Here is a 57,538-nt window from a genome sequence, read left to right as displayed (position 1 = left end):
CGTTTGTGCGGACTCGGTAAACTCCCGACACTTGGCGGGCCAACTCATAGAAATCCAAGGAGAAGTCCGCATGATCCGAGCCCAACTGCCGCGCCGGCATTTTGTCTTGTCTTGCCTGGCGGCATGCGCCAGCCTGGCCGTAGCCGGTGGCGCGCAAGCGCAGGCCAACTATCCGAACAAGCCGATTCGCCTGATCGTGCCGTTTGCCGCGGGCGGCTCGACCGACCTGTCGGCACGCCTGGTGGCGGAGTTCGGCGGGCGCGAGCTGGGCCAGTCCATCGTGGTGGAGAACAAGGGGGGTGCCGGTGGCTCGCTGGGCATGGAGCAGGTTGCCCGCGCGGCGCCGGACGGCTACACCATCGGCATGGCGACGGTCAGCACGCATGGCTCGAACCCGGCTGTCTATCCCAAGCTGAACTACGATCCGATCAAGGATTTTGCGCCGGTGACCAACGTCATCGCCATCCCGAGCGTATTCGCCGTGCACCCCAGCGTGCCGGCCAAGACCATGCAGGAATTCGTCGCGCTTGTCCGCGCCAATCCCGGCAAGTACAGCTTTGCGTCTCCCGGCGCTGGTTCGCTCGGCCATGTGAACATCGAGAACTTCATGATGCTGGCCAAGATCGACATGCTGCACGTGCCGTACAAGGGTGCCGGCCTGGCACTCAACGATGCGGTGGCAGGGCAGGTCAACGCCATTACCGACAACCTTTCGTCTACGCTGCCCCACGTGAAATCGGGCCGGCTGCGAGCGCTGGCGGTGCTCGGTTCCGCCCGTTCGCCGCAGCTGCCCAACGTCCCGACCTATGCGGAACTGGGCTATAAGGAAATGGGCGATGGTGGCTGGTTCGGCATCGTCGCACCTGCCGGCACGCCGCCGGCGATCGTCGCCAAGCTCAACGACGCCATCCACAAGGCGATGCTGAATCCAGAGTTCAAGCGCAAGGTGGAGGAGTCTGGCGGCACGCTGGTACCGACCACGCCGGACGGGTTCAAGGTGCAAATCCAGCAGGCGATGGCGCGCTATGCACGCGTGGCCAAGGCCGCCAATATCAAGCTGGACTGACGGCGATGAGCGACAACTTCGAGCCCTTCGTCCGCTTCGCGCCTTCGGCCCAGACGCTGCCGCTGGTGTGCGACTCACCGCATAGTGGCACCCATTATCCGCAAGACTTCCGGGCGGCCATCCCCACGCAGCGGTTGCGTGCCGGCGAGGACACGCACATCGATGCGCTGTGGGAATCCGTGCCGCGCGTTGGCGGTACGCTGATCGCAGCTAATTTTCCGCGTGTCTACATCGATCCCAATCGCACGCTCGATGATCTGGACCCCGACTTGCTGGATGGCACGTGGCCCGAGCCGCTGGCGCCGGGCGAGAAGACTCGCCTCGGCTACGGGCTGATCTGGCGCAAGATGGATGCAGCCACCCCGATCTATGACCGCAAGCTCTCGCTGCAAGAGGTACGCGACCGGATCGACACCTACTATCGCCCCTACCATCAGGCGCTGTCGGAAGCGGTGGAGGACACCTATCGGCGCTTCGGGTCGGTCTGGCATCTGAACCTGCACTCGATGCCAAACAATGCGTACGAGCGTCTCAAGATTCAGAGCCCACACCCGCTGGCGGACTTCGTGCTGGGCGACCGAGATGGGGCCACCTGCGAGGCTGGCTTTGTCGGGCTGGTGGCGTCGGAACTGCGCGCGTTGGGATATACCGTGGCACGCAACGATCCATACAAGGGCGTGCAACTGATCGCACAGATCGGCCGCCCGGCCGAGCGGCGTAACAGCTTGCAGATCGAGATTCGCCGGCCGTTGTACATGGATGAAGTGACGCGTGAGCGTAACGGTGGCTTTGACGAACTCCGGACAAATCTTGGTCGACTTGTCGAGCGCATCGGCGCTTATCTGAGCGAGCAACGCAGACCGTAAGTGCTTCGGCCCCCCGCCGTGCGCACAAGAAAGCCGGGCCATTGCGCCCGGTTTTTTTGTTTCACGTGGAACACACCCAAGTTCTTCATGAAGCATGTTTCACGTGAAACATGCCGCGGCGCAGGGACGCCACGGAGATTGCCGTTATAATTCGGCATCCCGATTTATTCCCGCTAGCCTCCCGGAGGAGGTGCCTCCATGCTTTACCCAAAAGAATTCGATGTCATTGTTGTCGGTGGTGGCCACGCCGGCACGGAAGCTGCACTCGCCGCGGCGCGTATGGGTTGCCAGACGCTGCTGCTGAGCCACAACATCGAGACCCTTGGTCAGATGAGCTGCAATCCGTCCATCGGCGGCATTGGCAAGGGCCATCTCGTCAAGGAGGTGGATGCAATGGGCGGCGCCATGGCGGCGGCCACGGATGAGTCGGGCATCCAATTCCGCATCCTGAATTCCAGCAAGGGCCCGGCCGTACGTGCCACCCGCGCTCAGGCGGACCGTGTGCTGTATCGCAAGGCGATTCGCGCGCGGCTGGAGAATCAGCCCAACCTGATGCTGTTCCAGCAGGCCGTGGATGACCTGGTGGTGGAGGGCGATCGCGTTGTCGGCGCCGTCACGCAGGTCGGCATCACCTTCCGCGCACGCGCCGTGGTGCTGACCGCTGGTACCTTCCTCGATGGGAAGATTCACGTGGGGCTGGACAACTACACTGGCGGTCGCGCGGGCGACCCCGCGTCGGTCTCGCTTTCGGCGCGCCTGAAGGAGCTCAAGCTGCCGCAGGGCCGACTGAAGACGGGTACGCCGCCGCGTATCGACGGACGCACCATCGACTTCTCCGTGATGGATGAGCAGCCGGGCGATCTCGATCCGGTGCCAGTGTTCTCCTTCCTGGGCCGTGCCGATCAGCACCCGCAGCAACTGCCGTGCTGGATCACGCATACCAATAGCCGAACCCACGACATCATCCGTGGCGGCCTGGATCGCTCGCCGATGTACACCGGCGTGATCGAAGGGGTAGGGCCGCGGTATTGTCCCAGCATCGAGGACAAGATCCACCGCTTTGCCAGCAAGGACAGCCACCAGATCTTCCTGGAACCCGAAGGGCTGACGACCAACGAGTTCTACCCCAACGGTATCTCCACCAGCCTGCCGTTCGACGTGCAACTTGCCCTGGTGCACTCGATCCGCGGCATGGAGAACGCGCACATCCTGCGCCCGGGCTACGCCATTGAGTACGACTACTTCGATCCGCGCGCCCTCAAGGCCTCGCTGGAGTCCAAGGCCATCAGCGGCTTGTTCTTTGCCGGGCAGATCAATGGCACCACCGGCTACGAGGAAGCCGCGGCCCAGGGCCTGCTGGCCGGGATCAATGCCGGCTGCTTCGTTCGGGAGCGCGATGCCTGGACGCCCCGGCGGGACCAAGCCTATCTTGGGGTTCTGGTCGACGATCTGATCACCCGTGGGGTCTCGGAACCGTACCGAATGTTCACCAGCCGCGCCGAGTTCCGTTTGAGCCTGCGGGAAGATAATGCCGATATGCGATTGACCGAGGCCGGTCGGGAGCTGGGCGTGGTCGATGATGTGCGCTGGGATGCATTTAACCGAAAGCGCGACGCTGTTTCACGTGAAACAGAGCGGCTGAAGAGTACCTGGGTCAATCCGGGCATCCTGCCAGAAGCCGATGCTGTGCCGCTGCTGGGCAAAGCGATCGAGCGCGAGTACAACCTCGCCGATCTGCTGCGCCGTCCCGCTGTCACGTACGAAGCGCTGATGGCGTTGCAGGAAGGGAAGTTCGCACCCGCCCAGGCACTTGATGCCGACCCGCTGCTGGTCGCGCAGATTCGCGAGCAGATCGAGATCGGCATCAAATATCACGGCTACATCGCCCGGCAAGCCGCGGAGGTGGACAAGCTCGAAGCCAACGAATCCACTCGCCTGCCTGAAGATTTCGACTACACGGAAGTGCGCGGCCTTGGCATCGAGGTTGGCCAGAAGCTGAATCAGCACCGGCCCGAGACCCTCGGCCAGGCATCGCGTATTTCTGGCGTGACGCCGGCTGCGATCTCGCTGCTGCTGGTCCATCTGAAAAAGAAGGGCATGGGGCGTACCAAGTCCGACTCCAGCCAAGAGGCCGCCTGAGTGAGGAACCAACGTTACGCGGCCGTGGACGACGCCGACCAGCGCCGCCGCCTGGAGGCCGGCTTGTCCGCCATCGGCCTGGCGGTCTGCGCGAGCCAGATCGATCAGTTGTTTGCCTACCTGGCACTGCTGCGCAAATGGAATGCCATCTATAACCTGACCGCCATCCGTCATCCCGACGAGATGTTGACCCATCACATGCTCGACTCGCTGGCCGCCGTGCCGGCGCTGGCGCAAGCGGCTCGCGCCGCGGAGGTGGAGGAGGGCGCGCGTGGCCGGGTGCTGGACGTGGGCTCGGGCGGCGGCATGCCTGGTCTGCCGCTGGCCATCACGTGTCCCGACCTGTCGGTGCTGATGGTCGACATCGTGCAAAAGAAAACCGCCTTCCTGACGCAATGCCGGGCACAGCTTGGCCTGTCCAACGCGGCTGCCCATTGGGGCCCGGTCGAAAAGCTGGAAGACGGCAAGGGCTACGCGGTCATCACGTCTCGTGCGTTTGCCGAGCTGAGCGATTTCGTATCGCTTGCCGGCCACCTGCTGGCGCCGGGCGGCAAGCTGATTGCCATGAAGGGCGTTTATCCTCAGCCCGAACTCGATCGCATGGAAGCGGCCGGCCTGATGGCCGAGTGGCAGGTCGAGGCAATACCACGCCTGACCGTACCGGAACTGGACGCAGAACGTCACCTGGTGGTGCTGTCGCGCCGCTGACCCGGCCGGTGGTTGTCGCCGGCGCCCACCCCCGGCAGGTAGAAATCAAGCAGGAGCAGCAGGAACATATGGCCAAGGTATTCGTGATCGCAAACCAGAAGGGCGGCGTCGGCAAGACCACCACCACGGTGAACCTTGCCGCCGGCTTGGCGGCACAGGACCAGCGTGTGTTGCTGATCGACCTGGATCCCCAGGGCAATGCCTCGATGGGTTCCGGCATCGACAAGCAGTCGCTCGAGCACAGCGTCTACCAGGTGCTGGTTGGCTTGTCGACGGTGAGCCAGGCACGCCAGCATTCCGAATCCGGCAAGTACGATGTGCTGCCCGCCAACCGCGAACTGGCCGGCGCGGAAGTGGAACTGGTCGAACTGGACCAGCGCGAGAAACGTCTCAAGAACGCCATTGCCGAGGTCGATGCCGAATACGATTTCGTGTTGATTGACTGCCCGCCATCGCTGTCGCTGCTGACCCTCAACGGGCTGTGCGCGGCCAACGGCGTGATCGTGCCGATGCAGTGCGAATACTTCGCGCTGGAAGGGCTGTCCGATCTCGTCAATACCATCAAGCAGGTGCACGCCAACCTCAATCGTGACCTGAAGGTGATTGGCTTGCTTCGTGTGATGTTTGATCCACGTGTCACCTTGCAGCAACAGGTGTCGGCCCAGCTTGAGTCGCATTTTGGCGAGAAGGTGTTCAAGACCGTCATCCCGCGCAATGTGCGGCTGGCGGAAGCACCGTCCTATGGCATGCCTGGCGTGGCGTTCGATCCGTCGTCCAAGGGGGCCAAGGCCTACCTCGATTTCGGCGCCGAGATGATCGCGCGCGTCAAGCAACTCGACTGAACGCCGGGCTGAGAGTCACCGGGTTGAGAGTCACCGAATACAGGATACCGAGATGAGCACCGCGAAGAAGAAGGGCCTGGGCCGCGGACTGGAAGCCCTGCTGGGTGGGCCAGCCGAGATCGTCGATGCCGTGAAGCAGGAGGGCGCCCCCTCCGTGCTCCGCCTGGACCAGCTCCAGCCCGGCAAGTACCAGCCGCGCACGCGCATGGACGAAGGCGCGCTGCAGGAGCTGGCCGCGAGCATTCGTGCCCAAGGCCTGATGCAGCCGATCCTGGTGCGCCGCGTTGCAGAGCCGGATCGCTACGAGATCATTGCCGGTGAGCGCCGCTTCCGCGCCTCCAGGATCGCCGGGCTCGAAGAGGTGCCGGTGCTGGTCAAGGACGTGGCCGACGAAGCCGCGGCCGCGATGGCGCTCATCGAGAATATCCAGCGTGAAGACCTCAACCCGCTGGAAGAAGCGCAGGGCATCATGCGCCTGGTGCGCGAATTCAATTTCACCCACGAGCAGGCAGCGGAATCGGTAGGGCGCTCGCGCAGCGCGGTGTCCAATCTGCTGCGTCTGCTGAACCTGGCCCAGCCGGTGCAGACCATGCTGATGGCAGGAGACCTCGACATGGGCCACGCCCGTGCGCTGCTCTCCGCCGACGGCGCCAACCAGATCACGCTCGCCAATCAGATCGTCAACAAACGTTTATCGGTGCGCGAGACCGAAAAGCTGGTAGCCTCCACCCTCAAGCCCTTTGACCTCCGGTTGCAGAAGCCGAACAATGGCGCGCCGGCGCGCGACGTGGCCCGCCTTGAGGAAGAACTATCCGACGTGCTTGGCCTGCCGGTACAGATCAAGCTGGGCGTGCGGGGCAAAGGCCAGCTCACCATTCACTTCACCAGCAATGATGCGCTCGACGGTGTGCTGACACGCCTGCGCGAGCCCGGCGAAAGCCAGTCACCCGCCTGAGCGGGATTTCCCGAAAATAGTGCGCGATTAACGGTCGACGCGGCTGTGCAGCGGCCCGGTGCAATTTGATGCCGGGCCGGCTCTGCCCCGGCGCGCGTACGCCTGTGTAAGGTCTGTGCAAGGCCGATAGACGACTATAGTGCGCCGCCAGCCTTGGGTAGTCCAATTACCTGGCACGTTATTGCCGGGCGTCGGCCGCGCACGCACTATGGGTTCGTGGCGATTGCAAGTGAAATGCGGACTGTTGCAAGGCGTCTGTAAGCAGATTGACTCGCATGGTGCATTCCTCGTAAAATCGTGCGGTTTGAATTCCGGCCGGTCCAGAAAAGTTCCGGGGCGGATTAAACAACAAGCAGCAACGAGCAAAGGCAATAGCAGGTGGTTTCAGATCGTCAGGATGCTGGTCGGAAAACCGACTGGCAGACGCGCGATGCCTGGGAAGACGAGGCAGAGCGTGAAGAGGAGGCGGTCGATCCGCTGTCGCGCGTCGAGGCGGAAACGCTGTTCGGCGAGCGCGCGCTGCGCCCTTCGCGCATGACGCCCGGCAGGGTCGTGCTGGCGCAGGTTGCGGTTACTTTGTTGTCGGCCATTGCCTGGCGACTTTTTGCTGGCGGCAACGCCGGCGCGGCGGGTTGGTCGGCACTATTCGGTGGCACGGTGTGTTTCGTGCCCAGCGGTTTCTTCGCGCTGCGACTCTGGATGGCGCGCGAGCGTCCCTCGATCAGCGGACTGGTGGTCGGCGAGGCGATCAAGGTGTTTGCCACCGCCGGGTTGTTCGTCCTGGTAGTGGTGCTGTACAGCGAGTTGCGCTGGGTGCCGATGCTGGTCACGTTCCTGCTTGTGCTCAAGACCTACTGGGTCGCGCTGGCGATTCGCTGAGGTTGTGCCCCAGGGTGGGCGGCCAGGCGCGGTAAGTCGGATAAGTGTGCTTCTCGTCGAAGTGGGGCACGAAAACAGAATATCAAGATGTTTTTGCGTGGCGCGTCACAACAGTGAAGCGCGGCGTGGATAAGGTTCAAACGAGCTTGCCCGCGGTGACCAGCAAAGTGTGCTGAAGGCGGTGCAAGAAGCGTACCGGCAAAATGCCGGCAACTGGTTTCGCAATATTACGGTTCGTTTCGACATGTCAGCTGCTCAAGGCGCCGAACAGGCCCTCACCCCCTCCGGCTATATCGCCGAACACTTGCAGAACCTCAACACGGTTGGCGGCAAGCAAGCCTCCGTCGTTGACTTCAGCGTCCTCAACTACGACACCGTGTTCTGGTCAGTGCTGTGCGGCGCCATCGCCGTGATTTTCCTGTACGCCGCCGCGCGCCGCGCGACCGCCGGCGTGCCGGGCCGCTTCCAGGCTTTCGTGGAAATGATCGTCGAGATGGTCGACGACCAGGCCAAGGGCATCATCCATGGCGACCGCTCCTTCATCGCTCCGCTGGCACTGATGGTGTTCTGCTGGATCACGGTGATGAATGCCGTCGACTTGATCCCGGTCGACTGGGTTACCGGCCTGAACGGCCTGCTGGGCATTTTCCACATCCATCTGCCGCACCACCGCGCGGTTGCCACGGCCGACCTGAACGGTACGCTGGGCATGTCGTGCGCAGTGCTGGTGCTGATGGTCTATTACAGCTTCAAGATCAAGGGCGTGGGCGGCTTCGCCCATGAACTGCTGTCGGCTCCGTTCGGCGCCAAGTGGTACCTGGCCCCGTTCAACCTGATCCTGAACCTGATCGAATTCCTGGCCAAGGCGGTTTCGCTGGGCATGCGGTTGTTCGGCAACATGTACGCCGGCGAACTGGTGTTCCTGCTGATCGCGCTGCTGGGTTCCATCTGGACGTTCGGTGCGGACCTCACCGCGCTGGGCTTCGTCGGTCATGTGCTGGCCGGTACGGTATGGGCGATCTTCCACATCCTGATCGTTCTGCTCCAGGCTTTCATTTTCATGATGCTGACGCTGGTGTACATCGGCCAGGCACACGATCACCACTGATTTAAGTTTTTCGGTTTTTCGGTTTTTTGGTTCTAAGTCTCTTCTCAATTAAAGGAGTAGTCATGCAAGCATATCTCGCCAACATCCAGGGTCTGACCGCCATCGGTATCGGCATCATCATCGGTCTGGGCGCAATCGGCGCCTGCCTGGGTATCGCCCTGATGGGTGGCAAGTACATCGAAGCGTGCGCACGTCAGCCTGAACTGATGAACCCGCTGCAAACCAAGATGTTCCTGCTGGCTGGCCTGATCGACGCGGCATTCCTGATCGGCGTGGGCGTTGCAATGCTGTTCGCATTCGCCAACCCGCTGCTGGCTGTCATCAAGTAATTCTTTTCGGTCTGCATGATGCTGACGGGCGGCGCGGGCCACTTAGCCTGGCCGCCCTTGCGCATTTATCTGTAGTTTGATTACCGAAAGGAACACACCATGAATCTGAACGCAACGTTTTTTGCGCAGATGGTCGTGTTCTTCATCCTGTGGTGGGTAGTTGCCAAATTCATTTGGCCGCCGCTGGTGAAGGCGCTCGACGAACGCGCAAAGAAGATCGCCGATGGCCTCGCCGCCGCCGAAAAAGGCAAGGCTGAGCTCGAACTCGCCAACAAGCGTGTGGACCAGGCCCTGGCCGAAGCCCGCACCGAAGGCGCTCAACGCGTCGCTGACGCCGAGAAGCGCGCTCAGCTGACCGCTGACGAGATCAAGCAAAACGCCCAGGCAGAAGCCGCACGCATCATTGCCCAGGCCAAGGCCGAAGCCGAACAGCAAGTTACCCGCGCGCGCGAGCAATTGCGCGACCAGGTCGCCGTGCTGGCCGTCAAGGGTGCCGAGCAGATCCTCAAGCGCGAAGTGAACGCGCAGGTCCACGCGGATCTGCTCAATCAACTCAAGGCTGAGCTCTAATCATGGCTGAAACCGCAACCATTGCCCGTCCCTACGCCGAGGCGCTGTTCCGCGTCGCGACCGAATCGAGCGGCAATCTGGATGCATGGTCCGAGCTGGTGTCGGAAATGGGGCAAGTTGCCGCCAATCCCGACATGAAGGCGGTGGCTGGCGATCCGAACGTGCACGGCGACAAGCTGAGCGCACTGTTCCTGTCGGCCCTGAAGTCTCCGGTCAACGACGAAGCCAAGCGCTTCGTCAGCCTGCTGGTGGATAACCACCGCCTGTCGGTATTGCCGGAAATCGCCGAGCAGTTCCATGCGCTCAAGAACGACCGTGAAGGGTCGGCTGATGTCGAGATCACGAGTGCCTTCCCCCTTGAGGGCGCAAGCCTGACCGACCTCGTCGCCGCGCTCGAACGCAAGTTCGGCCGCAAGCTGCAGCCCTCGGTTGCGGTGGACCCGTCGCTGATTGGCGGCGTGCGCGTCAAGGTCGGCGACGAAGTGCTCGACACCTCCGTGCGTGCGCGCCTGGCAGCAATGCAAGTGGCGCTGACCGCATGATGCGCGAGAAGCGCACCAGCCGACGGATTGAAGAATTAGGAGCATTGTGATGCAACTGAACCCCTCAGAAATCAGCGAGCTGATCAAGTCCCGCATCTCGGGTCTTGGCGCCGACGCTGAAGTGCGCAACACCGGCACGGTGATTTCCGTGACCGATGGTATCTGCCGCGTGCACGGCCTGTCTGGCGTGATGCAGGGCGAGATGCTGGAATTCCCCGGTAACACGTTCGGTCTGGCACTGAACCTCGAGCGCGACTCTGTCGGCGCCGTGGTGCTGGGCGAGTACGAACACATTTCCGAAGGTGACCCGGTCAAGTGCACCGGCCGCATTCTGGAAGTGCCGGTTGGCAAGGAACTGCTGGGCCGCGTGGTCAACACGCTGGGTCAGCCGATCGATGGCAAAGGCCCGATCAACGCCAAAGAAACCGACGTGATCGAAAAGGTTGCCCCTGGCGTGATCGCACGTCAGTCGGTCAGCCAGCCGGTGCAGACCGGCCTGAAGTCGATCGACGCGATGGTGCCGATCGGCCGTGGCCAGCGCGAGCTGATCATTGGCGACCGCCAGACCGGCAAGACCGCCGTTGCTGTCGACGCGATCATCAACCAGAAGGGCAAGGGCGTTTTCTGCGTCTACGTGGCAATCGGTCAGAAGGCTTCGACCGTGAACAACGTGGTGCGCAAGCTCGAAGAACTGGGCGCGATGGAGTACACCATCGTCGTTGCTGCTACGGCATCGGACTCCGCCGCCATGCAGTACCTGGCTGCCTACGCTGGTTGCACGATGGGCGAGTACTTCCGCGACCGCGGCGAAGACGCGCTGATCGTTTATGACGACCTGACCAAGCAAGCCTGGGCCTACCGCCAGGTGTCGCTGCTGCTGCGCCGCCCGCCGGGCCGCGAAGCTTACCCCGGCGACGTGTTCTACCTGCACTCGCGTCTGCTCGAGCGCGCAGCCCGCGTGAACGCCGACTACGTCGAGAAGTTCACCAAGGGCGCAGTGACCGGCAAGACCGGCTCGCTGACCGCGCTGCCCGTGATCGAAACGCAAGCTGGCGACGTGTCCGCTTTCGTGCCGACCAACGTGATCTCGATCACCGACGGCCAGATCTTCCTGGAAACCGACCTGTTCAACGCAGGTGTGCGCCCCGCAATCAACGCCGGTATCTCGGTGTCGCGCGTTGGTGGTGCCGCCCAGACCAAGGTCGTCAAGAAGCTGTCCGGCGGTATCCGTACCGACCTGGCCCAGTACCGTGAACTGGCTGCGTTCGCGCAGTTCGCTTCCGACCTGGACGATGCCACCCGCAAGCAGCTGGAGCGCGGCCGCCGCGTGACGGAACTGCTCAAGCAGGCTCAATACCTGCCGCTGCAGGTGTGGCAGCTGGCCGCGTCGCTGTACGCAGCCAACAACGGCTTCCTCGACAACGTGGAAGTGAAGGACATTCTCCCGTTCGAGAAGGGCCTGCACGACCATCTGAAGACCAAGTACGCCGACCTCGTCACCCGCATCGAAGATTCCAAGGATCTGTCGAAGGAAGACGAAGCCACCCTGCGTGCCGCGATCGAGGATTTCAAGAAGTCCGCCGCGTTCTAACCGCGCAATTCCACGAAACTGCGCCGGCACCGTTGCCATGACGGTGCCGGTGCGGCACGAATGGAGAGGAAGATATGGCCGGAACGAAAGAAATTCGAACCAAGATCAAGAGCGTGCAAAACACGCGCAAGATCACCAAGGCGATGGAGATGGTCGCCGCGTCCAAGATGCGCAAGGCGCAGGAACGGATGCGCAACGCCCGTCCCTATGCCGAGAAAGTGCGCAATATCGCGGCGCACCTGGCTGCGGCCAACCCCGAGTTCAAGCACCCCTTCATGGTGGCACGCGACATCAAGCGCGCCGGCATGATCGTGGTGACGACGGACAAGGGGCTGTGCGGCGGCATGAACACGAACGTGCTGCGTGCGGTAACCAATGAGCTGCGTGAGCTGCAAAGCCGCGGCGTGGAGGTGCAGAGCACCGCCATTGGTTCCAAGGGCTTGCAGTTCATGGGCCGCATCGGCGCCAAGGTGCTCTCGCACGTGGTGCACCTCGGTGACACCCCGCATCTGGAAAAACTGATCGGTGCCATCAAGGTCCAGCTCGACGCCTTCACCAATGGTGAAATCGATGCTGTGTACCTGGCTTACACCAAGTTCATCAATACGATGAAGCAGGAGCCGATGGTGGAGCAGCTGCTGCCGCTCCCCGCCGACAAGTTTGCCCAGACCGAAGATGAAAAGCGCGCCTACTCGTGGGATTACATCTACGAGCCCGACGCACAGACCGTAGTGGAAGAATTGTTGGTCCGCTATGTCGAAGCGCTGGTGTACCAGGCCGTGGCCGAAAACATGGCGTCCGAGCAATCGGCGCGCATGGTGGCCATGAAGGCGGCATCCGACAATGCCAAGAACGTGATCGGCGAACTGCAACTGGTCTACAACAAGACCCGTCAGGCAGCGATTACCAAGGAACTGTCGGAAATCGTCAGCGGTGCCGCAGCCGTCTAAGGCGTCAAGTATTCAAGCTATCGGAGATACGAAATGAGTATCGGAAATATTGTGCAGTGTATTGGCGCCGTGGTGGACATCGAGTTCCCCCGCGACGCGCTGCCTAAGGTCTACGAAGCGCTCGTGCTGGAAGACAGCAACGAAGCCTCGTTCGCCGAGAAGGGCCTGACCTTCGAAGTGCAGCAACAGCTGGGTGACGGCGTGGTGCGTACCATTGCCCTCGGCTCGTCGGACGGCCTGCGCCGCGGCATGGCAGTGAAGGGCACTGGCGCCCCGATCTCGGTGCCCGTCGGCCACGGCACGCTGGGCCGCATCATGGACGTGCTGGGTCGTCCCATCGACGAAGCCGGCCCGATCGCTTCGGACGAGCTGCGCGCGATCCACCAGAAGGCCCCGAAGTTCGACGAACTGTCGCCTTCGGTTGACCTGCTCGAAACCGGCATCAAGGTGATCGACCTGGTGTGCCCGTTCGCAAAGGGCGGCAAGGTGGGTCTGTTCGGTGGCGCCGGCGTCGGCAAGACCGTGAACATGATGGAGCTCATCAACAACATCGCCAAGCAGCACAGCGGTTTGTCGGTGTTCGCCGGCGTGGGCGAGCGTACCCGTGAAGGGAACGACTTCTACCACGAAATGAAGGACTCGAACGTTCTCGACAAGGTGGCCATGGTGTTCGGCCAGATGAACGAGCCGCCGGGCAACCGTCTGCGCGTGGCACTGTCCGGCCTGACCATGGCCGAGAAGTTCCGCGACGAAGGCCGTGACATCCTGTTCTTCGTCGACAACATCTACCGCTACACGCTGGCCGGTACCGAAGTGTCCGCACTGCTGGGCCGTATGCCTTCCGCAGTGGGTTACCAGCCGACGCTGGCCGAGGAAATGGGCAAGCTGCAAGAGCGCATCACCTCGACCAAGACTGGCTCGATCACGTCGATCCAGGCCGTGTACGTGCCTGCGGATGACTTGACCGACCCGTCGCCTGCTACCACCTTCCTGCACTTGGACTCGACCGTCGTGCTGTCGCGTGACATCGCCGCGCTGGGTATCTACCCGGCAGTCGATCCGCTCGACTCGACCTCGCGTCAGCTGGACCCGCAAGTCGTGGGTCAAGAGCACTACGACGTGGCCCGTCGCGTGCAGCAAACGCTGCAACGCTACAAGGAACTGCGCGACATTATCGCGATTCTGGGCATGGACGAACTGTCGCCGGAAGACAAGCAGTCGGTGTCGCGCGCTCGTAAGATCCAGCGTTTCCTGTCGCAGCCCTTCCACGTTGCGGAAGTGTTCACGGGTTCGCCGGGCAAGTACGTCACGCTGAAGGAAACCATCCGCGGCTTCAAGATGCTGGTGGACGGCGAGTGCGATCACCTGCCGGAGCAAGCGTTCTACATGGTCGGTTCGATCGACGAAGCCTTCGAGAAGGCCAAGAAGCTCCAGTAAGCGGCGTCTTTCGCTGCCAGCGCCGTAGTGGCGGCCGCCACGGACAGCAACGTCCGGGGCGGCCGCGCTTAGCCTGGCGGCGGAATACTTGCTTCCTGGCAACGGGAAGCCGAAGCTTTCAGGGACTAAAGGAATTCACATGGCAACCATTCTTGTAGACGTCGTCAGCGCCGAATCGTCGATCTTCTCCGGTCAGGCGAAGTTCGTGGCACTGCCGGGCGAGTCGGGCGAGTTGGGTATCCTGCCGGGCCATACGCCGCTGATTACGCGTATCCAGCCGGGCGCGGTGCGCATCGAGAAGGAAGACGGCAGCGAAGAGTTCGTGTTCGTGGCCGGCGGGATTCTCGAAGTCCAGCCCAAGCACGTCACCGTGCTGGCAGACACCGCTATCCGCGGCAGCGATCTCGACGAAGCCAAGGCGCAGGAAGCCAAGCGCGCCGCCGAGGAGCTGATGCAGAACCAGAGCAGCGATCTCGACCTGGCACGTGCCCAGAGCGAGCTTGCCGTGGCAGCAGCACAGCTGGCTGCCATCGCGCGCCTGCGCCGGAAACGGTAAGAAAAGCAGGGCCGCCGCAGCTGTTGTTTTTTGGCGGCGGCGAAAAAAAGGCAGCTGCGAGGCTGCCTTTTTTTTATGCCAGCGACTATTCTGTCGGCTCAGGACAAAAAAAAGCGCGCGGGCCGGGGAGGCTCCGCGCGGACGGGAAAATCCCTTCGAGGGGTCAATTCGAAGGAACGGGTAAGGTCCAGGTCAACCAACAGGCGCTAACCACATTCTTGTGGTCCAGCACTCGGTCAGGCGGTATTGATCGCATTCAGACGATTTAACCAGCCGGAACCGGCAAGCGCCAACATCATCTCAACCTGGTACACCGATCACAGGCATCGCCTGCGATCCGGTCAATCTGGGTGGGAATGCTTCCTTAGGCTTTCTTCCATGACGTCCTCCCTTTCTGTTTGGGGGAGGTAACGCCTTTCACAAAAAACTGATTGTGTTGAAGCATTGTGGGGGAAACTTTTGGGGATGGCAGTAACAAAATGTATCGGTTTGCAAGAAGTTGAAAGCGCGGTAACCAAATAAGCGTCTAAACAGGCATGTTACGCCACGTTTCACCGCACTTGTCGTCAGGCGGCGGGAACATCACCACGCGGCGCGGGTCCGATAGCTTTCGCTGATCCTGCCATCCGCCTTGCGGTCCGGCCATCCACTGCCATGCCGCTTTCCTTCCCCTTTTCCCCGTTTTACCGCTTTGCCCAGGCCCCTGCGGATATGGCGAGAGGCGTTGTCCAGCATAGGCTGGCGGCATTGCTGGCTGCGTCTTTCATGGCGGCTGGCCAGGCTGGCGCGGCCGAGCCGCAAGCCCCCGCCGGTGCGCTCTGGCAAGGCGAGCTCGACGGCCGCGTACAGGTATCGCTGACGATATTTCCTCGCGCGGGCACTGACGGGATCGACGGCACGGCCCGTTACGATTCAATGCTTGCCGCCGCGCCGCGTCAACTCGATGGCCAATTGACATCCGACGGACGGCTGAGCGTGCGCGAGCGCGCCGCCGGACAGGCGCCTGTTGAGTATCCCGAAGCCCGCGATGGTGCACGTTTCGAGGGCACCGTCTCCTCCGATGGGTTGAGTGTCAGTGGGGAATGGATGAATACCGACGGTACTCGCCGCCAGGCATTGACGCTCACGCGCAAGGCGGTCTATCGCGAGCGCACTGTGAATGTGGCTGGCGCGCGTCTTACCGAACGCTATCCCGAAACCGGCCGCCCGCGCGTGGATGCCATGATTACGTCACTACGCGCCAGCAGTTGCGGCCGGGGCGAACAGGAGTGCCGCAGCGCGATCGAGGTAATGCGGCTGGATGCCGGCAACGTCAGCCTGCTGCGCACCACCTGGCGCTACAGCGGTGGCGCGCATGGCAGCCTCGACTTCATGAGTGGCACGTGGCGGCGTTACGGGCCGGCGGGTGCAATGGCATCCGCGCCAACTGTCCAGCTGGTCTATCGCCGGGTCGGGCTAGCCGATCTCCTGCAGCCGGGCGAGGCCTGCCTGCAAAAACTCAACGACGAGCTACAAGCCGCACTGAAGCGGCAGGGCGCAGCCGAGCCTGCGCGTGGCGTGCTTGACGCACAAGCGCTGCAGGAATCGCGCGTCCCGTTTACCCTGTACCGCGGTGGCGTGGTGTTGCACTATGCCCCCTACGCGGTTGGCCCATTTGCGCAGGGTGCTTACCAGGTGGCGGTGCCGTTCGCGCGGCTGGGAAGTTGTGCCCGCCCGGCCGGTACCGGCCGCGACAAGTCCCCCGAACCCAACGAGAAGGAATCGACGTGAGCGAGATGCAGACAGCCATGCGCGGCATGCTGGCAATGAAGACGGTTGCCGTGGCCGGCCTGTCCGGGCACCCGGACAGGCCCAGCCATGAAGTAGCCGCGTACTTGCAGCGCCATGGCTATCGCATTGTCCCCGTCAATCCGCGCCACGCGGGCGAGCGCATCCTGGGCGAGACCTGCTACGCCAGCCTGGCCGATGCCGCTGCGGACTTGGCCAAGTCCGGGCTGCGCATTGATTGGGTCGATATCTTCCGCCGTGCCGCCGATGTGCCGCCGGTGCTCGAGGATGCCATCGCGATCGGCGCCCGCGGCGTCTGGCTGCAGCTCGGCATCGTCAATGATGAGGCTTTTGCCCGGGCCACCGCCACCGGATTGCTGGCGGTGCAGGACCGCTGCAGCAAGATCGAGCTGATGCGCCAGGCCGCCTGATCCCGCTAAACTAGTCACGCCAGCCCCGAATCTCGTCCTCAATCCCGCCCTAAATCCAGTCCCAAGCAGCCATGGCCATCGATCCCCAGCTTCTCGACTATTACCGCCGGCTCTCCGAACGCTACGCCGGGCAGCCCGTGCCGGCGGGTGCCGCCGGCCGCCGCGCGCGCTTCGCCGAGATCGCGGCGACCTCGGTCGTGCCCGACCCGGAAGGCATCACGTCCACCGACATGGAGCTGGTGCTACCCGGGCGCACGCTGGCGGTGCGATTGTTCCGCCCGGAAGGCGTGGCCGAGCCGCGCCTGATTGTCTATTTCCATGGCGGCGGCTGGGTGGTGGGTTCGCAGGACACGCATCACAGCGTGGCAGCGCTGCTTGCCGCCGACACCGGCTGCGCGGTGGCCAGCGTGGACTACCGGCTGGCGCCCGAGCATCCGTTCCCCGCGCCGTGCGACGACGCGCTGCAGGCGGTGCTGTGGTTCGCCGAGCAACGCGACCGCTTGCGCCTGGATGCGGGCTTCCTGGCCGTGGCGGGCGACAGCGCGGGCGGGCACCTGGCCGCGCAGGCCGCGCGCTGGGCCAATGCGCACGGGCGCCCCGGCCTGGTCAACGCCCAGTTGCTGATCTATCCCGTGGCCGCGCCGGTGCTGGCCAGCGAAAGCTATCGCGCCTTTGCGGATGGCCCCGGCCTCACCCGCGACGAAATGGCCTGGTTCTGGACGGCATTCATCGGCGCCGAGCGCCTTGCCGCCGGCGCCGCCATCGAAGACACGCGCATCCACCTGATGGGCGCCGCGCCACAGCACCTGCCCCCGGCCAGCGTGGTGATTGTTGCCGCACACGACGTGCTGCGCGACGACGGCCTGGCCTACGCGGACTACCTGGTGCGCTACGGCGCGCCGGTGATCACGCTGGAGGCAAGCGGGATGACGCACGGCTTTGCACGGCTGCAGCCCGATGTCCCGCGCGCGCGCGAATGGATGCGCCGCGCCGCGCAGGCCTTCAAGGAACTGGCGGAGGATATCTAAGCTGCCGGCAGGGGCCGGCCATCCCGTAAAATGGTGGTCTTACGAGGATGACCATGACCGCATTGCAGAACGATACCTTCCTGCGCGCGCTGCGCCGGCAACCGACCGAGTACACCCCGCTGTGGCTGATGCGTCAGGCGGGGCGTTACCTGCCCGAATACAACGCCACGCGCGCTCGCGCCGGCAGCTTCCTCGGCCTGGCCAAGAACCCGGCCTATGCCACGGAAGTTACCCTGCAGCCCCTCGAGCGCTATCCGCTCGACGCGGCCATTCTCTTCTCCGACATCCTGACCGTGCCCGATGCCATGGGCCTCGGGCTGTCGTTTGCGCAAGGCGAGGGTCCGCGCTTTGCCCACCCGCTGCGCACCGAAGGCGACGTCAAGAAGCTGGCGGTGCCGGACATGGCCTCGCTGTCTTACGTGTTCGACGCGGTCAGCGAGATCCGCCGCGCGCTGGTGCAGGACGGCCGCCAGCGCGTGCCGCTGATCGGCTTCTCGGGCAGCCCCTGGACGCTGGCCTGCTACATGGTCGAGGGCGCCGGCTCTTCCGATTTCCGCACGGTCAAGGCCATGATGTACAGCCGCCCCGACCTGATGCACCGCATCCTGGAGATCAACGCGCAGGCCGTGTCGGCCTACCTGAATGCACAGATCGAGGCAGGTGCACAAGCCGTGATGCTGTTCGACACCTGGGGCGGCACGCTGGCCGACGGCATGTACCAGACGTTCTCCCTGGCCTATATGCGCAAGGTGCTGGCCGGACTGAAGCGCGAGCATAACGGCGAGCAGGTGCCAGCCATCGTGTTTACCAAGGGCGGCGGATTGTGGCTGGAGGCGCTCACCGAGATCGGTGCCGATGCGCTCGGTCTGGACTGGACGGTCAACTTGACGCAGGCGCGCCGCCGCACCGGCGGCAAGGTGGCGCTGCAGGGCAATATCGACCCCAATGTGCTGTTTGCGCCGGAAGCCGCGATTCGCGAACAGGTGCGCGGCGTGCTCGACAGTTATGCAGCCGGCGGCGGCAGCGACGGACACGTCTTCAACCTCGGCCACGGCATTTCCCAGTTCACCCCGCCCGAGAATGTGACGGTGCTGGTGGACGAGGTGCATCGCTACAGCCGGCAGCTGCGCACCGCGGCAAGGTGACAGCTGGTGCACGTCTTCCCTCCCACCGGGGGGTACCGCCTGTGCGGCGCAGCGAGCCGGGCTCGCACGCCGCACCCGGACGGGCGGGTGCCGGGGGAGGCTTGCCCGAAGCGCTGTCAAGTAAACTATTTTGCAATATTTCGCCCTTTCGGTGCCGGTTCACGCTTGTCAAGGCTTGACTTATGCACATCAATGGGTTTTCCGCAGTGCAAGAGCGGGTTAGTCCCTAACTCATCTGAGGGATGTCGCCAAGTCCTTGATTTACAAGGCATTGCATCTGGCCACGCACAGGCTGGAATGCCCGTGGGAGCCTTGTTTTACGGGGCTTGCCGGGAACGCCGGACGAGTTTTCAACAAAGTTATCCACAGGCGCTGCCCGGGGCCGGTAAAACCAGCCATCTATCATCGACTTAGGGGCACATTTGAAGCGTTACTTTAAGTTGATGTTGCGCCGCACACTGAATTTGTCTGGAAAGCGGCTCAGCCTCGGTCTGCACATGCATTGGGCTTGCTTGCCCCAATCTGGACCGTACCCACCGCTGCGCTGGGCGATCGGCCTGGGAGGCACAGTGTGATGTTACCGGCGATCCCCGGGCAAGCCGGGCCGGCCGCGGAGCTCATCGACGGCGCACCGCTTGCCGTCGTGCGGGTGGCACTTGATACGCCGGCTGACGATGTCTTCGATTACCTTGCTGGCCCGGAAGTCCAGCCCGGCGAACTGGTCACGGTGCCGTTCGGCCGCCGTACGCTGGTCGGCGTGGCGATATCGCGTTGTACGCACTCCGATGTACCTGCGGACAAGCTGCGTTCTGTCGCGCAGCGCCTGGACTGGCTGCCACCGCTTGGCGCCCACTGGATTGCGCTGGCGGGCTTTGCCGCTCGCTATTACCACCGCTGCCTTGGCGAAGTCATGCTGCCCGCGCTACCTCCGGCCCTGCGCGAGGCCGACGGCTGGGCGCGGCTGGCACTGCGTGCCCGCAGCGAACACTACCGCGCGGCCCCGGGGCAGGGCGAGGCGCTGTTGGCGGCGGTGCCGCCGCGCGCCCGCACCGTGCTGGCGCTGGCTCAAGCGCTGGTGGCAGCCGCCGGGGAAGGGCGGGCGGTATCCGCCGCCGAGGCGCGCGTGCTATGCAGCGCGGCGCCCTCGCGCCTGGCGGAGTGGACCGAGGCCGGCTGGGTGATCTCCGGGCGGGCCGACCAGCCCTTGCTGGGCGCGCCCTCGGCTGCCGAGCCGTCGACCGCGCCGCCACTGCACGAGGAGCAGCGCGTGGCCGTGGAAGCCATCGCGCAGGCCAAGGGATTCGCGCCGTTCCTGCTCCACGGCGTCACCGGCAGCGGCAAGACCGAAGTCTACCTGCACGCCATGGCCGACGTGCTGGCGCGCGATGCGCAGGCGCAGGTGCTGATGCTGGTGCCTGAAATCAACCTCACGCCGCAACTGCAGGGCCGCATTGCCTCGCGCTTTCCCCATCTGCCGCTGGCGGTGCTGCATAGCGGCCTGGCCGACCAGGAGCGCACGCTGCAATGGCTGGCCGCGCATCGCGGCGAGGCCCGCATCGTGCTGGGCACGCGGCTGGCCGTGCTGGCCTCGCTGCCACACCTGGCGCTGATCGTGGTCGACGAGGAGCACGACACATCCTACAAGCAGCAGGAAGGCCTGCGCTACTCCGCGCGCGACCTGGCCGTATGGCGGGCCAAGCAGCTCGGCGCGGCTGTGGTGCTGGGCTCCGCCACGCCGTCCATGGAGTCCTGGTGGCGTGCGGAGCAGGGCACCTACCGCAAGCTGGTGTTGCGTGAGCGGGCCCAGACCGATGCCACGCTGCCCACGGTGCGGCTGATCGATATCAACCAGGAACGCCAGCGCCAGCGTGCCCTCTACGAAGGGCTGTCGGTGCCGTTGCTCAACGCCATCGAGGCCCGCCTGCAGCGTGGCGAGCAGAGCCTGCTGTTCCTGAACCGGCGCGGCTACGCCCCGGTGCTGGCCTGCGATAGCTGCGGCTGGCTCTCCGGATGCCCGCGCTGCTCGGCCTATATGGTGCTGCACCGGCCGGAGCGCCGCCTGCGCTGCCACCATTGCGGGCTGGAATCCCCGGTGCCGCACCATTGCCCGGATTGTGGAAATGTGGATGTTGCACCGCTTGGCCGAGGCACCCAGCGCATCGAGGAGGCCTTGGCAGCACGCTTCCCGCAAGCGCGCATCGCCCGCATCGATGCCGACTCCACGCGCCGCAAGGGCAGCGCGCAGGCCATGTTCGATGAGGTCCACGCAGGCGAGGTCGACATCCTGGTCGGTACGCAGATGGTGGCCAAGGGACACGACTTCCAACGCGTGACCCTGGTCGGCATCGTCCATCCGGACGCCGCCATGTTCAGCCACGACTTTCGCGCGGCCGAGCATCTGTTTGCCTCCCTGATGCAGGTGGCCGGACGGGCCGGGCGGGCAGGGCTGGCGGGCGAGGTGCTGATCCAGACCCGCTATCCCGATGCATCGGCATTGCAGGCATTGGTACGCCATGACTATGATGGATTCGCGGCTACCCAGTTGCGCGAGCGCCGCCAGGCCGGGTTGCCCCCGTTTGCCTACCAGGTGCTCGTCACGGCCGACCATGCCGAACTGGAGCGTGCGCTGGCCTTCCTCCAGAGCGCGCGGAATCGGGCCGATACGTGCCGGATGGCGCCGGAGGTGCAACTCCATGACCCGGTGCCGATGTCGATGGTGCGGGTGGCTAACCGGGAGCGCGCGCAAATGCTGGTGGAAAGTACCTCGCGCATTGCACTGCAAAGATTTATCAGCGAGTGGGTGCAAACTTTCGGCGAGGCGCTGGGCGATGCCAAGGGCGTGCGCTGGCAGTTGGAGATCGATCCTTTGCGTATCTGAGCGGAACCCGAGCGGAACCCGAGTGGGGTCCGGTTGCGCCAGGGGCAGCGCAGCGCAAGGTACGGTGCAACCACTTTTTCTGATGTGTCTGAGTGGTTATACCTAGTTGCACCTTTGGTTTGCCCGGGAGTATGATCGCGCCAATCTGCCGGTTTCCCCGCAGTCAGGAAGCCGGCATCCGCATCTTACGGAGAATCAAGCGCATGGCCACCACCACCCTCGGCGTCAAACTCGACGACGCCTCCCGCGAGCGCCTCAAGCGCGTTGCGCAGTCGATCGACCGCACGCCGCACTGGCTGATCAAGCAGGCGATCTTCACGTATCTGGAGCAAGTCGAACGGGGCAACATCCCGCATGAGACCAGCGCCGCCGGTACGGGGAGCGAGGGTGCGGCGGACGGCGCCGACGCCTTTGACGGTGCGGCTAGCGATGGCGCGATACAGCCTTTCCTCGAGTTTGCGCAGAGCGTGCAGCCGCAATCGGTGCTGCGCGCCGCCATCACAGCCGCTTATCGCCGCCCGGAGTCCGAGTGCGTGCCGGTGCTGCTTGAGCAGGCTCGCCTGCCACATCAGCAGGCCGAAGCCGCACTTGCCATGGCCCGGACCCTGGCCACGCGATTGCGTGAGCGCAAGGTCGGCACCGGCCGCGAAGGGCTGGTGCAGGGCCTGATCCAGGAGTTCTCGTTGTCCTCGCAGGAAGGCGTGGCGCTGATGTGCCTGGCCGAGGCGCTGCTGCGCATTCCCGACAAGGCCACCCGCGACGCGCTGATCCGCGACAAGATCAGCGGCGCCAACTGGCAGTCGCACCTGGGCCAGAGCCCGTCGGTGTTCGTCAATGCCGCCACCTGGGGCCTGCTGTTTACGGGCAAGCTGGTGGCTACGCATACCGAAGCCGGCCTGTCCAAGGCGCTGACCCGCATCATCGGCAAGGGCGGCGAGCCGCTGATCCGCAAGGGCGTGGACATGGCGATGCGCCTGATGGGCGAGCAGTTCGTCACCGGCGAGACCATTTCCGAGGCGCTGGCCAACGCGCGCAAGTACGAGGCCGAGGGCTTCCGCTACTCCTACGACATGCTGGGCGAAGCGGCCATGACCGAGGCCGACGCGCAACGCTACCTGGCCTCCTACGAGCAGGCCATCAATGCCATCGGCCAGGCTTCGCGCGGGCGCGGCATCTATGAAGGCCCCGGCATCTCGATCAAACTCTCGGCGCTGCATCCGCGCTATAGCCGCGCGCAGCATGAGCGCGTCATCGGCGAGCTGTACGGCCGCCTCAAGTCGCTGACCTTGCTGGCTCGGCAGTACGACATCGGCATCAATATCGACGCCGAGGAAGCCGACCGCCTGGAAATCTCGCTCGACCTGCTGGAGCGCCTGTGCTTCGAGCCCGAGCTGGCCGGCTGGAACGGCATCGGCTTCGTGGTGCAGGGCTACCAGAAGCGCTGCCCGTTCGTGATCGACTACCTGATCGACCTGGCTCGCCGCAGCCGCCACCGCCTGATGATCCGCCTGGTCAAGGGCGCGTACTGGGATAGCGAGATCAAGCGCGCCCAGGTGGACGGGCTGGAGGGCTATCCGGTCTACACGCGCAAGGTCTATACCGACGTGTCCTACGTAGCCTGCGCGCGCAAGCTGCTGTCGGTGCCGGACGTGATCTACCCGCAGTTCGCTACCCACAACGCCCACACGCTGGCGGCCATCTATCAGATCGCCGGTCACAACTACTACCCTGGCCAGTATGAGTTCCAGTGCCTGCACGGCATGGGCGAGCCGCTGTACGACCAGGTGGTCGGCCCGCTGGCTGATGGCAAGTTCAACCGCCCGTGCCGGATCTACGCGCCGGTCGGCACGCATGAGACGCTGCTGGCCTACCTGGTGCGCCGCCTGCTGGAAAACGGCGCCAACACGTCCTTCGTCAACCGCATCGCCGACGACACCATCTCGCTGGACGAACTGGTGGCCGACCCGGTGGCCGTGGTCGAGCAGATGCACGCCGATGAGGGCGCGCTTGGCCTGCCGCATCCGCGCATTGCGCAGCCACGCACCCTTTACGGCGAGTCGCGCGCCAATTCTGCCGGCATCGACCTGTCCAACGAGCATCGCCTGGCCTCGCTGTCGTCCGCGCTACTGGCCGGCACGAGCGAGGCGGTCAGCGCTGTGCCGCTGCTGGGCACGGAAGCCGCCGCGGGCGAGGACGTCAATCAGCCGGCACCCGTGCGCAACCCGTCCGACCAGCGCGACGTGGTCGGCCATGTCACCGAGGCCAGCATGGCCGAGGTGGAAGCCGCGCTGCAGGCCGCCGTCAACGCCGCGCCGATCTGGCAGGCGACCCCGGCCGACGTGCGCGCCGCCGCGCTGGAGCGCGCCGCGGAACTGATGGAAGCGCAGATGCAGTCCCTGATGGGCATCATCGTGCGCGAGGCCGGCAAGACCTTCTCCAATGCCATCGCCGAAGTGCGCGAGGCCGTGGACTTTCTGCGCTATTACGCCGCGCAAGTGCGTGAGACCTTCTCCAGCGACACCCATCGTCCGCTCGGGCCGGTGGTCTGCATCAGCCCGTGGAATTTCCCGCTGGCCATCTTCACCGGCCAGGTCGCGGCCGCGCTGGCTGCCGGCAACACCGTGCTGGCCAAGCCCGCCGAGCAGACCCCGCTGATCGCCGCCCAGGCGGTGCGCTTGCTGCGCGAGGCTGGGGTGCCGGCTGGCGCCGTGCAGTTGTTGCCGGGCCGGGGCGAAACCGTGGGCGCCGCGCTGGTCGGCGACGCTCGCGTCAAGGGCGTGATGTTCACCGGCTCCACCGAAGTGGCGCGCCTGCTGCAACGCAGCGTGGCCGGCCGGCTGGACGCGGCTGGCCGCCCGGTGCCGCTGATCGCCGAGACCGGCGGCCAGAACGCGATGATCGTGGACTCCTCCGCGCTGGCCGAGCAGGTGGTTGGCGATGTGGTCAACTCCGCCTTCGACTCGGCCGGCCAGCGCTGTTCCGCGCTGCGCGTGCTGTGCCTGCAGGAAGAAGTGGCCGACCGCGTGCTGGAAATGCTCAAGGGCGCGATGGATGAGCTCACCATGGGCAACCCGGACCGTTTGTCCACCGATGTCGGCCCGGTCATCGACGAAGAGGCGCGCGGCAACATCGTGCGCCATATCGACGCCATGCGCGCCAAGGGCCGCCGCGTCCACCAGGCCGACCCGAACGGCGCGCTCAGCGCGGCCTGCCGCAATGGCACGTTTGTGTCGCCAACGCTGATCGAACTCGACAGCATCGAAGAACTGCAGCGCGAAGTCTTTGGCCCCGTGCTGCATGTGGTGCGCTACCCGCGAGCCGGCCTTGACACGCTGCTTGCGCAGATCAACGGCACCGGCTACGGCCTGACCATGGGCATTCACACCCGTATCGACGAGACCATCGAGCACATCGTCGAGCGCGCGGAAGTGGGCAACCTCTACGTCAACCGCAATATCGTGGGCGCGGTGGTGGGCGTGCAGCCCTTCGGCGGCGAAGGCCTGTCCGGCACCGGCCCCAAGGCGGGCGGCCCGCTGTACCTGCACCGTCTGTTGTCGGTCTGCCCGCTGGACGCCGTGGCCCGCGTGGTGCGCGCCTCCGACACCGTCGGCGGCGCCGACGAGACCGGCCCGGTGCGCCGCACGCTGACCGAGACACTGGCTACGCTCAAGGAATGGGCGCAGCGCGAGAGCGCGGCGCTGCCCGGGCTGGTGGCGGCGTGCGAGCGCTTTGCCGCGGCCTCGGCGGCCGGCCTGTCGGTCACGCTGCCCGGCCCCACCGGCGAGCGCAACACCTACACGCTGCTGCCGCGCGCCGCCGTGCTGTGCCTGGCCCAGCAGGAGACCGACCTGGCTGTGCAACTGGCGGCGGTACTGGCGGCTGGCAGCCAGGCGGTGTGGGTTGAAAGCCCCATGGCCCGGGCCCTGTTTGCGCGCCTGCCCAAGGCAGTACAATCGCGCGTCCGCCTGGTGGCCGACTGGTCGGCCGGCGATACCGGCTTCGACGCGGTTCTCCACCATGGCGATTCCGACCAGCTGCGCGCGGTATGCGAACAGCTGGCCACGCGCCCCGGCCCGATCATTTCGGTGCAAGGCCTGGCACATGGTGAACCGAATATCGCCATCGAGCGTTTGTTGATCGAGCGTTCGCTGTCCGTCAATACGGCGGCAGCGGGTGGCAATGCGAGTTTGATGACGATCGGCTAACCGCCGGGCGTCGATCGAAGCGGCGCGAGGCAGCGGTGATCCCGCAAACCTCGCGTATTTGAAAATCGGGGAGCGTTTCGCGCCACACCCGGACGCGTCCAAAAACGCAGCAAAGGCTATAGAGAATAGCTACCAAGGAGAACAGATGAACTCGACTTTCCACAAGACGGCCCTCACCGTTGCCCTGTCCGTCGCTGGCCTGTGCGCCACCTCGGCCGCCTTCGCCCAGGCGCAGGAAATCAAGCTGGGCTTTGCCGCGCCGATGACCGGCGGCCAGGCGCAATACGGCAAGGACATGCAGAACGGCGTTGTCCTCGCCATCGAGGAAATGAACGCGACCAAGCCCAAGATCGGCGGCAAGGACGTCAAGTTCGTACTGCTCTCCGAAGACGACGCGGCCGACCCCAAGACCGGCTCGGTGGTCGCGCAGAAGCTGGTCGACAACGGCATCCAGGGCATGCTGGGCCACTTCAACTCGGGCACCAGCATCCCGGCGTCGATGGTCTACAACCGCGCTGGCATCCCCCAGATCGCCATGGCAACGGCGCCTGAGTACACCCGCCAGGGCTTCAAGACCACTTTCCGCATGATGACCTCCGACACCCAGCAGGGCTCGGTGATCGGTGCCTTCGTGGTGAAGAAGCTGGGCGCCAAGAACATCGCCATCGTCGACGACCGCACGGCCTACGGCCAAGGCCTGGCCGACGAGTTCGAGAAGGCCGCCAAGGCCGCCGGCGGCAAGATCGTGCGCCGCGAGTTCACCAACGACAAGGCGGTGGACTTCAAGGCTGTGCTGACCAACATCAAGCGCAGCAACCCGGACGTGATCTTCTTTGGCGGCGCCGAGACGCAATCCGCGCCGATGGCCAAGCAGGTCAAGGAACTCGGCATGAAGTCGCCGGTGGTGTCGGGCGAAATGTCGAAGACCGACAACTTCCTCAAGCTGGCCGGTCCTGCCGCCGAGGGCACTGTCGTCTCGCTGGCCGGCCTGCCGCTGGAGCAGATGCCCGGTGGCACCGCCTACGAGAAGAAGTACGAGAAGCGCTTCGGCAGCAAGGTGCAGACCTACTCGCCGTACGCCTATGACGGCGCCACCGCCTTGATGACCGCCATGATCAAGGCGGGCTCGGCCGATCCGGCGCGCTACCTGCCGGTGCTGGCCGCCACCAACATGCAAGGCGTGACCACCAAGACGCTGGCCTACGACGCGCGCGGCGACCTCAAGGACGGCGGCATCACCGTCTACAAGGTGGTTGGCGGCAAGTGGACCGTGCTGGAGACGGTGGGCGGCAAGTAAGCTATTCTGCTCTGGAACGACGCCACCCTGCGGGCCTACCCGTCGGGTTAAAGCGTTGGTCGCGCCCCGCGAGGGGCGTGCAAACGCCTCAGTCAGCGGCTGGGGCGTTTTTTTCGCGGCAAGGTCTGTCTTGACCCGCAGGGGCAGGTCAATGCCGACGAGACCTGCCCTCAGTCTTCGTTGGCGCCGAGGTCCTGTCCCCTCGGCGTCGCCGGGCGCCGCTTCAGCGCGCTCTTGAAAAGGGCTTTGACCGAACCCTCGAGCTTCGCCCAATTTTCGAGTGCCTCCGGGACGAACCGTAGTTCGTGGGGCATTTACAGGTCGTCAATGTTGACTTTGACCGCGCGGCTCACTGATTTGAGTCGCGTCTGCACCAGGCTCTCAAGCTGGCGCTCATCATACGGTTCGGCCAATTTGGCCATGAATTCCGGAGATACGGTGTAGAACGCGGGCCGGTTATGGTTCAGAACAGCCACTGGCTGGCCATGGGCCTCCTCGACAACCTTGCTGGGGTTTTGCTTGAATTCCGAGATGCTGACGGTCAGCAGGCTGTGGATGTTTTCCATCACATGCTCCAGATAGGTCTAGATAGGTCTAAATTCAGACCTGTTTTAGGCCCTGTTTCGATCTGCTCAAGCCTGCGGCGTGGTGCTGTCGTTTCTGGCATACATGGGGACCCAGCCGATGTCTAGTGCTGCGCTAGGGGCAGATTTCTCCCCCTGTTTTCACGAGCAGGACGGGGCCACGATGGCGCATAATCCCGCACTCGCACATCCACCCCGAAGGAGCAGTCCGTGTCCGTGCAGGAAGTCAGCTACGACCACGCCATCGAGCTAGCCAACGCAGAGCGCTACGATGAAGCGCTGGTCATTCTCGACCAGCTTTCGCAGGCGCAGCCTCAAGTGGTGGATTTCGACTGCCTGCGGGCACGCCTGCATTTTGACCGCGGCGATGCGCAGGCCGCCTTTGCCGTGCTCGATGCGGCGCTGGCCAAGCTGCCCGGGCTGCCGCTGCACCCGGCGCACCGTTGGTCCTCGCGCGGTGTGATCGCGCACCGCTACGGCATGCTGCTGATGGGGATGGAGCGCTTGCAGGAGGCGCTGCCCTGGCTGGAAGAGGCTGCGCTGCGCAACGGCTTGTCCTCCGGCGAGTGGAGCGCCCGCCTGCACGCCGGGCTGGTGCATTACCGGCTGGGCAATTTCGCCGCGGCCGGCGCTTACTGGTATGACCTGCTTTATCGCGCGCCGGATCTCGGCGCCGAAGACATCCTGGGCCAGGCGCTGGCCCACGTGAATGCCGCCGGCGACGAGGCCGAGCCGATGCTGCGCCTGTGCCTGGCGCGCATCGGCCTGGACAACCCCGACCTGCTGGCGCTCGACGAAGCCGCGGGCGATGCCCTGGCCGCCGAGCAGGCGGCCATCGTGCTGGCCAGCCAGCCGGACCACCCGCATGCCCGCCGCATCCGCGCGCCGCTGCGCTACCGCGCGGGCGAGCTCGATGGTGCCTGGGACGATTTCGCCACCTATCAGCGCAAGGCGCCGGACCCCAAGGCGCAGGTGCGCGAGCTCGAATGGCGCCACCAGTCCGGCGAAGCGGAGCCTTGGCTGCGCTTTGCCTTCGTCGAGGGCGCGGCGGATGCGACCGGTTACTACAACGCGGGCGTGGCGCTGGCCGAGTTCATGGACGCGGTGCCGGCCGCCGAAGCGGCGTTGATGCCGCACCTGATCAAGGCCTATCGCCTGGGCCTGGCGCGCTTCGAAGCCTACTTCGCCACCGGCGAGGGCGGCTACGACGACGCCGATCCCCATATCTACTCGTTGTTGTGCCACAACCTGGCGACCCGGCTGGAAGGCGACGGCAACCGCGCGGAGCGCATCGCGTTGCACGAGAAGGGCATCGCGGTCAGCGAATTCATCGAGCACTGGATCGACCTGCTCGAGTGCCTCGAGGCGGCCGGCCAGCACGGCAAAGCCGTGGAAGTCGCGGGCGATGTGCTCAACCGCTATCCGCTGGAGCGCGATCCCGCCAACGTGGGCTGGATCTTCAGCCGGCTGGTGAGCACCTGGAAGGCCATCGGCGGCACGGAAGTAACGTCGGCGGCCCGTGACGCGCTGGCGCACATGGATGCGCGCGCCGACGCCTTGCCGGTGGAGGAGCGCAGCCAGACCGCGCACGCGCTGGCGCACGCCCGAGCTCACTTCGCGGGGCTGCTGCGCAACGCCATGGACAGCATGGACCAGCACGACCGCACCGACGCGCAGGCCGAGATCGAGGCCCTGCAGCGCCGCGCGCTGCTGATCGAGGACGCGTGGCTGTGCAACCAGTTCGGCATGATCTGGCGCGGCCTGGGCGCGCCGCAGCGCGCGTTGCCGCTGTTCGAGCTAGCCATCGCGCTGACCGCCGACGATCCTGCGGACCAGGCCTTCCCGCGCCTGCAGCGCGCGCTGATCCGCAACGGCGAGAAGCAATACGCCGAAGCGCTGACGGACTTCGAGGCTGCCTTTGCCGCGCGCAACGGCTGGGATGGCGAGGCCTACCTCGGCGCCGTCGAGGCCGCGCTGGGCCTGGAGCAGCGCGAGACCGCGCTGGGCTACTTCGACAAGGCCCGCGTGAGCGGCGCCGCGCAGGGCAAGACGCGCTCACTCTATGCCCGCATGGAAACCGGCCTGCGGGCGACGCGTCCGGGATGGAAGTTCTGGGGCGTGTAGCCGGCGGGGACCAGCGGCATCACCGGTCCAGTCACGATAAAAAAACGCCATCCCTGTAAGATGGCGTTTTTTTACGTGTGAACGCGTCACGTTGGCAACAAATTCCATGCCTCTGTCGGACAAACTCTGACATGGAATGTCATGTGGCTCCGTTACCATATAGCCCATGAATGGACTGAGCCAATTGTTTCCAAGCCTGCCCCTGGCACCGGGCGGGCTTTTCTGGGTCGGGCTGGCGCTGGTGGGCGCCGGCCTGGCGGGCGAGGTGTGCCGCATGTACCTGCGGCTGCCCCGCATCGTCGGTTACGCCGCAACGGGCCTCGCGGCTGGCATGCTTGGCCGCGGCATCGTGGACGAGGACATGATCGCGCAGACCCGCATCCTGATCGACATGGCGCTGGCGCTCGCCTTGTTCGAGCTCGGGCACCGGCTCTCGCTCACCTGGCTGCGGGCCAATCGCTGGCTGCTCTTCACCAGCGCCTTCGAAAGCCTGCTGACCTGGGGCCTGGTCGCCGCCGTGCTGCAATGGATCGGCGTGAGCCCGGCGGTTGCCATCCTGGCCGGCGGCATTGCCGTCAGCACCTCGCCGACCATCGTGCTGCAGCTCAAGAACGAGCTGCGCGCCGAAGGGCAGGTGACCGAGCGGCTGCTGGCCATGGCCGCGCTCAACAGCATCTACGCCGCCGCCATCGTCCAGGTCGCCACCGGCTGGCTGCATTCCGAATATGGCAACCTGGGTGCGGCGCTGCTGCATCCGCTCTACCTGCTGGTGGGTTCCTGCCTGCTGGCCTGGGGCGTTGGCAAGCTCGGCCACGCGATCTATGCGCGCATGGAGACGGACGATCACTACAGCTTCCTGGTGCTGGTGGGGCTGGTGCTGTTCACGCTGGCGCTCACGCGCTTGCTCAAGCTGTCGATGCCGCTCACGCTGTTGCTCGCCGGTGTGGTGTTCAAGCACCAGGACAGCCAGCCGCGCGTATGGCCAGCGCACTTCGGCAGCGCGGGCAGCTTGTTGATCATCGTGATGGTGGTCTCGCTCGGCCTGCCGCTGACTGCGCACGACTGGGCCATCGGTGGCGGCGCCGCCTGTGTGCTGGTACTGCTGCGTCATATTGCCAAGCTGGTGGGTGTGGTCTCGCTGGGTTCGTTCTCGGGCCTGAGCATGAAGCAGTGCGTGGCGCTCGGGCTTGCGCTGGCACCCATGTCGGGCCTCGCGTACTTGCTGATGAGCGATATCGCGCTGCTGTATCCCGCCACGGGTGAGCCGCTGGCAGCCATCATCCTGTGCACGCTGGCGATCGAGCAGTTGCTTGGGCCTACGCTGGCGGGCTGGGCACTTCGCTATGCGGGCGAGGTCAGAAGCAATGGAGGAGGGCGCTGATGTCACTCGAACCGTTCAAGCATTCCGAGGCGCTGACGTTTGGCGTGGAGCTGGAGCTGCAGCTCGTCAACCGGCATGACTATGACCTCGCGCCGTTCGCGCCGGATCTGCTGCGTGCGCTGAGGGGCGCGCAGCACGCCGGCGACATCAAGCCCGAGATCAGCCCCTCGATGATCGAGATCAGCACCGGCATCTGCAAAAGTTATGCACAGGCGCTGGACGAGCTGGGCACCATGCGCGACCTGATGGTCGACGCCGCGCGCTCGCTCAACCTGGGCATCTGCGGCGGCGGCACGCACCCGTTCCAGCAATGGGCCGACCGCACCATCTCCGATTCGCCGCGCTACCAGTACATTTCCGAGCTTTATGGCTATCTGGCCAAGCAGTTCACGGTGTTCGGCCAGCACGTGCACATCGGCTGCCCGAGCGCCGACGAATCGCTGTTCCTGCTCCACGCCATCGGCCGCTACGTGCCGCATTTCGTCGCGCTGGCCGCCTCCTCGCCCTATGTGCAGGGGGTGGACACCGGCTTCGCCTCGGCACGGCTGAATTCCGTCGCCGCCTTTCCCATGAGCGGGCGCGCGCCGCATCTGCTCACCTGGGACGCCTTCACCGCGTACTTCAACAAGATGCGCAACACGGGCGTGATCGAGAGCATGAAGGACTTCTATTGGGATATCCGTCCCAAGCCGGAGTTCGGCACCATCGAAGTCCGCGTGATGGACACGCCGCTGAGCGTCGGGCGCGCCTGCGATATCGCCGCCTACATCCAGGCGCTCGCGCGCTACCTGCTGCTGTCGCGTCCCTTCATGCCGCAGGAAGACGATTACCTGGTCTACACCTTCAACCGCTTCCAGGCTTGCCGTTTCGGGCTGGAAGGCGAGTACGTGCACCCCAACGAGCTGACCCGGATGCCGATCGCCGACCACATCATCTCGATCTGCGACGTGCTGGTGCCCCATGCCGAAGCGCTGGGTTCGCTCGATGCGCTGGCCAATATCCGCGCGCTGGCGCAAAGCCGCAACGGCGACGCGGAGCGCGTGCGCCAGATCGAAAGCACCACGCGCAGCCTGCGCGAAACGGTGCGGCAGACCTGCGACAGCTGGGCTGGCTGACTACGCCTGCGCGCCCACGTACACCGGCTCGCAGCGCAGCTCCGACTTCACCGAGTTGGCAATGAAGCAGGCCTCGTGCGCCGTGTGATGCAGGTGCGCCAGTTCCTCGCGGGTCGGCTGGCGCTCGCCGCAGAAGGTGACCTCCGGCCTGAGCGTGACCACCGTCATGGCCATCCGGCCTTCCGCGTTCTTCGCCATGGTGCCGACCGCGGCATCGACGTAGCGGTCCACGCAGAACTTGTGCTTGGCGGCGATGGAAAGGAACCACAGCATGTGGCAACTGGAGAGCGAGGCAACGAAGGCTTCTTCGGGATCCACGGCCGCAGCGTCCGACATGGGCAGGGGCACGACATGGGGCGATGAGGATCCAGGTACTTCCACGCCACCGTCGAAGCGCAGCAGGTGCTTGCGGCTATAGCGATTGCCGAGGAAATCCTGCTCGCCACGTTGCCAGAGGATCTCTGCGGTGTACTGGGCCATGCTTCTCTCTCCACTAAATTGCCTGCGAAGGCCGGATACCGGTGTTCCGATCGCCTATCGCCTATCGCCTATCGCCTATCGCTTCTCGCACGCGCGCGTCACGCCCCGTGCGGCACGCTTTCGCCATCCCGCAGCCCGAGCCGCTGGTTGGCGGGGACCGCCACATCGATCAGCTTCGGCTTGGGCAGGTTCAGCTGCCCCATCATCTCGATGAACTGGGTACGCGTGCGCCCGGCCACGCGGCTGTTGTTGGCGCGCTCGAAGCCGATGGTGGATGCGGTGCGGCCCTTGTAGTCGTGGGCGGGGTAGACCACCGTGTCGTCGGGCAGGGCGAAGAGTTTCTGCGTGAGGCTGTCGTACAGCGTGCCGGCGTCGCCGGACTGGAAGTCGGTGCGGCCGCAACCGTCGATCAGCAGCGCGTCGCCGGTGAAGACGCGGCGCACCGGGCCGGCGGGCGTGGGCTCTTCCCACAGGTAGCTCATGCTGCCGGCGGTGTGCCCCGGCGTATGGATGGCGCGCAGCGTCTGCGTGCCGAACTGCAGCGTGTCGGCGTCGATCAGCTGCTTTTGCGCGGGTTGGATGTCGCAGCCCGAGGGGGCTGCGGTACGTGCGCCGGTTTGCAGTGCAACATGGCCGGCCGAGGTGATGTGGTCCGCATGGGCATGGGTCTCGACCACCCACGCCAGCGTGGCGCCGCAGGCCTGCAGCAGCGCCATGTCGCGTTCCAGCTGGTGGTCCACCGGATCAATCAGCAGCGCCTGGCGCGTGGCGGCATCGATCAGCAAATAGGTGTAGGTGGACGAGGTCTCGTCAAACAGCTGGTGGAAGGTCTGCATGGCCATGCCCGCTAGTGGGGAAACGCTACATGATAGCGCCGCCAGCGGGCGCAATCAGCCGATTGTCAGCACTTCGCTGATCTGCACCACGGGAACCGCATCGGTGTAATTGGGGATATCGAGCTGCAGCTCGTTGCCGGCGGCCTTGGCGGCGGCAACGAAGTCAGGCACGGACTCGAACAGGAAATGGCACATCACCGTGAAGGCCGGATCTGAACCCGGCGCGCCGGCGCCCAGACCGCGTTCCACCGCCACGCCGCGATAGCCCGGGTGCGCGCCAAACAGCGCGATGGCGCGCGGCATGTGGCGCTGCAGGTAGTAATCCATGTCGAACTTGCCGCCCTTGCTGTGCGGATAGAGAAAGCTGATCTTGATCATGCCGGACTCCAGTTGGATCGGATCGGATTGGGGGTAAATGCCTGGCAAGCGTAGCAGAAAGCGTGCATTCGCTTGCGCTGGCGGGGCGGCCTCAGCACTCCACGATATTCACCGCCAAGCCGCCACGCGCGGTTTCCTTGTACTTGGTCTTCATGTCGGCGCCGGTCTCGCGCATGGTCTTGATCACGGAGTCGAGCGACACATAGTGCATGCCGTCGCCGCGCAACGCCATGCGCGCCGCGTTCACGGCCTTCACCGAGGCCATGGCGTTGCGCTCGATGCAGGGAATCTGCACCAGCCCGCCGACCGGGTCACAGGTCAGCCCGAGGTTGTGCTCCATGCCGATCTCGGCCGCGTTCTCCACCTGCTCCGGCGTGCCGCCCATCACGGCGGCCAGGGCGCCGGCGGCCATCGAGCAGGCCACGCCGACCTCGCCCTGGCAGCCGACCTCGGCGCCGGAGATCGAGGCATTGAGCTTGTAAAGCATGCCGATGGCGCCGGCTGTCAGCAGGAAGTCGATCACGCCTTGCGGGTTGGCGCCGGGCACGAAGCGGTCGTAGTAATGCAGCACGGCCGGGATGATGCCGGCGGCGCCGTTGGTGGGCGCGGTGACCACGCGGCCGCCGGCGGCGTTTTCCTCGTTGACGGCGATCGCATACAGGTTGACCCAGTCGATTACCGAGAGCGGATCGGCCAGCGCGCGCTCGGCGTGCTCGGTGAGGTTGCGGAACAGGTCGTGGGCGCGGCGCTTGACCTTGAACGGCCCGGGCAACTCGCCGTCGGTGCGGCAGCCGCGTGCCACGCAGGCTTGCATCACGGCCCAGATCTGCAGCAGGCCGGCATTGACTTCGGCTTCGCTGCGCCACACGCATTCGTTTTCCATCATCAGCCGCGCAATGCTCTTCTTGCTGGCGGCTGCCATCTCCAGCATCGCGCGCCCGCTGCGAAACGGATGCGGCAACTGCTGGTCAGCCTCCAGGATATGCGTATTGGCTGCACCGGCGGTGATGATGAAGCCACCGCCCACCGACAGGTAGCGCCCTTCACGGATGCGCTCGCCGCCCGCATTGAAGGCGTGGAACTTCATGCCGTTGGGATGCTCGGCCATGGCCTCGCGGCGGTAGAAGACGATGTGCTCCTTCTCCACGAAGGGCACGGGATGCGTGCCCAGCAGCGAGAGCGTGCGGCTGGCGCGCAGCGCGGCCAGCCGCACGTCGATGGTGTCGGGGTCGATGGTGTCGGGCGCTTCGCCCAGCAAGCCGAGGATCACGCCCTTGTCGGTGCCGTGGCCGCGGCCGGTGGCGCCGAGCGAGCCATACAGCTCCACGCGCACGCTGGCCACCTGCGGCAACAGGCCGTCGCGCGCCAGGCCCTGGGCGAACATCAGCGCGGCGCGCATCGGACCAACGGTGTGCGAGCTTGATGGGCCGATGCCCACCTTGAACAGGTCGAAGACGCTGACAGCCACGGTAGGCTCCTGGGGTTGGCTCGCGCCGGGGTCAGACCGGCGCGTCCGTGTCCTGATTGATGGGGGCGCGCCACAGCGAACCCGCCGCATCGGGCGGCGGGGGTGGCACGTCTTTCTTTATCAGCACGCTGATGGTGCCGTCGTTCTCGAGGATCGCGAAATGCACATCGGCAACGCGCTCGCACCCCGCATGGCGCAGTGCCTTGTGCAGGTCGTCGCGGGTCACGAAGGCGCGCTTCATCACGTCACCGAAGACCATGCCGTCGTGGATCAATACCTGCGGGCGCCCCTCGACGACGTTCTCGAAGCGCCGGCTGCACCAGCTCAGCCACGCCAGCACAAGGTTGGCGCCGACCAGCGTCACCGCCAGGATCAACCCGGCCGTGACGGAGTTGTCCCCGGCGTTCATGGCGTTCTGCACGGCGTTGGACAGCACCAGCAGCAGCACCAGGTCGAGCGAGGTAAGCTGCCCGATCTGACGCTTGCCGGACAGCCGCAGCAGCACCAGCAGGCTGCCGTAGACGATCAGTCCGCGCAGGACGAATTCCCACCATGGGGCGCTGAGATTCCACATGCGTGCTCCGCATTCCGGGCACGGCCGGGTGGCCGCGCATCCACACAGAGCATAGCGCGAGGGCGATGCGTCGGGGCCGCCGCAACGCGCAGCCGCCCCGGCCTCATGCCAGCTTACTCTTCGGTGTACTCGCTCATCGGCACGCAGGCGCAGAACAGGTTGCGGTCGCCGTACACGTTGTCCGCACGGCCAACGGGTGGCCAGTACTTCTGCGTGCGCAGCGCGGCCACCGGGTAGGCGGCTTCCTGGCGCGTGTACTTGTGTTCCCACACGTCGGCGGTGATCACGGCGGCGGTGTGCGGCGCATTCTTCAGCGGGTTGTCCTCGCGGTCGAAGGTGCCGTCTTCCACGCGGGCAATCTCGGCGCGGATGGCGATCATCGCGTCGATAAAGCGGTCCAGCTCGTGCAGGGCCTCGCTCTCGGTCGGCTCGATCATCAGCGTGCCCGGCACCGGGAAGCTCATGGTGGGGGCGTGGAAGCCGTAGTCCATCAGGCGCTTGGCCACGTCCTCGTTGGAGATGCCGGTGGTCTTTTGCAGCGCGCGTACGTCCAGGATGCACTCGTGCGCCACCAGGCCGTGCTGGCCAGTGTAGAGCACGGGGAAGTGCGGCGACAGGCGGCGCGCCACGTAGTTGGCGGCCAGGATGGCGTTCTCGGTGGCGGCGGTCAGGCCGGCCGAGCCCATCATGGCGATGTACATCCACGAGATCGGCAGGATGCTGGCCGAGCCGAACGGCGCGGCGGACACGCCGCCGATGCCCTGGTCGTCGCGGCGATAGCCCACGCTGTCCTGGTTGGGCAGGAAGTCAGCCAGATGCGCACCGACCGCCACCGGGCCAACGCCCGGGCCGCCACCGCCGTGGGGGATGCAGAAGGTCTTGTGCAGGTTCAGGTGGGACACGTCGCCACCGAACTGGCCCGGCGCGGCGGTGCCGACCATGGCGTTCATGTTGGCGCCGTCGACGTAGACCTGGCCGCCGTGCTTGTGCACGATGTGGCAGATCTGCTGCACGCCCTGCTCGAATACGCCGTGCGTAGACGGGTAGGTGATCATGATCGCGGCGAGGTTCTTGCTGTGCTGCTCGGCCTTCTTCGCCAGGTCTTCCAGGTCGACGTTGCCGTTCTCGTCACAGGCCACCACCACCACCTTCATGCCGGCCATCTGTGCCGACGCCGGGTTGGTGCCGTGCGCGGAGGACGGGATCAGGCAGATGTCGCGGTGGCTTTCGCCACGGCTGGCGTGGTACGCATGGATGATCAGCAGGCCGGCGTATTCGCCTTGCGAGCCGGCATTGGGCTGCAGGCTCACCGCCGCGTAGCCGGTGGCGGCGCACAGCATGGCTTCGAGCTGGTCGATCATCTCGCGGTAGCCGACCGTCTGGTCCAGCGGCGCGAACGGGTGGATCTTGCTGAATTCGGGCCACGTCACCGGGATCATCTCGCTGGTGGCGTTGAGCTTCATGGTGCACGAGCCCAGCGGGATCATGGTGCGGTCCAGCGCCAGGTCCTTGTCGGCCAGCATGCGCAGGTAGCGCAGCATTTCGTGCTCGGCGTGGTGCGTGTTGAACACCGGGTGCGTCAGGTAGGCGCTCTGGCGCGCCAGGCCGGCCGGGAACGCGTCTTGCGCGGCGGCTTCGAGTGCATCGAAGCCGGGCACCGGCTTGCCGTGGGCGAAGATTTCCAGCAGGGCGACGACGTCCTCGCGCGAGGCGGTCTCGTCCAGTGAGATGCCGATGCGGGTGGCGCCGGCGTGGCGCAGGTTGATGCCCCGCGCGGTGGCCGAGGCGTGGAGGGCTTCGGTGTTGAAGCCGGTTTCCAGCGTCAGCGTATCGAAGAAGGTGGCGTTGGTGCGCGCGTAGCCCAGTTGCTCCAGGCCGCCGGCCAGCGTGGCCGTCAGGCGGTGCACGCGCTGGGCGATGCGCTTGAGGCCTTGCGGGCCGTGGTACACGGCGTACATCGAGGCCATCACGGCCAGCAGCACCTGTGCCGTACAGATGTTCGACGTCGCTTTTTCGCGGCGGATATGCTGCTCGCGCGTTTGCAGGGCCAGGCGATACGCCTTGTTGCCTTGCGCGTCGATGGTCACGCCCACCAGGCGGCCGGGCATGGAGCGCTTGAAGGCATCCTTGACCGCCATGTAGCCGGCGTGCGGGCCGCCAAAGCCGAGCGGCACGCCAAAGCGTTGCGAGTTGCCCACCGCCACGTCGGCGCCCCACTCTCCGGGCGCGGCGATCAGGGTCAGCGCCAGCAGGTCGGCGGCAGCCACCACCAGGCCGCCAGCAGCGTGCACCGCGTCGGCGATGGCGCGGTAGTCGGCCACATCGCCGTTCACGCCGGGGTACTGCAGCAGCACGCCGAAGGCATGGGCACCGGCCGCTTCGGCAGCGGGGCCAACCTTGACTTCGATGCCCAGCGGCAGCGCGCGGGTGCGTACCACTTCCAGCGTTTGCGGCAGCACGTCGTCCGCGACATAGAAAGTGGTGGAGGCGTGCTTGTTGACGCGCTGCAGCAGCGTCATGGCCTCGGCGGCCGCCGTGCCTTCATCCAGCATCGACGCATTGGCGATGTCCAGGCCGGTCAGGTCGGTCACCATCTGCTGGAAGTTCAGCATGGCTTCCAGGCGGCCCTGGGAAATCTCGGGCTGGTAGGGCGTGTAGGCGGTGTACCAGGCCGGGTTCTCGAAGATATTGCGCAGCACCACGCCCGGGGTCAGCGTGTTGTAGTAGCCCTGGCCGATAAAGCTCTTGAGCACGCGGTTCTTGCTGGCCAGGCCACGCAGCTTGGCCAGCGCGGCTTCTTCGGTCAGCGGCGCGGTGAACTCGCCCAGCGGCATGCCGTCGCGGCGGCGGATGGCGGCGGGGATGACGGCGTCGATCAGCGCGGCGCGGTTGTCATAGCCCAGCACCTTGAGCATGTGCTGTTGTTCGGCGGCGTCGGGGCCGATATGGCGGGAGGCGAAGGCGTCGCGCGCCTCCAGTTCGGCCAGCGTGGGCCGGGCAACTTGGGCGGCAGTCATGGGCAAAGGGGCGTTCATGGCAAGAATCTCGTGGGAGCGGTGCGGCGGGTGGTCGGCCCGGTCCGCGTCGCGGCAGTCTTTATCCGTCATTCCCGTGGCGCGGGAATGACGATCTGGCATCAGGCGCCGACGTTGGCCTTATAGGCGTCGGCCGACATCAGGCCGTTCACGTCGTCGCTGTTGGCCGGCTTGAGCTTGAACAGCCAGGCGTCGAAGGCGTCGGCATTGACGCTTTCCGGCGCGGCCGCGGCGGCGTCGTTGATGGCGATCACTTCGCCTGCCACCGGCGCGTAGATGTCGGACGCGGCCTTGACCGATTCCACCACGGCCAGCGCGTCGCCGGCGCCGACCGACTTGCCCACTTCCGGCAGTTCCAGGAAGACGATGTCGCCCAGCGCGTCCTGCGCGTGGTCGGTGATGCCGATGGTCAGCGTGCCGTCGGCTTCGACGCGCACCCACTCATGGGACTCGGTGTATTTCAGGTCGGCGGGGAAATTCATGGGATTGCTCCAGATTCAATTTGTTATTCAGCGCCAGCCGGGGGGATGTCGAAGTTCGACGGGGTAACCGCCGGCGGGCGCGCTGTGACCGGTGCGAGCGTTTCAGCTCACGAGTGCCTTGCCATTGCGCACAAACGGCAGTTTAACCACAGTCGCGGCGAGTTTGCGGTCGCGGATCTCGACCTGCACCTCGGCGCCGAGCGCAACGTCGAGCGGCAGGCGGGCAAAAGCGATGGACTGGGACAGCGAGGGGCTGAAGGTGCCACTGGTGATTTCGCCTTCGCCAGCAGGGGTGATGACCTTCTGGTGGGCGCGCAGCACGCCGCCCGCTTTTCCGTTGGCCGGGCGCAGGATCAGCCCGACGAACTGCTGGGTCTTGCCGCCAGCGACCAGGGCCGCCTTGCCGGTGAAGTCGCGTTCGCTTTGCAGGTCCACGGTCCAGGCCAGGCCGGCGTTGAGCGGCGAGGTGTGGATATCCATGTCCTGGCCGTACAGGTTCATGCCGGCCTCCAGGCGCAGCGTGTCGCGCGCGCCCAGGCCCGCCGGGCGCACGCCCTCGGCGATCAGCTTTTCCCACAGGCCGGCCACGTTCTCGGCTGGCACCACCAGCTCGAACCCGTCTTCGCCGGTATAGCCGGTGCGTGCCACCATGACTTCGCCAAGGGCGGGGTCCTGCACCACGACGGCGTTGAACGGCTTCAGGGCTTCGCTGGGTTGTGTCGAGGGGAAGGCGTTCCACACCTTGGCGCGGGCATTCGGGCCCTGCACCGCGACGATCGCCAGCGGAGCCACGCCGTCGGGCGCATTGTCGCCGCGGCGCGGCGTGATGCGCACGCCGCTATTGGTGGCGGCGTTGCGCGCGGCGATCCATTCGATATCGTTGTTGGCGGTGCCAGCATTCACCACCAGGCGGAAGTGGTCCTCGGCGAAGAAATAGACGATCAGGTCGTCGATGACGCCACCCTTCTCGTCCAGCATGCAGGAGTACAGCGCCTTGCCCGGCGTTTGCAGCTTGTCCACATTGTTGGCCAGCAGGCCACGCAGGAAGGCACGCACATGCTCGCCATTGAGATCGACCACGCACATGTGGGAGACGTCGAACATGCCGGCATCCGTGCGCACGGCGTGATGTTCCTCGATCTGGGAGCCGTAGTTGACCGGCATGTCCCAGCCGCCGAAGTCGACCATGCGGGCGCTGAGTGCGCGGTGGATAGCGTTGAGGGGCGTGGCCTGGAGCGTCATGGAATCCTCGGGGGAAGGCAAATCTCGGTTCGAAAACTAAAAAGGGCCATCCGCCGCAGGATTCGGCGCGCCATAGCGCTGCCAGATCCGCTGCGGCGGATGACCCCTCTGTCCTCGATACCTGAGAGATTACAAGGCGGATTCCATTTACCGGAAACCCAAGCCTTGCGCGCCCCTTCGGTGGGCACGCTCACCAAGGCTGTCGACGGAATCGATCAGTGGCGGGTGCCGCTCTCCAGAGTACGGCGTGCATCGTGTGCATGTTGCAAGCCGATCCAACCAGTCCATGGTGCCTGAGAGTTTTCGGGTGATACCCCTTCGGCGGCGCAAGATCTGCGCGCTCTCCCGGTCGGATGGCGCGACTCTACAGCCAGCCTCGGGGGCTTGTCAACGCGCTCGCGCGCCAGCCCGGGCGCAGCCGCTGGCCGGCTGGCCGGCGTGTTAACATCTGCGGCTCCGATGGCTTTTGCTGTGCTGCAGGCTTCACCCGTGGCCTTGGCCGCGCCAGTGCATGTGCTGCTTTTGCCATGCGCAAAAGCCCGCGCCCGCCTTGCCGGCCATCCCGCCACCCAGCACCACCACCAGCCCTCGCATGACCCACGGACTCAATCCTGCCCAATCCGAAGCCGTTCGCTACCTCGACGGCCCCTGCCTGGTGCTCGCCGGCGCTGGCTCGGGCAAGACCCGGGTGATCACGCAGAAGATCGCGCACCTGATCGAGGACAAGGGCTTCCAGCCCAAGCACATCGCCGCGGTGACCTTCACCAACAAGGCCGCCAAGGAGATGCAGGAGCGCATCGCCAAGCTGATGGAAGGCAAGACCACGCGCGAGGGCAAGCGCATCCCCATCAAGCAGATCACGGTGAGCACCTTCCACTCGCTGGGCGTGCAGATCCTGCGCGCCGAGGCCGAGCACGTGGGCCTGAAGCCGCGCTTTTCCATCATGGACTCGGACGATTGCTTTGGCATGGTGCAGGAGCAGCTCGCCTCCACCGACAAGAAGCTGATCCGCAGCGTGCAGAGCACCATCTCGCTGTGGAAGAACGGCATGGTCGATCCCGAGACCGCCATCGCCCGGGCCGACAACCCCGACGATCACCAGGCGGCGCTGATCTACCGCAACTACGTGGCTACGCTGCATGCCTACCAGGCGGTGGACTTCGACGACCTGATCCGCCTGCCGGCAGAGCTGTTCGCGCGCAACGAAGAGGTGCGCCTGCGCTGGCAGAACCGGCTGCGCTACTTCCTGGTGGACGAGTACCAGGACACCAACGCCTGCCAGTACCAGCTGCTCAAGCAGCTCGCCGGCGGCTCGCACCTGCGCGCACCGGCCTTCACCGCGGTGGGCGACGACGACCAGGCCATCTACGGCTGGCGCGGCGCCACGCTGGACAACCTCAAGCTGCTGCAGACCGATTTCCCCGACCTGAAGGTGGTCAAGCTGGAGCAGAACTACCGCTCCACCGTGCGCATCCTGGAGGCGGCCAATGCGGTCATCTCCAACAATCCCAAGCTGTTCGACAAGAAGCTGTGGAGCGAGCACGGCATGGGCGACCCCATTGCCGTCAACCCAATGAACGATGAGGAGCACGAGGCGGAGTCGGTCGTATTCCGCTTGTCGGCCCACAAGTTCGAGCGGCGCGCGCAGTTCCGCGACTACGCCATCCTGTATCGCGGCAACCACCAGGCGCGGCTGTTCGAGCAGATCCTGCGCCGCGAGCGCATTCCCTATGTGCTCTCGGGCGGGCAGAGCTTCTTTGACAAGGCCGAGATCAAGGACATCTGCGCCTACCTGCGCCTGATCGCCAACCCGGACGACGATCCCGCCTTCATCCGCGCCATCACCACGCCCAAGCGCGGCGTGGGCAACACCACGCTGGAAGTGCTTGGCACCTTCGCCGGCCAGGCCAAGGTGTCGTTGTTCGAGGCGGCCATGATGGGCGGCATCGAAGGCAAGCTCCAGCCGCGCCAGCTGGAGCCGCTGCGGGTGTTCTGCGAGGCCATGGTGCGCCTGGCCGGGCGCGCGGCCAGCGATCCCGCCACCCAGGTGCTCGACGACATGATGGAAGGCATCCACTACGAGGCCTACCTGTACGACACCTTCGATGAGCGCCAGGCCCAGTCGCGCTGGACCAACACGCTGGAGTTCCTCGACTGGCTCAAGCGCAAGGGCACCAAGCCCGAGGCGACGGGCGAGGGCGAGGAGGCCACCGGCTTCGACACCGCCGATGGTTTCGGCGACGAGGGCAAGAACCTGCTGGAGCTGACCCAGACGGTGGCGCTGATGAGCATGCTCGAAGGCCGCGAGGAAGATCCCGACGCGGTGCGCCTGTCGACGCTGCACGCCTCCAAGGGGCTGGAGTACCCGCACGTGTTCCTGGTCGGGGTGGAAGAGGGCATCCTGCCCCACTGCCGCGAAGACGAGGACATGAGCGACGAGAAGATCGAGGAAGAGCGCCGCCTGATGTATGTAGGCATCACGCGTGCGCAGCGCAGCCTGCACCTGAGCTGGTGCAAGAAGCGCAAGCGCGCCCGCGATACCTACTCTTGCGAGCCCTCGCGCTTTATCGGCGAGATGAAGCTCGAAGAGGCCCCCGCGATCAAGGACGAAACGCCCGCCATGAGCCCCAAGGACCGCCTGGCAGGGCTCAAGGCCTTGCTGGGAACGCCCGGCACGCCAGGCAAGACCTCCGCATGACCGGCCCCGGCGGGCGTTCCGTGCCCCATCCCGGTGCCAATCGTACAAAGTCGATACATTAGCCTACAAGCGGGACAAGACCCCCGCCCGATGTCTGTCTAACATCACCGGTGCCTGGCCCGACGTATGGACCAGGCGTCGCGCCGTTCCGTCCCTTCGGAGTGGCGTGGCCGGGCAGCACGCCCGAATTCTTCCCTGTTCAGCGCCTCCGCACTTGGGTCCGGGGGCGTTTTTTTAGGGAATCCGCCAGATCCCGTGGCCGTCAGGCGCGCGCCGGCAATGCCGTCCTGTGCGTTTTGCACTGGCGAAGCGCCGCGCGTGCGATACGCGGCATGCTGCAGATGCACCTCGCGGCTGAGCGCATCGTCGAAGAACAGCAGGCTGGTCAGTACCTCGGTCTTGCCGAGATGGATCTTCAAGTGGATACGCACCGCGCGCGGCGCGTACCAGCCCGGGTAGATCGTCAGGAACTGCGCGGCGCCATCGGCGCCGGTGGCGATCCTCACAGTACACCGCCGAGGAAGCGGCGGCGGCCGCTGTTTGCTGCTATCGGGCTTGCGTGGCCGAGGGGCTTACCGGGCATCTGGCGCTCCTTGTTGGTGAGGCCCCGCAGCGCCGGGTACGCCAAATGGGCTGTTCGCGCCGAAGGCGCAGGGCATGGGCGCTGGTCCGCGGCCGGGCATGGGGCCTGGCATGGCGCCGGGGAAGGGGTGGGCGCCGGGGCCGAATGTGCCCTGCGGCGGAACCGCCAAGCGGCCCTCCGGCATGTCGTGCAGGTGCCTGCGCTGGCCGGCATCCAGGCTCTCTTCAAATGTAATCCAGCGATCGCGCGCGGCGCGGCGATCCTTGTCGAGCGCATCGTGCAGCCGGTCTTCCCGCTCCGCGCGGGCGCGCAGCGACGACTCGGGCCCCTCCGGCTGACCGGGGCCTCCACCTTCGCGGATAAAGCGCGCCTGCAGTTCCAGCGCGTGGGCATGCGCCTCCCGCGCCGCATCCAGGGCGGCTTGCCACAGCGTGGCCTGGGCAGGCGTGAGCGCCAGCGCTTCGCGCAGCGATGTGGGCGCCACTGGCCGGCCGGCGCCGGCAACCACCTGTGGGCTGGTCTGCAGTGCGTGCGCCGGCAGCGTCAAGGCGCAGGCGCCGCACAGCACGGCAAGGGACAGCAAGGCGCGGATGCGGGGCAGCAAGGCTTGGGGCTGGGTCACAAGGATTCTCCATGGAGGTGATGCGGGGAGAGGCCCGGGATTGCCAACGTAATGCCGATGGCTTCAAGCATAGCGGGGGCAGCCGGGCGGCCGTGGCCCGCCGGTCGGGAACTGGCAGGCACAAAAGCGGCGGGGTAACGACATGACATATTAGAAAGGCCCGCCCGCTGTTGCTTGAGCGCTTGGTCAGCGCGCGGAAGCAATGCTGTACAAAGCGGGCCGCCGGGCGAGCCGCTTTGTATCAAGCCCGGTACAAAGCGGCCACACCCTGCCTATCAGGCCGCCGCGCCGGGCTGGTAGAGTGAATCCCTGGCGGCGGCGGCTTGCCGGGGCCGCCCTGATCCGCCCCACCAATCTGCTGCAATGCCGGCCTGCCGGCGCACCAACCTGCCGCGAACGACGCGGCGAACCGCTGCAAAGCACGACGAAACCCGATGGACCATTCTCCCGCCTCGCCCCTTCATTTGCTGATCGTCGACGACGATCCGCAGATCCGCTCCATGCTGGCCGAGTACCTATCCACCTTTGGCATCGAAGCCGACGGCGCCGAGGGCGGCGCTGCCATGCGCGCCGCCATGGCCACGCGCGACTACGACCTGGTGGTGCTCGACCTCTCTTTGCGCGGTGAAAACGGCCTGACGCTGTGCCGCGAGATCCGCGAGCGCAGCGACCTGCCGGTGATCATGCTCACCGCGCGCACCGAACTGGCCGACCGCGTGGTCGGGCTGGAGGTGGGCGCCGACGACTATGTCACCAAGCCCTTCGAGATGCGTGAGCTGGTGGCGCGCATCCACACCGTGCTGCGCCGTGCCCGGGGCGGCGGCGTGAAGCGCCCGGCGGCGGCGGGCGGCCACGAACTGCGCTTCGGCAACTGGCGCCTGAACACCACGCTGCGCCAGCTGGTGGATGGCGAGGACACCGTGGTGCCGTTGTCCAATGCGGAATTCCGGCTGCTGCTGGCGTTTATCGAGCACCCGAACCGCGTGCTGGATCGCGAGCTGCTGATCAACCAGGCGCGCGGCCGCGATCTCGACGTCTTCGATCGCAGCATCGACCTGCTGGTTTCGCGCCTGCGCCAGAAGCTGCGCGACGATCCGCGCGACCCGACGCTGATCCGTACCGTCCGAGGCGAGGGCTATGTCTTCACCGGCGCCGTCGAAGCCTGAGCGCGCGGGCTGGGTGGCCCGCCACGACTCCATGTTCATCCGGCTGTTCCTGGTGATGGCCGCGATCATGCTGGCCGTGCATCTGCTCGGCGTCACGGTCATCGAGAGCGTATTCCCGCGCCCGGGGCATACCGGGTTCACCTTCGTCCCCGGCGACGAAATGCCGCCACCCCCGCCCCCGGGTGAAGAGGGGCAGCGGGGCGAGTTCCCGCCGCCGCCGGATGCCGAGGCGCGCGCGGACAACGGCCAAGCCGGAGCTGGGGCGCCAGTGCCGCCACGCCGGCAGCGCCGGACCCGCGGTCTTGGGCCGCCCCGCCTGGGCCTGCTGTTCCAGCTCGCCGCCATTGTGGCCGCGTCCTGGGTGGGTGCGCGCTTGCTGGCCAGGCCAGTCCAGCGCCTGGCCAGCAGCGCCGGCCGGCTGGCCCAGGACGTGCATGCCCCGCCGCTGGACGAGGACAGCGGCCCGGCCGAGGCCCGCGCCGCAGCCAAGGCCTTCAACCACATGCAGCAGCGCATCCGCACCCAGCTGGCACAGCAATCGCGCTTCCTGGCCGCCGTGTCCCACGACCTGCGCACCCCGCTCACCCGCATGAGCCTGCGCATCGAAGGCGTCGACGACAACCAGGTGCGCTATCGCCTGCGCCAGGACCTCGCGGAGATGAACGGTCTGATCGATGCCACCCTGTATTACCTGCGCGAGCGCGACGGCGCCGCCGCACCGCGCCAGCGGGTGGATGTGCATGCCTTGCTGCAGGCCGTGGTGGACGATGCCACGGAGATTGGCCAGGACGTCACCTTGTCTGGCGACGCCGAGCCGCTGCTGGCCTATCCGGCCGAACTGCGCCGGGCCGTGGTCAACCTGGTCGAGAACGCGCACCGCTACGGCGGCAGCGCGTGCATCGAACTGGCAGACAGCGCCGAGCGGGTGATGATCGATGTGTGTGACAACGGCCCCGGCATTCCGCCGGAGGAAATGGCGCGCGTGCTGGAGCCGTTCTACCGGCTCGAATCCTCGCGCAACCGTGCCACCGGCGGGGTTGGCATGGGCCTGTCGATCGCCGCCGATATCGTCTCGCGCCACGGCGGCGAGCTCAGCCTGGCCAACCGGGCGGAGGGCGGCCTGCGGGTGCGCATCGTGCTGCCGCGCGCCTGAGCGGCGGGCGGCCGGTGCCAGCGCTACCGCTCACCGTGCCGTGCCGCCACCCATTGCCGCAAGCTGCACATACTGCGATCCGCGCGATCCGCGCGTGAAATCCAGCACGAAATCGCCCACGTCGACACGGGCCTGCAGCGCGCGCCGCAGGTCCGCCGGGGTGGCCCCGCGCGGCGCGGCCAGCGCCGTGCGCACCAGCCAGGCCGCGCCGATATAGCCGGCCAGCGTGGCCGGCGAGGCGGGCTCGTCCAGGAACTGCTTCATCCGGCCCACGTGCTCCTTGACCACGCGCAGGGTCAGGTCCTGCGGCCCCGGGGCGATCTGCGTCAGCACGATGCCGCCGATGTAGCCGGCGCCAAGAATCTCGCGTGCCGCCAGCGAATTGACCGCCGACAATCCCACCAGGAACCCGTACCAGCCCCGCGCCGCCAGCGCGCGGCCGAGGTTGCCATAGGCCAGCGTATCGCCCGCCACGATCACCGCGGCCGGGCGCGCGGCGGCGATGCGTTGCGCCACCGCGCCGGCGTCGCTGCCCTTGCCTGCATCCAGCGTGAGGGCCTGCAGTCCCGGCTCCTGCTCGGCCTGGCGCCGCCACGGCGTGCCGCTAGCCAGGCTGCCGGCCGCAAAATCCGGCGCCACGGCCAGCACCAGTTGCTTGAGGCCATAGCTGCGCAACTGCCGGATGGCCGCGTCCAGCTCGCTGCGGTAGTCGGCCCGCGTGTACCAGACGTGATCCGCCGCGAGCGACAGCCCCGACAACGGCGCCACGATCTGCACGCCGCGCCGGGCCAGCTCGGGCGAGGCGGCCAGCACCGGCAGCAAGGCATCGCTGGGGCCGAACAGCAATTCAGCCCGCTCCCCGTCAACCAGCGACAGCGCCTGCGCGGTGGCCGCGCGCGGATCGGCGTCGACCTCGCGCACCACATGCACCACGCGAGGCTCGCGCGCGCCGGCGTTGGCCGCATCGAACATCACTTTGGCCCCGGCCAGGTAGTCGCGTGCCAGGTCGGCCTGGGCACCGCCCCGGTCCACCAGGTGGCCGATCACCAGCGGGCGGCGTGGTGGCGCCTGCGCCAGCAAAGAGGCAGGCGCCAGCATGGCGCTGCCAAGCGCGGCCAGGACCCGGCGGCGCGGCGGCCGTGCGGGGTTGGCGATCAGGGAGGAAGCGTGCATGGGAATCCGCGAGGCCAGGTGCAGAGCAATGGCATGATTGGGGAGAGCGCCGCGCAGCCTATCCGATCCAGGTGACGCTGGCATGACGCCGGGCATGTCCGGGCCGTGGCGCGCCGCATGTCATGGGCCGCGGCTTGACCCCGGTCAACGCAGGCGCGGGCGGCGCGCCCTACGATGGGCCATCGAATCCACGACAAAGGCCGCCCCATGGCTGCGACTGCCCCCGCCCCGTTCCCCAACGCAATGTCCGTTCCCGTTGCCGTCTCGAGCCAGTCCCGCACCTGCTCCGGCAAGTGTGGCGCCGCCTGCACCGGCAAGCCGGCAGGACCAGGCGCTGCCGCGCCGGACCGGCATGCCTTGTCGGACTTTCGCGCGCTGGCGGGCCGCATGGATATCAACGGCCCGCGCTACACCTCGTACCCGACGGCGGACCGCTTCCACGGCGGCTTCGGCGCGCAGGACTACCAGCAGGCGCTGGCCGATTGCGCTGCTAGCGCCACCCACGCCGCCAACACGGCCAAAGCCGCCGCGCCGCTTTCGCTGTATGTGCACGTGCCGTTCTGCGAGAACATCTGCTACTACTGCGGCTGCAACAAGATCATCACCAAGGACCACCGCCGCAGCGCCCGCTACGTGGACTACCTGGCGCGCGAGATGGCGCTGGTGGCGCAGCAGCTCGGCACGCGGCGCGAGGTGGTGCAGTCGCACTGGGGCGGCGGCACGCCGACCTTCCTCGATCCCGCCGAGATGCGCCGTGTCATGGACGCGCTGCACCAGCACTTCCACCTGCTGCCCGAGGGCGAGCACTCGATCGAGATCGACCCGCGCCGCATCGGCGACGCGCAGATGGCGCTGCTGGCGGAACTTGGCTTCAACCGCATCAGCCTGGGCGTGCAGGATTTCGACGCCGAGGTCCAGCGCGCCATCCACCGCGTGCAATCGCAAGCTGAGACGCAGGCGGTCGTCGACGCCGCGCGCCGGCTGGGTTTCCGCTCGGTCAGCATGGACCTGATCTACGGCCTGCCGCACCAGACCACGGCGCGTTTTGCCGCCACTGTGGAGCAGGTGCTGGCGATGCGCCCGGACCGGCTCTCCGTGTACAGCTACGCGCACCTGCCGCACGTGTTCAAGCCGCAGCGGCGCATCGATGAACGCGCACTGCCGGCAGCCGCAGAAAAACTCGACATCCTGGTCGGCACGATCGAGCAGCTCACCGCCGCGGGCTATGTCTACATCGGCATGGACCACTTCGCGCTGCCGGACGACGCGCTCGCCGTGGCCCAGCGCGAGGGCCGGCTGCAGCGCAACTTCCAGGGCTATTCCACCCATGCCGGCCATGACCAACTGGGCTTCGGCGTCTCGTCGATCGGCGCGGTGGCGGGCCGCTACGTGCAGAACGCCCGCACGCTGGATGACTACTACCGCAGCCTCGACGCCGGCGTGCTGCCCGTGATGCGCGGCTTCGCCATGCGCGACGAAGATCACTTGCGGCGCGATGTGATTGGCGCGCTGATGTGCAATGGCGTACTGGATGTCGCCGCGGTCGAAGCACGCCACCGCATCGATTTTGCCGTGCACTTCGCGCACGAGCTGGCGGAGCTGGCGCGGCTGGCCGAAGACGGGCTGGTGCGTTGTGAGCCTGGCCGCATCGAGGTGACGCCGCTGGGGCGTTTGCTGGTGCGCCGCCTGGCCATGGTGTTCGACGGCTTCCTGCGCGAGGATGCCCGGCGTACAGAGCCCGCCGCCATCCGGAGCGCTGATGCAGGTACGCCTTTGCCGATGCCAACGCGCTACTCGCGCGTGGTTTAAGCCACACCGGAAAGCAAAAAGCCCGCGGCATGCCGCGGGCTTTTTTGTTGAGAGCGGCTTGCGCTTACTTCGAAGCGTTGGCCATGTAGTCCACTGCGGCCATCACGTCGGCGTCGGGGCCGGCGTAGCCGCCCTTCGGCGGCATCACGCCCTTGCCCTTCAGGGCGAACGCGTGCACGGCGTCCATGCCTTCCTTCAGGCGCGGCGCCCAGGCTGCCTTGTCGCCGAACTTCGGCGCACCGGCAACACCGGCTGCGTGGCAGGCGGCGCAGACTTGTTCGTAGACCTTCTTGCCCACTTCGGCGGAAGCCGGCGCGGCTGCAGCTGCGGCAGCCGGTGCGGCGGCGGCAGGTGCCGCTGCGGGAGCGGCCGGCGCAGCGGCTGCCGCAGGCGCCGCGGCGTCCGAGGCAGCAGCGGTAGCCGGAGCGGCGGCGGGCGCGGCCGGTTCCGGGAACTTGGCACCGCCGGCGTCGGCCATGTAGACCACGGCGCGGCCGAGTTCGTAATCGGAGTAGTCGTCGGCGGTGGTGCCGGCGCGGGCTTGCATGGCGCCCTTGCCATGCAGCACGGAGTTCAGCAGGCCGTCAAAGCCTTGGCCGATACGCGGAGCCCAGTCACCAGCGTTGCTGTACTTGGGCGCGCCGGCAGCACCGGTGGCGTGGCAGGCGGCGCAGACTTCCTTATAGACCTGCTCGCCCGTCTTGAAGACGCGCGGTGCGTTCGGGTCCTTCAGCTCGAGCGAGGCGACCGGCTTGATGCGGTCATTGACAGCTTCCACGGTAGTGGTGGAACCCGCGCCTTCCTTGGCACCGTGTCCGACAAAGTTGACCAGCAGGATGATCACGATGATTGGCACCAGGAAGGCGGCAATCACCACAGCGATCAGCTGCTTGGGGGTCTTGATGGGAGACTCGTGTTCGTCTTGTGCGTTGTGGACGTCGCTCATACTCAACTCTCAATTTTGCAGGAAACCTGTGGCCGCTCGCGATCGGCTGCTTATGTGGCCGCTTGCTCGGTGGCCAATTCCCCCTGGCCAATTGCGCGCATCGGACTATTATCCGGTGCCAACTGCCCCGAAACGGGCCAGCCAGCAGGGCGCGGCACCATCATCCCCGGACCTGATGTGGATGTTGCGCAGCCCCGTTTTTACACAAATAACTCGCGATTATAGCCCCAAAGACTTACCGCATGGAGGCAAAAGCGGCTTGCAAGAGACGTCATCTGGCCGCACTTTTCAGCCCGGCGTGGACGTCTTTCGCCAAACACGGTATGCTATGCGCCTTTCCGGCAGCGGCACTCGCGCGCTGCCCGCGTTGTACCCCGTCATACCCTGTGCGCCCGTAGCTCAATGGATAGAGTACTGCCCTCCGAAGGCAGGGGTTGCTGGTTCGATCCCAGCCGGGCGCACCAATCCCCACAACGGTTTCCAGCGTTTCGCCCTATTCCTGCGAAGCGCGACTGCACCTAACTTCAGCGCAGGCACCTCAGTCAGGGGCGCCACCCATTGCGCCAGGTGGTCCGCCGACAGGTGCGCATAGCGTTGCACCATCTCCATCGTTTCCCAGCCTCCCAGTTCGACACCGGCACGGTGATCGCCTTGCGCGCCTTGGCTTGGTCCGGGTGGATCAAGGCGACACGCCGCACCAGATCCACCTGCGACCACTGCAGCCCGGTGACGTTGGCGCGCCGCAGACCCGTTTCCAGGCCGAACTCGCCGAGGTTGCCGGGCTGAGCCGGTTCCAGCTGCTGCGCGCGTTGTGCCGGTGATACAGCTGCGCGTGCCTGGGCAGGTTTCGGGCTGCGGGGGAACCGTCGCGGGCAATTTCCGGCGGAGCGCACGGTATGGCGCATGATGCATTTCGTCTTCGCGCTGCGCGGCTTGTCGAGCACGTGTCTTCCCGGAAAGTGTCATGCCCGGCGCGTAGCCGCGCTTGCGCGCGCTACGGCTGCCCGGAGGAAGGCACTGTCAATCCGCAAACAGAAGCATTTTCTCCCCTTAATTGCGCCTTTTCGCCCGATCGGCCCAATGCGTAAATGGCCCGCATCAAACGCCTAGGGAAGCCATTCCATGTGCAATATCGCAGACAAAGTGCCCCGCGAGCGCACGCGCCGGGCCGTTGCTCACTCTCGGTTGCAGGGCGCGTGGGCAACGTGCCTGGCGATGCCGCTGGCCGGCTCGGCAGCCTTGCTCGCGCTGGCGGGTTGTGCCCAACTGCCTGCCTCTGCGACGGCGGACGCGCCGGCGCCGCAGAGCACGATTGCGAGCTTCGTGATCCCGCCCGATGCGCTTGGCGCGCGCGATGCGCAACTCGCGGCCGTGCTTGCCAAGGCCGGCGCGCTGGCGGCCCGGCAGAAGCAGCCGGCGACCGTCGTCGTCACCGCGCTCGGCCAGGACCTGCCCTACCTCAACCAGGCAATCTGGAAGGGTGTACCGGCACAGCGCACCACCGCCGTCCACCTCGAGAACCTGACGGCCGGCACGAGCCAGCCGTACAGCGTCACCATCAAGACGGCGCAATCGCAATAACGCCGCAATAACGCCGCAATAACACCGCAACAAGGAGCCGCAGCCGATGCACCGCCTCACCCTGTTTGCCGTCAGCCTGGCGCTGGCCATGCCGGCCCTTGCCACCGAGCCTGGCGCCGATGTCCGTCCTGCCTTGCCGGCAGCCGCGCCGGCGGCGGACAAGGTCTATCCACCGCTGCCGACCCTGGCCATGTTGCCGCCCGCGAGCGGCAGTGACGAGCTCAGCGCGCCGCGCGTGGGACACACCGCCCGGGCCAGGATGAAAGCGCTGCCCGCGCAGGAACGCAAGAGCCTCGCGCCGGTGGTGCGCCTGATAGTCTCCGACACCTCGCGTGCATACCTGGACACGATCGGACATCAGCTCGACCTGGCCCTGCAGCAGTCGTCGCCGCCCGGGCTGGCTGAAGATCATCGCCAACGCCTGGCAAGCGAGGGCATCAATCGTGTCCGCTAACGCCCATACGAAAGCGGTCGGCCCGCGCCAGTACCGCGGGCTTGCCGGCAGCTTGCTGGCGATTTTGCTGCTGCTGCTGTTCCATGGTGCGGCCCGTGCGCAGGATTGCTTCGAGCAGGCGGGTACCTACCAGGGCGTCAACCCGTCGGTGCTGCGTGCCATCGCGTGGTTCGAGTCGAAGGGCGATCCCGCCGCGGTGAACCGCAATGCGAACGGGTCGATCGACGTTGGGCAGTTGCAGATCAACTCGGTGCATTTCAATGACCTGGCACGCCACGGGGTGCCAAGCCGCGCGCTGACCGACTCGTGCGTCAACGTCTATGTCGCGGCCTGGCTGCTAAAGCAAAAGATGGTGAGGCATGGCAACACCTGGCGCGCCATTGGCGCCTACCACTCCGAATCGCCGGGCCAGCGCGACGCTTACGCGCGCAGCATCCAGCGAATCCTGGTGGCCTGGGGCGAGCTGCCGTCGGCCCGCTAGCGCATGGGTAGCGCATGGGAGCGGGCCGCGCCGGCCCTTGCTATCATGCGTGCCATGCAGCCCGACATCACCATCGCCCACACCGAGTACGAGATCACCGCGATCCGCGCGCAAGGCGCGGGCGGGCAGAACATCAACAAGGTGTCCAATGCGGTGCACCTGCGTTTCGATGTCCGCGCCTCGTCGCTGGAAGAAGGGCACAAGGCACGGCTGCTGCAGTTGCATGACCACCGCATCACGCGCGATGGCGTGGTGGTGATCAAGGCGCAGCAACACCGCAGCCTGGAGATGAATCGGGAGGAGGCCGTGCAGCGCCTGCACGACCTGGTGCGCAGCGTGGCTACGCCGCCGCGCACGCGCCGCCCCACGCGGCCTACCTTCGGCTCGAAGATGCGGCGTCTCGAAGGCAAGAGCCAGCGCAGCCAGGTCAAGGCGCAGCGCGGCAAGGTGATGGACTAAGGGACTAAGGGACTAAGGGACTAAGGGCGGCACGCCTGCGCTGGCTTCCTGGCTTCGCGCCGCCTGACATCGGCGCCGGCACTCAGGCGGCCAGAGGCAGGCGCACCGTCAGCGTGACGCCGCGCCCGCCGATGCCGGGGCTCAGGCTTACCTGGCCTTGCGCCGTCAGCACGATCTCCTTGACGATGGCCAGCCCCAGGCCGCTGCCTTCCTGGTTCGGCAGTGCGTTGCGATAGAAACGATCGAATATCTTGGGCCGTGCTTCCGCGGGAATGCCGGGACCGTTGTCGCTCACCGCGAGGACGGCATTTCCTGCCTCGAGTATCAGGGCCACGGTGACCTGGCCTTGCGCCGGCGTGTAACGGATCGCGTTGTCGACCAGGTTCGATACCACGGCCGCCATCATCCACGCGTTGACGCTCACCCGTGCACTGTCTACCGCCAGCTCGGCACCCAGGTCTATGCCCTTGCGCTGCGCCAGCACCACCATGTCTTCCAGCACGGCGGTCACCAGCGGCACCAGGTCCGCGCCTTGTTGCGCGGCACCGGCACCGGCACTGCGCGCGGCTTCGGCCTGCGACAGCAACAGTAGCTTGTTGGCCAGGTTGGTCATGGCCTGCGTGCTGGTCTCCATCGACCCGAGGATCTCGCGCAGCCTGGCTTCATCGTCCACCCGCGCGGCAAACTCCAGCTGTGCCCCCAGCACCGCGAGCGGCGTGCGGATCTGGTGCGCGGCATCGGCGATAAAGCGCTTTTGCTGGCGCACATATTCGTTCAGGCGCTGGATGCACTGGTTGATCGCCTCGACAATGGGCCGCAATTCCTGCGGCAGGTCGACCGCGCTCACCGGTACCAGGTCCATCGGGTCACGTCCCGCCACTTCGTCCTTCACGCGCAGCAGCGGGCTCAGTTCCACCGTGAGCCCGATCATCACCAGCCCCACGGCCAGCACCAGCATCACCACTTCGCGCAGCAGCGCGGGCATGCGCAGGCTGCGAACCAGCTCGTGGTTGCCGATCAGCGTCTGCCCCACGGTGACGGTGACCTTGCGGGCCTCGCCGGAGTCGAACATCGTGCGGGTGGCTTGCACGACCCGCACCGGCTGCGACTGGAAGCGGGACGAATAGAACACGGGGCTGGCGGCGCCCGCCATCGGCGGCTGCTCGAAGCGCGGATTGCCGGCCAGGATCCGGCCGCGATCATCGACCACGTTGTAGAAAACTTGGTCGCCATAGGGCGAGTCGAACAGGGACAGCGCCGACGGCGGCACCTGCACCGTGATGCGTCCGTCCGCCCACGCGATGTGGCCCGCGATGACGTCGGCCGAAGCTTGCAGCGCGCGGTCCTGCACGCGGTTTGCGGTATCGGCCGCACTCAGGTACGCGGCATAGCTGCTGATGCCCACAAAGGCCGCCAGCGGCACCAGCAGCCATAGCAGCAACCGTACGCGCAGGCTGTGGATCATTGCTTTTGCTGCAGCAGGTAGCCCAGGCCGCGCAGCGTCATGATGGTGGCCTGGCAGCCCTCGAGCTTCTTGCGGATGCGATGGATATAGATCTCGATGGCGTCCTCGCTGGGCTCCTCGTCGAGTGAATACACGCCCGACATGAGGCTCGCCTTGGACACGGTCTTGCCGAGCCGCATCATCAGGATTTCCAGCGCGGTGTGCTCTTTCAGCCGCAGCGAAAGCAGCTCGCCCGCGACATAGAACTGCCGCGTGTCGGTGTTGTAGGTGAGATCGCCGCAAACCAGTTCGGCCTGCTTTTCCCCCGTCTGCCGCCGCGCCAGGGCTTTGATGCGCGCGACCAGTTCCCGCACTTCGAAAGGCTTGACGAGGTAGTCGTCGGCGCCCAGGCCCAGGCACTCCACTTTTTCGTCGACCGAGGCGCTTGCCGTCACCACCAGCACCGGCACGTTGTTGCGGCGCGCGCGCAGCCGGCGCAATACGCTCTTGCCGGCCAGGCGCGGGATCTGCAGGTCTAGCAGCACCACGTCGTAGCTCTGCGTCTGCAGCAACTGATCGGCGTATTCGCCGTCCAGCACGGTATCGACCATGAAGCGCTCTTCCTTCAGCAGCCTCGCGAGCCAGTGGATGAGCGAAGCATTGTCTTCGATCAGCAATACCTTCATGAACCGCTCTGGTGAGGACCTGCTGTTGCCGGGGTCTCCTTTTACCACTGCCCGCCATGGCGCGGACGCTGCACCGCATCGGGATATTCCCTGAGATGCGGCGAAAGCTGCGTGAAGGTTTGCGCTGCCTAGAATGCTTCGAGCCCCGCGCTGTGGCCCCGGCGAGCGCGGAGGCACGCCGTAATCAGAGCCCAATCATGCCCCGGCCACCAAGGCCTGGCGCCAGCAAAACAAGGGAGACAAAGATGAATGCATACAGGAAGGGCATGCTTGCCGTGGCCTCTGCGGCACTTGCAGCACTTGCGGCCGCGCACACGGCGCACGCGGCCGACGCAAAGCTGTCGATCATGGTGGGCGGCGCGACCAAGATCATCTACCTGCCAGCCAGGCTGACCGAGCAGCTGGGCTACTTCAAGGAGGAGGGGCTCGACGTCGAGATCCTCTCGCAGCCGGCCGGGGTCGACGCCGAAAACGAACTGCTGGCCGGCGCGGTGCAGGGCGTGGTGGGCTTCTACGATCACACCATTGACCTGCAGAGCAAGGGCAAGGAAGTAGAGGCCGTGGTGGTGTTCGGCAAGGTGCCGGGCGAGGTGGAGATGGTGGCCACGCGTGCGGCCGGCCAGATCAAGAGCATGGCCGATGTGAAAGGCAAGACGCTCGGCGTGACCGGCCTGGGCTCGTCGACCAACTTCCTGACGCAGTACCTGGCCTTCAAGGCGGGGGTGGCGCCGAGCCAGTACACGGTGCTGCCGGTCGGCGCCGATAACAGCTTCATGGCTGCGATCCGCCAGAGCCGCATCGATGCCGGCATGACCACCGAGCCCACTATCTCGCAATTGCTCAAGACCGGCGAGGCGCAGGTGCTGGTCGACATGCGCACGGCCGAGGGCACCACCCAGGCACTGGGCGGGCTTTATCCGGCCTCCAGCCTTTATATGCAGCGCGCCTGGGTGGAGGGGCACAAGGACCAGGTGCAGAAGCTGGCGCGCGCCTTCGTCAAGACCATGCGCTTTATCAAAGCCCACAGCGCCGAGGAGATCGCGCAGAAGATGCCCAAGGACTACTACGGCAATAACCGCGAGCTCTACGTCAAGGCCCTGGGGGCCTCGCTGCCCATGTTCACGGACGACGGCAGGATGCCCGCCGGCGGCCCCGAAACGGTGCTCAAGGTGCTCTCCTCGTTCGATCCGACTGTCAAGGGCAAGCACATCGAACTGGGCCGCACGTTCACCAACGAGTTCGTCGACCACGTCGCCAGGTGAGGCACCAGGCGAATAACCGGTTCGCGCCGCCGG

49 protein-coding genes, 1 tRNA gene, 1 pseudogene and 2 riboswitches are annotated in these 57,538 nt (G+C 66.0%); of the genes and pseudogenes, 35 read left to right on the top strand and 16 right to left on the bottom strand.

The window, feature by feature from the left end:
- Window positions 1-70: 70 nt before the first annotated feature.
- From RR42_RS20225 to RR42_RS20120, 22 genes are all read left to right on the top strand, one after another.
- Complete coding sequence (locus RR42_RS20225) at window positions 71-1,066, top strand: tripartite tricarboxylate transporter substrate binding protein BugE (RefSeq protein WP_043350803.1); 996 nt, start codon at window positions 71-73, stop codon at window positions 1,064-1,066.
- 5 nt (window positions 1,067-1,071) lie between these two features.
- Entirely contained in the window at window positions 1,072-1,932 is an 861-nt protein-coding gene (locus RR42_RS20220) for an N-formylglutamate amidohydrolase (protein ID WP_043350799.1), read from the top strand.
- Window positions 1,933-2,130: 198 nt separating this feature from the next.
- Window positions 2,131-4,071 carry a tRNA uridine-5-carboxymethylaminomethyl(34) synthesis enzyme MnmG gene (gene mnmG, locus RR42_RS20215; protein ID WP_043350797.1) on the top strand — a complete coding sequence of 647 codons (1,941 nt, stop codon included), beginning with the start codon at window positions 2,131-2,133 and terminating at the stop codon, window positions 4,069-4,071.
- The gene (rsmG, locus tag RR42_RS20210) at window positions 4,072-4,779 is read left to right on the top strand and encodes a 16S rRNA (guanine(527)-N(7))-methyltransferase RsmG (protein ID WP_043350793.1); all 708 of its coding nucleotides are present in this window, start codon (window positions 4,072-4,074) and stop codon (window positions 4,777-4,779) included.
- A gap of 68 nt (window positions 4,780-4,847) precedes the next feature.
- Window positions 4,848-5,621: a ParA family protein gene (locus tag RR42_RS20205; protein ID WP_043350788.1), complete on the top strand. Its 774-nt coding sequence runs from the start codon at window positions 4,848-4,850 to the stop codon at window positions 5,619-5,621.
- Between the two features lie 52 nt (window positions 5,622-5,673).
- Window positions 5,674-6,576, top strand: a complete 903-nt coding sequence (locus tag RR42_RS20200) for a ParB/RepB/Spo0J family partition protein (RefSeq protein WP_043350783.1) — start codon at window positions 5,674-5,676, stop codon at window positions 6,574-6,576.
- A 378-nt stretch (window positions 6,577-6,954) separates the two neighbouring features.
- Window positions 6,955-7,455 carry an ATP synthase subunit I gene (locus RR42_RS20195; protein ID WP_043350778.1) on the top strand — a complete coding sequence of 167 codons (501 nt, stop codon included), beginning with the start codon at window positions 6,955-6,957 and terminating at the stop codon, window positions 7,453-7,455.
- Between the two features lie 244 nt (window positions 7,456-7,699).
- Window positions 7,700-8,563 (top strand): F0F1 ATP synthase subunit A, encoded by an 864-nt coding sequence (gene atpB, locus RR42_RS20190; protein ID WP_043352467.1) that lies wholly within the window; start codon window positions 7,700-7,702, stop codon window positions 8,561-8,563.
- A 62-nt stretch (window positions 8,564-8,625) separates the two neighbouring features.
- A complete protein-coding gene (gene atpE / locus RR42_RS20185; protein WP_006157246.1) occupies window positions 8,626-8,892 on the top strand; it encodes a F0F1 ATP synthase subunit C in 267 nt (88 codons plus the stop codon).
- Between the two features lie 99 nt (window positions 8,893-8,991).
- Window positions 8,992-9,462 (top strand): F0F1 ATP synthase subunit B, encoded by a 471-nt coding sequence (locus RR42_RS20180; RefSeq protein ID WP_043350775.1) that lies wholly within the window; start codon window positions 8,992-8,994, stop codon window positions 9,460-9,462.
- A gap of 2 nt (window positions 9,463-9,464) precedes the next feature.
- Window positions 9,465-10,004, top strand: coding sequence for a F0F1 ATP synthase subunit delta (locus RR42_RS20175; RefSeq protein ID WP_006157248.1), 540 nt, complete (start codon window positions 9,465-9,467; stop codon window positions 10,002-10,004).
- Between the two features lie 49 nt (window positions 10,005-10,053).
- Window positions 10,054-11,595, top strand: coding sequence for a F0F1 ATP synthase subunit alpha (gene atpA, locus RR42_RS20170; RefSeq protein ID WP_043350770.1), 1,542 nt, complete (start codon window positions 10,054-10,056; stop codon window positions 11,593-11,595).
- Window positions 11,596-11,669: 74 nt separating this feature from the next.
- Window positions 11,670-12,545: a F0F1 ATP synthase subunit gamma gene (gene atpG / locus RR42_RS20165; protein ID WP_043350766.1), complete on the top strand. Its 876-nt coding sequence runs from the start codon at window positions 11,670-11,672 to the stop codon at window positions 12,543-12,545.
- Between the two features lie 33 nt (window positions 12,546-12,578).
- Window positions 12,579-13,982 carry a F0F1 ATP synthase subunit beta gene (atpD, locus tag RR42_RS20160; RefSeq protein WP_043350761.1) on the top strand — a complete coding sequence of 468 codons (1,404 nt, stop codon included), beginning with the start codon at window positions 12,579-12,581 and terminating at the stop codon, window positions 13,980-13,982.
- A 139-nt stretch (window positions 13,983-14,121) separates the two neighbouring features.
- Complete coding sequence (locus RR42_RS20155; protein ID WP_043350759.1) at window positions 14,122-14,538, top strand: F0F1 ATP synthase subunit epsilon; 417 nt, start codon at window positions 14,122-14,124, stop codon at window positions 14,536-14,538.
- 747 nt (window positions 14,539-15,285) lie between these two features.
- Window positions 15,286-16,308 (top strand): RsiV family protein, encoded by a 1,023-nt coding sequence (locus RR42_RS20150; RefSeq protein ID WP_236701941.1) that lies wholly within the window; start codon window positions 15,286-15,288, stop codon window positions 16,306-16,308.
- Between the two features lie 5 nt (window positions 16,309-16,313).
- Window positions 16,314-16,736 (top strand): CoA-binding protein, encoded by a 423-nt coding sequence (locus RR42_RS20145; RefSeq protein WP_043352464.1) that lies wholly within the window; start codon window positions 16,314-16,316, stop codon window positions 16,734-16,736.
- A 71-nt stretch (window positions 16,737-16,807) separates the two neighbouring features.
- The gene (locus tag RR42_RS20140) at window positions 16,808-17,764 is read left to right on the top strand and encodes an alpha/beta hydrolase (protein WP_043350752.1); all 957 of its coding nucleotides are present in this window, start codon (window positions 16,808-16,810) and stop codon (window positions 17,762-17,764) included.
- Between the two features lie 47 nt (window positions 17,765-17,811).
- Window positions 17,812-18,909, top strand: coding sequence for a uroporphyrinogen decarboxylase (gene hemE / locus RR42_RS20135; protein ID WP_043350749.1), 1,098 nt, complete (start codon window positions 17,812-17,814; stop codon window positions 18,907-18,909).
- Between the two features lie 574 nt (window positions 18,910-19,483).
- Window positions 19,484-21,787, top strand: coding sequence for a primosomal protein N' (locus RR42_RS20130; RefSeq protein ID WP_043350746.1), 2,304 nt, complete (start codon window positions 19,484-19,486; stop codon window positions 21,785-21,787).
- A 203-nt stretch (window positions 21,788-21,990) separates the two neighbouring features.
- Complete coding sequence (gene putA, locus RR42_RS20125; RefSeq protein ID WP_043350742.1) at window positions 21,991-25,992, top strand: trifunctional transcriptional regulator/proline dehydrogenase/L-glutamate gamma-semialdehyde dehydrogenase; 4,002 nt, start codon at window positions 21,991-21,993, stop codon at window positions 25,990-25,992.
- Window positions 25,993-26,137: 145 nt separating this feature from the next.
- Window positions 26,138-27,289 carry a branched-chain amino acid ABC transporter substrate-binding protein gene (locus tag RR42_RS20120; RefSeq protein WP_043350739.1) on the top strand — a complete coding sequence of 384 codons (1,152 nt, stop codon included), beginning with the start codon at window positions 26,138-26,140 and terminating at the stop codon, window positions 27,287-27,289.
- 314 nt (window positions 27,290-27,603) lie between these two features.
- Here RR42_RS20120 and RR42_RS20115 read toward each other — a convergent pair whose 3' ends face one another.
- The gene (locus tag RR42_RS20115; RefSeq protein ID WP_043350736.1) at window positions 27,604-27,855 is read right to left on the bottom strand and encodes a type II toxin-antitoxin system Phd/YefM family antitoxin; all 252 of its coding nucleotides are present in this window, start codon (window positions 27,853-27,855) and stop codon (window positions 27,604-27,606) included.
- Window positions 27,856-28,083: 228 nt separating this feature from the next.
- Between RR42_RS20115 and RR42_RS20110 the strand changes: the two genes are divergently transcribed.
- The 3 genes from RR42_RS20110 (at window position 28,084) to RR42_RS20100 (ending at window position 32,493) form a co-directional block, all read left to right on the top strand.
- Window positions 28,084-29,997: a tetratricopeptide repeat protein gene (locus RR42_RS20110; RefSeq protein ID WP_043350732.1), complete on the top strand. Its 1,914-nt coding sequence runs from the start codon at window positions 28,084-28,086 to the stop codon at window positions 29,995-29,997.
- A gap of 166 nt (window positions 29,998-30,163) precedes the next feature.
- The gene (locus RR42_RS20105; protein ID WP_043350728.1) at window positions 30,164-31,378 is read left to right on the top strand and encodes a cation:proton antiporter; all 1,215 of its coding nucleotides are present in this window, start codon (window positions 30,164-30,166) and stop codon (window positions 31,376-31,378) included.
- Entirely contained in the window at window positions 31,378-32,493 is a 1,116-nt protein-coding gene (locus tag RR42_RS20100; RefSeq protein WP_043350724.1) for a YbdK family carboxylate-amine ligase, read from the top strand. The genes RR42_RS20105 and RR42_RS20100 overlap by 1 nt, the downstream gene beginning before the upstream one ends.
- On the opposite strand, the gene RR42_RS20095 is transcribed toward RR42_RS20100, so the two are convergent.
- The 8 genes from RR42_RS20095 to gcvT all read right to left on the bottom strand — a co-directional run bounded on the left by RR42_RS20095 (window position 32,494) and on the right by gcvT (window position 40,988).
- Window positions 32,494-32,973, bottom strand: a complete 480-nt coding sequence (locus RR42_RS20095; RefSeq protein ID WP_043350721.1) for an OsmC family protein — start codon at window positions 32,971-32,973, stop codon at window positions 32,494-32,496.
- Between the two features lie 98 nt (window positions 32,974-33,071).
- Entirely contained in the window at window positions 33,072-33,809 is a 738-nt protein-coding gene (locus tag RR42_RS20090; protein ID WP_043352461.1) for an MBL fold metallo-hydrolase, read from the bottom strand.
- Between the two features lie 54 nt (window positions 33,810-33,863).
- Window positions 33,864-34,187, bottom strand: a complete 324-nt coding sequence (locus RR42_RS20085; protein ID WP_043350716.1) for an EthD family reductase — start codon at window positions 34,185-34,187, stop codon at window positions 33,864-33,866.
- 91 nt (window positions 34,188-34,278) lie between these two features.
- Window positions 34,279-35,655: an L-serine ammonia-lyase gene (locus RR42_RS20080; protein WP_043350712.1), complete on the bottom strand. Its 1,377-nt coding sequence runs from the start codon at window positions 35,653-35,655 to the stop codon at window positions 34,279-34,281.
- Window positions 35,656-35,686: 31 nt separating this feature from the next.
- Window positions 35,687-36,229 (bottom strand): DUF421 domain-containing protein, encoded by a 543-nt coding sequence (locus RR42_RS20075; RefSeq protein WP_043350709.1) that lies wholly within the window; start codon window positions 36,227-36,229, stop codon window positions 35,687-35,689.
- 113 nt (window positions 36,230-36,342) lie between these two features.
- Window positions 36,343-39,264 (bottom strand): aminomethyl-transferring glycine dehydrogenase, encoded by a 2,922-nt coding sequence (gene gcvP, locus RR42_RS20070; protein ID WP_043352460.1) that lies wholly within the window; start codon window positions 39,262-39,264, stop codon window positions 36,343-36,345.
- 101 nt (window positions 39,265-39,365) lie between these two features.
- Window positions 39,366-39,746 (bottom strand): glycine cleavage system protein GcvH, encoded by a 381-nt coding sequence (gene gcvH, locus RR42_RS20065; protein ID WP_006157271.1) that lies wholly within the window; start codon window positions 39,744-39,746, stop codon window positions 39,366-39,368.
- 102 nt (window positions 39,747-39,848) lie between these two features.
- Window positions 39,849-40,988 (bottom strand): glycine cleavage system aminomethyltransferase GcvT, encoded by a 1,140-nt coding sequence (gcvT, locus tag RR42_RS20060; protein WP_043350704.1) that lies wholly within the window; start codon window positions 40,986-40,988, stop codon window positions 39,849-39,851.
- Window positions 40,989-41,086: 98 nt separating this feature from the next.
- A riboswitch (glycine riboswitch) is annotated at window positions 41,087-41,237 on the bottom strand.
- 21 nt (window positions 41,238-41,258) lie between these two features.
- Window positions 41,259-41,346: riboswitch (glycine riboswitch) on the bottom strand.
- Between the two features lie 234 nt (window positions 41,347-41,580).
- Between gcvT and RR42_RS20055 the strand changes: the two genes are divergently transcribed.
- Window positions 41,581-43,686, top strand: coding sequence for a UvrD-helicase domain-containing protein (locus RR42_RS20055; RefSeq protein ID WP_043350701.1), 2,106 nt, complete (start codon window positions 41,581-41,583; stop codon window positions 43,684-43,686).
- Between the two features lie 104 nt (window positions 43,687-43,790).
- Here RR42_RS20055 and RR42_RS40850 read toward each other — a convergent pair whose 3' ends face one another.
- Together RR42_RS40850 and RR42_RS20045 are read right to left on the bottom strand one after the other, a co-directional pair.
- The gene (locus RR42_RS40850; RefSeq protein WP_043350698.1) at window positions 43,791-44,192 is read right to left on the bottom strand and encodes a hypothetical protein; all 402 of its coding nucleotides are present in this window, start codon (window positions 44,190-44,192) and stop codon (window positions 43,791-43,793) included.
- Window positions 44,193-44,258: 66 nt separating this feature from the next.
- The gene (locus RR42_RS20045; protein WP_043350695.1) at window positions 44,259-44,891 is read right to left on the bottom strand and encodes a hypothetical protein; all 633 of its coding nucleotides are present in this window, start codon (window positions 44,889-44,891) and stop codon (window positions 44,259-44,261) included.
- 434 nt (window positions 44,892-45,325) lie between these two features.
- On the opposite strand from RR42_RS20045, the gene RR42_RS20040 reads away from it, so the two are divergent.
- Both RR42_RS20040 and RR42_RS20035 read left to right on the top strand, forming a co-directional pair.
- The gene (locus RR42_RS20040) at window positions 45,326-46,057 is read left to right on the top strand and encodes a response regulator (protein ID WP_043350691.1); all 732 of its coding nucleotides are present in this window, start codon (window positions 45,326-45,328) and stop codon (window positions 46,055-46,057) included.
- Window positions 46,029-47,210 (top strand): ATP-binding protein, encoded by a 1,182-nt coding sequence (locus tag RR42_RS20035; protein WP_052494717.1) that lies wholly within the window; start codon window positions 46,029-46,031, stop codon window positions 47,208-47,210. Before RR42_RS20040 ends, RR42_RS20035 begins: the two co-directional genes overlap by 29 nt.
- 30 nt (window positions 47,211-47,240) lie before the next feature.
- Here the strand turns inward: RR42_RS20035 and RR42_RS20030 are convergent, their stop codons facing one another.
- Window positions 47,241-48,383 carry an ABC transporter substrate-binding protein gene (locus RR42_RS20030; protein WP_043350687.1) on the bottom strand — a complete coding sequence of 381 codons (1,143 nt, stop codon included), beginning with the start codon at window positions 48,381-48,383 and terminating at the stop codon, window positions 47,241-47,243.
- A gap of 207 nt (window positions 48,384-48,590) precedes the next feature.
- On the opposite strand from RR42_RS20030, the gene hemN reads away from it, so the two are divergent.
- On the top strand, window positions 48,591-50,192 hold the full coding sequence (gene hemN, locus RR42_RS20025; RefSeq protein ID WP_043352455.1) for an oxygen-independent coproporphyrinogen III oxidase: 1,602 nt from the start codon (window positions 48,591-48,593) through the stop codon (window positions 50,190-50,192).
- Window positions 50,193-50,256: 64 nt separating this feature from the next.
- Here the strand turns inward: hemN and RR42_RS20020 are convergent, their stop codons facing one another.
- Window positions 50,257-51,138, bottom strand: coding sequence for a c-type cytochrome (locus RR42_RS20020; RefSeq protein WP_043350683.1), 882 nt, complete (start codon window positions 51,136-51,138; stop codon window positions 50,257-50,259).
- Window positions 51,139-51,526: 388 nt separating this feature from the next.
- Here RR42_RS20020 and RR42_RS20015 point away from each other — a divergent pair.
- Window positions 51,527-51,602, top strand: a tRNA-Arg gene (locus tag RR42_RS20015).
- A 64-nt stretch (window positions 51,603-51,666) separates the two neighbouring features.
- Here the strand turns inward: RR42_RS20015 and RR42_RS38685 are convergent.
- Window positions 51,667-51,962, bottom strand: a pseudogene (locus RR42_RS38685) (tyrosine-type recombinase/integrase); the annotation flags it as partial.
- Between the two features lie 391 nt (window positions 51,963-52,353).
- Between RR42_RS38685 and RR42_RS20010 the strand changes: the two are divergent.
- The 4 genes from RR42_RS20010 to arfB are packed head-to-tail and all read left to right on the top strand — an operon-like array spanning window position 52,354 to window position 54,113.
- The gene (locus tag RR42_RS20010) at window positions 52,354-52,719 is read left to right on the top strand and encodes a hypothetical protein (RefSeq protein WP_043350680.1); all 366 of its coding nucleotides are present in this window, start codon (window positions 52,354-52,356) and stop codon (window positions 52,717-52,719) included.
- Window positions 52,720-52,765: 46 nt separating this feature from the next.
- Window positions 52,766-53,173, top strand: a complete 408-nt coding sequence (locus RR42_RS20005; RefSeq protein ID WP_063778422.1) for a hypothetical protein — start codon at window positions 52,766-52,768, stop codon at window positions 53,171-53,173.
- 52 nt (window positions 53,174-53,225) lie between these two features.
- Window positions 53,226-53,654, top strand: coding sequence for a lytic transglycosylase domain-containing protein (locus RR42_RS20000; RefSeq protein WP_236702066.1), 429 nt, complete (start codon window positions 53,226-53,228; stop codon window positions 53,652-53,654).
- Window positions 53,655-53,708: 54 nt separating this feature from the next.
- Window positions 53,709-54,113 carry an alternative ribosome rescue aminoacyl-tRNA hydrolase ArfB gene (arfB, locus tag RR42_RS19995; RefSeq protein ID WP_043352451.1) on the top strand — a complete coding sequence of 135 codons (405 nt, stop codon included), beginning with the start codon at window positions 53,709-53,711 and terminating at the stop codon, window positions 54,111-54,113.
- An 82-nt stretch (window positions 54,114-54,195) separates the two neighbouring features.
- Here the strand turns inward: arfB and RR42_RS19990 are convergent, their stop codons facing one another.
- Window positions 54,196-55,578 carry a sensor histidine kinase gene (locus RR42_RS19990; RefSeq protein WP_043350673.1) on the bottom strand — a complete coding sequence of 461 codons (1,383 nt, stop codon included), beginning with the start codon at window positions 55,576-55,578 and terminating at the stop codon, window positions 54,196-54,198.
- Window positions 55,575-56,243, bottom strand: a complete 669-nt coding sequence (locus RR42_RS19985; protein WP_043350669.1) for a response regulator — start codon at window positions 56,241-56,243, stop codon at window positions 55,575-55,577. The genes RR42_RS19990 and RR42_RS19985 overlap by 4 nt, the downstream gene beginning before the upstream one ends.
- Before the next feature lie 245 nt (window positions 56,244-56,488).
- On the opposite strand from RR42_RS19985, the gene RR42_RS19980 reads away from it, so the two are divergent.
- Window positions 56,489-57,505, top strand: a complete 1,017-nt coding sequence (locus RR42_RS19980) for an ABC transporter substrate-binding protein (RefSeq protein WP_043350666.1) — start codon at window positions 56,489-56,491, stop codon at window positions 57,503-57,505.
- The last annotated feature ends 33 nt before the right edge of the window (window positions 57,506-57,538 follow it).

Source organism: Cupriavidus basilensis (assembly GCF_000832305.1).
Taxonomy (GTDB): domain Bacteria; phylum Pseudomonadota; class Gammaproteobacteria; order Burkholderiales; family Burkholderiaceae; genus Cupriavidus; species Cupriavidus basilensis_F.
Note: the sequence above shows the minus strand (reverse complement) of the source record. Positions and strands in the feature narration are given on the sequence as shown.

Coding starts and splice junctions, on each gene's coding strand:
- atpB (WP_043352467.1), top strand. CDS start 7,700: ATGTCAGCTGCTCAAGGCGCCGAACAGGCCCTCACCCCCTCCGGCTAT.
- RR42_RS20095 (WP_043350721.1), bottom strand. CDS start 32,973: ATGGCCCAGTACACCGCAGAGATCCTCTGGCAACGTGGCGAGCAGGAT.
- RR42_RS20115 (WP_043350736.1), bottom strand. CDS start 27,855: ATGGAAAACATCCACAGCCTGCTGACCGTCAGCATCTCGGAATTCAAG.
- gcvH (WP_006157271.1), bottom strand. CDS start 39,746: ATGAATTTCCCCGCCGACCTGAAATACACCGAGTCCCATGAGTGGGTG.
- mnmG (WP_043350797.1), top strand. CDS start 2,131: ATGCTTTACCCAAAAGAATTCGATGTCATTGTTGTCGGTGGTGGCCAC.
- atpG (WP_043350766.1), top strand. CDS start 11,670: ATGGCCGGAACGAAAGAAATTCGAACCAAGATCAAGAGCGTGCAAAAC.
- RR42_RS19980 (WP_043350666.1), top strand. CDS start 56,489: ATGAATGCATACAGGAAGGGCATGCTTGCCGTGGCCTCTGCGGCACTT.
- putA (WP_043350742.1), top strand. CDS start 21,991: ATGGCCACCACCACCCTCGGCGTCAAACTCGACGACGCCTCCCGCGAG.
- hemE (WP_043350749.1), top strand. CDS start 17,812: ATGACCATGACCGCATTGCAGAACGATACCTTCCTGCGCGCGCTGCGC.
- RR42_RS20155 (WP_043350759.1), top strand. CDS start 14,122: ATGGCAACCATTCTTGTAGACGTCGTCAGCGCCGAATCGTCGATCTTC.
- atpE (WP_006157246.1), top strand. CDS start 8,626: ATGCAAGCATATCTCGCCAACATCCAGGGTCTGACCGCCATCGGTATC.
- RR42_RS20010 (WP_043350680.1), top strand. CDS start 52,354: ATGCCGCTGGCCGGCTCGGCAGCCTTGCTCGCGCTGGCGGGTTGTGCC.
- RR42_RS20085 (WP_043350716.1), bottom strand. CDS start 34,187: ATGATCAAGATCAGCTTTCTCTATCCGCACAGCAAGGGCGGCAAGTTC.
- arfB (WP_043352451.1), top strand. CDS start 53,709: ATGCAGCCCGACATCACCATCGCCCACACCGAGTACGAGATCACCGCG.
- RR42_RS20105 (WP_043350728.1), top strand. CDS start 30,164: ATGAATGGACTGAGCCAATTGTTTCCAAGCCTGCCCCTGGCACCGGGC.
- RR42_RS20100 (WP_043350724.1), top strand. CDS start 31,378: ATGTCACTCGAACCGTTCAAGCATTCCGAGGCGCTGACGTTTGGCGTG.
- hemN (WP_043352455.1), top strand. CDS start 48,591: ATGGCTGCGACTGCCCCCGCCCCGTTCCCCAACGCAATGTCCGTTCCC.
- RR42_RS20220 (WP_043350799.1), top strand. CDS start 1,072: ATGAGCGACAACTTCGAGCCCTTCGTCCGCTTCGCGCCTTCGGCCCAG.
- RR42_RS20030 (WP_043350687.1), bottom strand. CDS start 48,383: ATGCACGCTTCCTCCCTGATCGCCAACCCCGCACGGCCGCCGCGCCGC.
- RR42_RS20145 (WP_043352464.1), top strand. CDS start 16,314: ATGCAGACAGCCATGCGCGGCATGCTGGCAATGAAGACGGTTGCCGTG.
- RR42_RS20035 (WP_052494717.1), top strand. CDS start 46,029: ATGTCTTCACCGGCGCCGTCGAAGCCTGAGCGCGCGGGCTGGGTGGCC.
- gcvT (WP_043350704.1), bottom strand. CDS start 40,988: ATGACGCTCCAGGCCACGCCCCTCAACGCTATCCACCGCGCACTCAGC.
- RR42_RS20180 (WP_043350775.1), top strand. CDS start 8,992: ATGAATCTGAACGCAACGTTTTTTGCGCAGATGGTCGTGTTCTTCATC.
- RR42_RS19990 (WP_043350673.1), bottom strand. CDS start 55,578: ATGATCCACAGCCTGCGCGTACGGTTGCTGCTATGGCTGCTGGTGCCG.
- atpD (WP_043350761.1), top strand. CDS start 12,579: ATGAGTATCGGAAATATTGTGCAGTGTATTGGCGCCGTGGTGGACATC.
- RR42_RS20225 (WP_043350803.1), top strand. CDS start 71: ATGATCCGAGCCCAACTGCCGCGCCGGCATTTTGTCTTGTCTTGCCTG.
- RR42_RS20020 (WP_043350683.1), bottom strand. CDS start 51,138: ATGAGCGACGTCCACAACGCACAAGACGAACACGAGTCTCCCATCAAG.
- gcvP (WP_043352460.1), bottom strand. CDS start 39,264: ATGAACGCCCCTTTGCCCATGACTGCCGCCCAAGTTGCCCGGCCCACG.
- RR42_RS20055 (WP_043350701.1), top strand. CDS start 41,581: ATGACCCACGGACTCAATCCTGCCCAATCCGAAGCCGTTCGCTACCTC.
- RR42_RS20200 (WP_043350783.1), top strand. CDS start 5,674: ATGAGCACCGCGAAGAAGAAGGGCCTGGGCCGCGGACTGGAAGCCCTG.
- RR42_RS19985 (WP_043350669.1), bottom strand. CDS start 56,243: ATGAAGGTATTGCTGATCGAAGACAATGCTTCGCTCATCCACTGGCTC.
- RR42_RS20120 (WP_043350739.1), top strand. CDS start 26,138: ATGAACTCGACTTTCCACAAGACGGCCCTCACCGTTGCCCTGTCCGTC.
- RR42_RS20130 (WP_043350746.1), top strand. CDS start 19,484: ATGTTACCGGCGATCCCCGGGCAAGCCGGGCCGGCCGCGGAGCTCATC.
- RR42_RS20075 (WP_043350709.1), bottom strand. CDS start 36,229: ATGTGGAATCTCAGCGCCCCATGGTGGGAATTCGTCCTGCGCGGACTG.
- atpA (WP_043350770.1), top strand. CDS start 10,054: ATGCAACTGAACCCCTCAGAAATCAGCGAGCTGATCAAGTCCCGCATC.
- RR42_RS20140 (WP_043350752.1), top strand. CDS start 16,808: ATGGCCATCGATCCCCAGCTTCTCGACTATTACCGCCGGCTCTCCGAA.
- RR42_RS20205 (WP_043350788.1), top strand. CDS start 4,848: ATGGCCAAGGTATTCGTGATCGCAAACCAGAAGGGCGGCGTCGGCAAG.
- RR42_RS20090 (WP_043352461.1), bottom strand. CDS start 33,809: ATGCAGACCTTCCACCAGCTGTTTGACGAGACCTCGTCCACCTACACC.
- RR42_RS20005 (WP_063778422.1), top strand. CDS start 52,766: ATGCACCGCCTCACCCTGTTTGCCGTCAGCCTGGCGCTGGCCATGCCG.
- RR42_RS20175 (WP_006157248.1), top strand. CDS start 9,465: ATGGCTGAAACCGCAACCATTGCCCGTCCCTACGCCGAGGCGCTGTTC.
- RR42_RS20040 (WP_043350691.1), top strand. CDS start 45,326: ATGGACCATTCTCCCGCCTCGCCCCTTCATTTGCTGATCGTCGACGAC.